The 54604-nt window shown below is 71.9% G+C and carries 61 protein-coding genes, 2 tRNA genes and 1 pseudogene; 35 read left to right on the top strand and 29 right to left on the bottom strand.

The window, feature by feature from the left end:
- The first annotated feature begins 112 nt into the window (after positions 1–112).
- A complete protein-coding gene (locus ABGA99_RS31170) occupies positions 113–1759 on the top strand; it encodes a DNA repair helicase XPB (RefSeq protein ID WP_347575147.1) in 1647 nt (548 codons plus the stop codon).
- Positions 1760–1815: 56 nt separating this feature from the next.
- Here ABGA99_RS31170 and ABGA99_RS31165 read toward each other — a convergent pair whose 3' ends face one another.
- From ABGA99_RS31165 to ABGA99_RS31110, 12 genes are all read right to left on the bottom strand, one after another.
- Entirely contained in the window at positions 1816–2202 is a 387-nt protein-coding gene (locus ABGA99_RS31165; protein ID WP_347575148.1) for a hypothetical protein, read from the bottom strand.
- Between the two features lie 253 nt (positions 2203–2455).
- Complete coding sequence (locus ABGA99_RS31160; RefSeq protein WP_347583938.1) at positions 2456–3472, bottom strand: Gfo/Idh/MocA family oxidoreductase; 1017 nt, start codon at positions 3470–3472, stop codon at positions 2456–2458.
- A 39-nt stretch (positions 3473–3511) separates the two neighbouring features.
- Positions 3512–4465, bottom strand: a complete 954-nt coding sequence (locus ABGA99_RS31155) for a TIM barrel protein (RefSeq protein WP_347583937.1) — start codon at positions 4463–4465, stop codon at positions 3512–3514.
- 67 nt (positions 4466–4532) lie between these two features.
- Positions 4533–6035, bottom strand: a complete 1503-nt coding sequence (locus ABGA99_RS31150; RefSeq protein WP_347583936.1) for a CoA-acylating methylmalonate-semialdehyde dehydrogenase — start codon at positions 6033–6035, stop codon at positions 4533–4535.
- Positions 6036–6082: 47 nt separating this feature from the next.
- Positions 6083–8005: a 3D-(3,5/4)-trihydroxycyclohexane-1,2-dione acylhydrolase (decyclizing) gene (gene iolD / locus ABGA99_RS31145; RefSeq protein ID WP_347575152.1), complete on the bottom strand. Its 1923-nt coding sequence runs from the start codon at positions 8003–8005 to the stop codon at positions 6083–6085.
- Positions 8002–8880 carry a 5-deoxy-glucuronate isomerase gene (gene iolB / locus ABGA99_RS31140; protein ID WP_347575323.1) on the bottom strand — a complete coding sequence of 293 codons (879 nt, stop codon included), beginning with the start codon at positions 8878–8880 and terminating at the stop codon, positions 8002–8004. The genes iolD and iolB overlap by 4 nt, the downstream gene beginning before the upstream one ends.
- A gap of 14 nt (positions 8881–8894) precedes the next feature.
- Entirely contained in the window at positions 8895–9782 is an 888-nt protein-coding gene (locus ABGA99_RS31135; protein WP_347575153.1) for an aldolase, read from the bottom strand.
- A gap of 169 nt (positions 9783–9951) precedes the next feature.
- The gene (gene iolC / locus ABGA99_RS31130) at positions 9952–10929 is read right to left on the bottom strand and encodes a 5-dehydro-2-deoxygluconokinase (protein WP_347583961.1); all 978 of its coding nucleotides are present in this window, start codon (positions 10927–10929) and stop codon (positions 9952–9954) included.
- Positions 10930–10946: 17 nt separating this feature from the next.
- Positions 10947–11771, bottom strand: coding sequence for a carbohydrate ABC transporter permease (locus ABGA99_RS31125; RefSeq protein ID WP_347575154.1), 825 nt, complete (start codon positions 11769–11771; stop codon positions 10947–10949).
- Positions 11768–12670, bottom strand: a complete 903-nt coding sequence (locus ABGA99_RS31120; protein WP_347583935.1) for a sugar ABC transporter permease — start codon at positions 12668–12670, stop codon at positions 11768–11770. The genes ABGA99_RS31125 and ABGA99_RS31120 overlap by 4 nt, the downstream gene beginning before the upstream one ends.
- Positions 12670–14052 (bottom strand): extracellular solute-binding protein, encoded by a 1383-nt coding sequence (locus ABGA99_RS31115; RefSeq protein ID WP_347575325.1) that lies wholly within the window; start codon positions 14050–14052, stop codon positions 12670–12672. The genes ABGA99_RS31120 and ABGA99_RS31115 overlap by 1 nt, the downstream gene beginning before the upstream one ends.
- A gap of 63 nt (positions 14053–14115) precedes the next feature.
- On the bottom strand, positions 14116–15216 hold the full coding sequence (locus ABGA99_RS31110; protein ID WP_347583934.1) for a PfkB family carbohydrate kinase: 1101 nt from the start codon (positions 15214–15216) through the stop codon (positions 14116–14118).
- Positions 15217–15334: 118 nt separating this feature from the next.
- Between ABGA99_RS31110 and ABGA99_RS31105 the strand changes: the two genes are divergently transcribed.
- The 3 genes from ABGA99_RS31105 (at position 15335) to ABGA99_RS31095 (ending at position 18246) form a co-directional block, all read left to right on the top strand.
- On the top strand, positions 15335–16093 hold the full coding sequence (locus tag ABGA99_RS31105) for a DeoR/GlpR family DNA-binding transcription regulator (RefSeq protein WP_347583933.1): 759 nt from the start codon (positions 15335–15337) through the stop codon (positions 16091–16093).
- On the top strand, positions 16090–17421 hold the full coding sequence (locus ABGA99_RS31100) for a 6-phospho-beta-glucosidase (protein WP_347575158.1): 1332 nt from the start codon (positions 16090–16092) through the stop codon (positions 17419–17421). Before ABGA99_RS31105 ends, ABGA99_RS31100 begins: the two co-directional genes overlap by 4 nt.
- Before the next feature lie 234 nt (positions 17422–17655).
- Positions 17656–18246 carry a Uma2 family endonuclease gene (locus ABGA99_RS31095; protein ID WP_347583932.1) on the top strand — a complete coding sequence of 197 codons (591 nt, stop codon included), beginning with the start codon at positions 17656–17658 and terminating at the stop codon, positions 18244–18246.
- A gap of 136 nt (positions 18247–18382) precedes the next feature.
- Here ABGA99_RS31095 and ABGA99_RS31090 read toward each other — a convergent pair whose 3' ends face one another.
- Together ABGA99_RS31090 and ppk2 are read right to left on the bottom strand one after the other, a co-directional pair.
- Entirely contained in the window at positions 18383–18511 is a 129-nt protein-coding gene (locus ABGA99_RS31090; RefSeq protein ID WP_347583931.1) for a hypothetical protein, read from the bottom strand.
- A gap of 77 nt (positions 18512–18588) precedes the next feature.
- Entirely contained in the window at positions 18589–19422 is an 834-nt protein-coding gene (gene ppk2 / locus ABGA99_RS31085; RefSeq protein ID WP_347583960.1) for a polyphosphate kinase 2, read from the bottom strand.
- 832 nt (positions 19423–20254) lie between these two features.
- On the opposite strand from ppk2, the gene ABGA99_RS31080 reads away from it, so the two are divergent.
- Positions 20255–20698, top strand: coding sequence for a CBS domain-containing protein (locus ABGA99_RS31080; protein ID WP_347583930.1), 444 nt, complete (start codon positions 20255–20257; stop codon positions 20696–20698).
- A 161-nt stretch (positions 20699–20859) separates the two neighbouring features.
- Here the strand turns inward: ABGA99_RS31080 and ABGA99_RS31075 are convergent, their stop codons facing one another.
- Entirely contained in the window at positions 20860–20988 is a 129-nt protein-coding gene (locus ABGA99_RS31075) for a hypothetical protein (RefSeq protein ID WP_347575161.1), read from the bottom strand.
- 116 nt (positions 20989–21104) lie between these two features.
- Here ABGA99_RS31075 and ABGA99_RS31070 point away from each other — a divergent pair, with 116 nt between their 5' ends.
- The 3 genes from ABGA99_RS31070 to ABGA99_RS31060 all read left to right on the top strand — a co-directional run bounded on the left by ABGA99_RS31070 (position 21105) and on the right by ABGA99_RS31060 (position 23207).
- Complete coding sequence (locus tag ABGA99_RS31070; protein WP_347583929.1) at positions 21105–21269, top strand: hypothetical protein; 165 nt, start codon at positions 21105–21107, stop codon at positions 21267–21269.
- A gap of 206 nt (positions 21270–21475) precedes the next feature.
- Entirely contained in the window at positions 21476–22564 is a 1089-nt protein-coding gene (locus tag ABGA99_RS31065) for an amidohydrolase family protein (RefSeq protein ID WP_347583928.1), read from the top strand.
- Positions 22565–22691: 127 nt separating this feature from the next.
- Complete coding sequence (locus ABGA99_RS31060; RefSeq protein ID WP_347583959.1) at positions 22692–23207, top strand: selenium-binding protein SBP56-related protein; 516 nt, start codon at positions 22692–22694, stop codon at positions 23205–23207.
- Here ABGA99_RS31060 and ABGA99_RS31055 read toward each other — a convergent pair.
- From ABGA99_RS31055 to ABGA99_RS31045, 3 genes are all read right to left on the bottom strand, one after another.
- Positions 23101–23520, bottom strand: a complete 420-nt coding sequence (locus ABGA99_RS31055) for a hypothetical protein (RefSeq protein WP_347575165.1) — start codon at positions 23518–23520, stop codon at positions 23101–23103. The genes ABGA99_RS31060 and ABGA99_RS31055 overlap by 107 nt on opposite strands.
- A gap of 122 nt (positions 23521–23642) precedes the next feature.
- Positions 23643–25145 carry an MDR family MFS transporter gene (locus ABGA99_RS31050; protein ID WP_347575166.1) on the bottom strand — a complete coding sequence of 501 codons (1503 nt, stop codon included), beginning with the start codon at positions 25143–25145 and terminating at the stop codon, positions 23643–23645.
- Between the two features lie 341 nt (positions 25146–25486).
- A tRNA-Tyr gene (locus ABGA99_RS31045) sits at positions 25487–25554 on the bottom strand.
- A 208-nt stretch (positions 25555–25762) separates the two neighbouring features.
- Between ABGA99_RS31045 and ABGA99_RS31040 the strand changes: the two genes are divergently transcribed.
- Both ABGA99_RS31040 and ABGA99_RS31035 read left to right on the top strand, forming a co-directional pair.
- Complete coding sequence (locus tag ABGA99_RS31040) at positions 25763–26221, top strand: GntR family transcriptional regulator (RefSeq protein WP_347583927.1); 459 nt, start codon at positions 25763–25765, stop codon at positions 26219–26221.
- A gap of 1 nt (position 26222) precedes the next feature.
- Positions 26223–26786, top strand: a complete 564-nt coding sequence (locus ABGA99_RS31035; protein ID WP_347583926.1) for an HD domain-containing protein — start codon at positions 26223–26225, stop codon at positions 26784–26786.
- On the opposite strand, the gene ABGA99_RS31030 is transcribed toward ABGA99_RS31035, so the two are convergent.
- Positions 26774–27247 (bottom strand): NUDIX domain-containing protein, encoded by a 474-nt coding sequence (locus ABGA99_RS31030; protein WP_347583925.1) that lies wholly within the window; start codon positions 27245–27247, stop codon positions 26774–26776. The two genes, ABGA99_RS31035 and ABGA99_RS31030, sit on opposite strands and share 13 nt — an antisense overlap.
- 3 nt (positions 27248–27250) lie before the next feature.
- On the bottom strand, positions 27251–27964 hold the full coding sequence (locus ABGA99_RS31025) for an XRE family transcriptional regulator (protein WP_347583958.1): 714 nt from the start codon (positions 27962–27964) through the stop codon (positions 27251–27253).
- Between the two features lie 873 nt (positions 27965–28837).
- Between ABGA99_RS31025 and ABGA99_RS31020 the strand changes: the two genes are divergently transcribed.
- The 21 genes and pseudogenes from ABGA99_RS31020 to ABGA99_RS30920 all read left to right on the top strand — a co-directional run bounded on the left by ABGA99_RS31020 (position 28838) and on the right by ABGA99_RS30920 (position 41797).
- Positions 28838–29017, top strand: a complete 180-nt coding sequence (locus ABGA99_RS31020; protein ID WP_347583924.1) for a hypothetical protein — start codon at positions 28838–28840, stop codon at positions 29015–29017.
- Between the two features lie 200 nt (positions 29018–29217).
- Positions 29218–29484 (top strand): DUF6284 family protein, encoded by a 267-nt coding sequence (locus ABGA99_RS31015; RefSeq protein ID WP_347583923.1) that lies wholly within the window; start codon positions 29218–29220, stop codon positions 29482–29484.
- Positions 29481–29792 carry a hypothetical protein gene (locus tag ABGA99_RS31010; RefSeq protein WP_347583922.1) on the top strand — a complete coding sequence of 104 codons (312 nt, stop codon included), beginning with the start codon at positions 29481–29483 and terminating at the stop codon, positions 29790–29792. Before ABGA99_RS31015 ends, ABGA99_RS31010 begins: the two co-directional genes overlap by 4 nt.
- Positions 29789–30235, top strand: a complete 447-nt coding sequence (locus ABGA99_RS31005; RefSeq protein ID WP_347583921.1) for a Pycsar system effector family protein — start codon at positions 29789–29791, stop codon at positions 30233–30235. The genes ABGA99_RS31010 and ABGA99_RS31005 overlap by 4 nt, the downstream gene beginning before the upstream one ends.
- Positions 30232–31209, top strand: coding sequence for a DUF2637 domain-containing protein (locus ABGA99_RS31000; RefSeq protein ID WP_347583920.1), 978 nt, complete (start codon positions 30232–30234; stop codon positions 31207–31209). The genes ABGA99_RS31005 and ABGA99_RS31000 overlap by 4 nt, the downstream gene beginning before the upstream one ends.
- Positions 31206–31661 (top strand): annotated as a pseudogene (locus ABGA99_RS30995) (DNA cytosine methyltransferase); the annotation flags it as partial. The gene ABGA99_RS31000 and the pseudogene ABGA99_RS30995, both read left to right, overlap by 4 nt.
- Positions 31662–31704: 43 nt before the next feature.
- The gene (locus ABGA99_RS30990; RefSeq protein ID WP_347583957.1) at positions 31705–32106 is read left to right on the top strand and encodes a hypothetical protein; all 402 of its coding nucleotides are present in this window, start codon (positions 31705–31707) and stop codon (positions 32104–32106) included.
- A 23-nt stretch (positions 32107–32129) separates the two neighbouring features.
- Positions 32130–32297, top strand: coding sequence for a hypothetical protein (locus ABGA99_RS30985; RefSeq protein WP_347583963.1), 168 nt, complete (start codon positions 32130–32132; stop codon positions 32295–32297).
- Positions 32294–32629 carry a hypothetical protein gene (locus ABGA99_RS30980; protein WP_347583919.1) on the top strand — a complete coding sequence of 112 codons (336 nt, stop codon included), beginning with the start codon at positions 32294–32296 and terminating at the stop codon, positions 32627–32629. Before ABGA99_RS30985 ends, ABGA99_RS30980 begins: the two co-directional genes overlap by 4 nt.
- 79 nt (positions 32630–32708) lie before the next feature.
- Positions 32709–34934 (top strand): cell division protein FtsK, encoded by a 2226-nt coding sequence (locus ABGA99_RS30975; protein WP_347583918.1) that lies wholly within the window; start codon positions 32709–32711, stop codon positions 34932–34934.
- Between the two features lie 141 nt (positions 34935–35075).
- Positions 35076–35345, top strand: coding sequence for a hypothetical protein (locus ABGA99_RS30970; RefSeq protein ID WP_347583917.1), 270 nt, complete (start codon positions 35076–35078; stop codon positions 35343–35345).
- Entirely contained in the window at positions 35342–35536 is a 195-nt protein-coding gene (locus ABGA99_RS30965) for a hypothetical protein (protein ID WP_347583916.1), read from the top strand. Before ABGA99_RS30970 ends, ABGA99_RS30965 begins: the two co-directional genes overlap by 4 nt.
- A 14-nt stretch (positions 35537–35550) precedes the next feature.
- Positions 35551–36039, top strand: a complete 489-nt coding sequence (locus ABGA99_RS30960) for a hypothetical protein (RefSeq protein WP_347583915.1) — start codon at positions 35551–35553, stop codon at positions 36037–36039.
- Between the two features lie 17 nt (positions 36040–36056).
- Entirely contained in the window at positions 36057–36194 is a 138-nt protein-coding gene (locus ABGA99_RS30955; RefSeq protein ID WP_347583914.1) for a hypothetical protein, read from the top strand.
- Between the two features lie 12 nt (positions 36195–36206).
- Entirely contained in the window at positions 36207–36542 is a 336-nt protein-coding gene (locus tag ABGA99_RS30950; protein ID WP_347583913.1) for a DUF4326 domain-containing protein, read from the top strand.
- Positions 36526–36846 (top strand): hypothetical protein, encoded by a 321-nt coding sequence (locus ABGA99_RS30945; RefSeq protein ID WP_347583912.1) that lies wholly within the window; start codon positions 36526–36528, stop codon positions 36844–36846. The genes ABGA99_RS30950 and ABGA99_RS30945 overlap by 17 nt, the downstream gene beginning before the upstream one ends.
- 19 nt (positions 36847–36865) lie before the next feature.
- Positions 36866–37291, top strand: a complete 426-nt coding sequence (locus ABGA99_RS30940; RefSeq protein ID WP_347583911.1) for an NUDIX hydrolase — start codon at positions 36866–36868, stop codon at positions 37289–37291.
- 88 nt (positions 37292–37379) lie between these two features.
- Positions 37380–38237 carry a bifunctional DNA primase/polymerase gene (locus ABGA99_RS30935; protein ID WP_347583910.1) on the top strand — a complete coding sequence of 286 codons (858 nt, stop codon included), beginning with the start codon at positions 37380–37382 and terminating at the stop codon, positions 38235–38237.
- Between the two features lie 2 nt (positions 38238–38239).
- Positions 38240–39715 (top strand): ATP-binding protein, encoded by a 1476-nt coding sequence (locus ABGA99_RS30930; protein WP_347583956.1) that lies wholly within the window; start codon positions 38240–38242, stop codon positions 39713–39715.
- Between the two features lie 435 nt (positions 39716–40150).
- Positions 40151–40345 carry a helix-turn-helix domain-containing protein gene (locus tag ABGA99_RS30925; protein ID WP_347583909.1) on the top strand — a complete coding sequence of 65 codons (195 nt, stop codon included), beginning with the start codon at positions 40151–40153 and terminating at the stop codon, positions 40343–40345.
- A 66-nt stretch (positions 40346–40411) separates the two neighbouring features.
- Positions 40412–41797 carry a tyrosine-type recombinase/integrase gene (locus ABGA99_RS30920; protein ID WP_347583908.1) on the top strand — a complete coding sequence of 462 codons (1386 nt, stop codon included), beginning with the start codon at positions 40412–40414 and terminating at the stop codon, positions 41795–41797.
- A 42-nt stretch (positions 41798–41839) separates the two neighbouring features.
- On the opposite strand, the gene ABGA99_RS30915 is transcribed toward ABGA99_RS30920, so the two are convergent.
- Positions 41840–41913 (bottom strand) — tRNA-Thr (locus ABGA99_RS30915).
- 177 nt (positions 41914–42090) lie between these two features.
- Between ABGA99_RS30915 and ugpC the strand changes: the two genes are divergently transcribed.
- The 3 genes from ugpC to ABGA99_RS30900 all read left to right on the top strand — a co-directional run bounded on the left by ugpC (position 42091) and on the right by ABGA99_RS30900 (position 44730).
- Positions 42091–43227, top strand: coding sequence for a sn-glycerol-3-phosphate ABC transporter ATP-binding protein UgpC (gene ugpC / locus ABGA99_RS30910; RefSeq protein WP_347575190.1), 1137 nt, complete (start codon positions 42091–42093; stop codon positions 43225–43227).
- Positions 43228–43520: 293 nt separating this feature from the next.
- Positions 43521–43934, top strand: coding sequence for a hypothetical protein (locus ABGA99_RS30905; RefSeq protein ID WP_347575191.1), 414 nt, complete (start codon positions 43521–43523; stop codon positions 43932–43934).
- A 76-nt stretch (positions 43935–44010) separates the two neighbouring features.
- Positions 44011–44730, top strand: a complete 720-nt coding sequence (locus ABGA99_RS30900; protein WP_347575192.1) for a nucleotidyltransferase family protein — start codon at positions 44011–44013, stop codon at positions 44728–44730.
- A 150-nt stretch (positions 44731–44880) separates the two neighbouring features.
- Here ABGA99_RS30900 and ABGA99_RS30895 read toward each other — a convergent pair whose 3' ends face one another.
- The 7 genes from ABGA99_RS30895 to ABGA99_RS30865 form a co-directional block, all read right to left on the bottom strand.
- Complete coding sequence (locus tag ABGA99_RS30895; RefSeq protein WP_347583955.1) at positions 44881–46578, bottom strand: DoxX family membrane protein; 1698 nt, start codon at positions 46576–46578, stop codon at positions 44881–44883.
- Positions 46579–46776: 198 nt separating this feature from the next.
- A complete protein-coding gene (gene rlmB, locus ABGA99_RS30890; protein WP_347575193.1) occupies positions 46777–47733 on the bottom strand; it encodes a 23S rRNA (guanosine(2251)-2'-O)-methyltransferase RlmB in 957 nt (318 codons plus the stop codon).
- A gap of 104 nt (positions 47734–47837) precedes the next feature.
- The gene (gene cysS, locus ABGA99_RS30885; protein WP_347575194.1) at positions 47838–49238 is read right to left on the bottom strand and encodes a cysteine--tRNA ligase; all 1401 of its coding nucleotides are present in this window, start codon (positions 49236–49238) and stop codon (positions 47838–47840) included.
- 225 nt (positions 49239–49463) lie between these two features.
- The gene (locus tag ABGA99_RS30880; protein WP_347575195.1) at positions 49464–49877 is read right to left on the bottom strand and encodes a PPOX class F420-dependent oxidoreductase; all 414 of its coding nucleotides are present in this window, start codon (positions 49875–49877) and stop codon (positions 49464–49466) included.
- Between the two features lie 97 nt (positions 49878–49974).
- Complete coding sequence (gene ispF, locus ABGA99_RS30875; protein WP_347583907.1) at positions 49975–50529, bottom strand: 2-C-methyl-D-erythritol 2,4-cyclodiphosphate synthase; 555 nt, start codon at positions 50527–50529, stop codon at positions 49975–49977.
- Positions 50519–51328 carry a 2-C-methyl-D-erythritol 4-phosphate cytidylyltransferase gene (gene ispD, locus ABGA99_RS30870; RefSeq protein WP_347583906.1) on the bottom strand — a complete coding sequence of 270 codons (810 nt, stop codon included), beginning with the start codon at positions 51326–51328 and terminating at the stop codon, positions 50519–50521. The genes ispF and ispD overlap by 11 nt, the downstream gene beginning before the upstream one ends.
- A gap of 589 nt (positions 51329–51917) precedes the next feature.
- Positions 51918–52400, bottom strand: coding sequence for a CarD family transcriptional regulator (locus ABGA99_RS30865; protein ID WP_018836077.1), 483 nt, complete (start codon positions 52398–52400; stop codon positions 51918–51920).
- A 558-nt stretch (positions 52401–52958) separates the two neighbouring features.
- On the opposite strand from ABGA99_RS30865, the gene ABGA99_RS30860 reads away from it, so the two are divergent.
- Positions 52959–53708 carry a hypothetical protein gene (locus ABGA99_RS30860; protein ID WP_347575197.1) on the top strand — a complete coding sequence of 250 codons (750 nt, stop codon included), beginning with the start codon at positions 52959–52961 and terminating at the stop codon, positions 53706–53708.
- 127 nt (positions 53709–53835) lie between these two features.
- Here the strand turns inward: ABGA99_RS30860 and ABGA99_RS30855 are convergent, their stop codons facing one another.
- Positions 53836–54516 (bottom strand): response regulator transcription factor, encoded by a 681-nt coding sequence (locus tag ABGA99_RS30855; RefSeq protein ID WP_047016404.1) that lies wholly within the window; start codon positions 54514–54516, stop codon positions 53836–53838.
- Between the last annotated feature and the right edge of the window lie 88 nt (positions 54517–54604).

Here is a 54604-nt window from a genome sequence, read left to right as displayed (position 1 = left end):
CCGCGAGGTAGACTTCCCTGTTTCCCGCGTTTCCCCGGGACCTCCGGGACCCCGGATCCCCGGGACCGGGCGCGGCAGCATGGCAGCATCGGCAGCAGAGGAGGAGGCCCGCATGTCCTGCCTGATCGTGCAGTCGGACAAGACGCTCCTGCTCGAAGTGGACCACGAGCTGGCGGAGGAATGCCGGCGCGCCATCGCGCCCTTCGCCGAGCTGGAGCGCGCCCCCGAGCACATCCACACCTACCGCGTCACGCCCCTCGGCCTGTGGAACGCACGCGCCGCCGGGCACGACGCCGAGCAGGTCGTCGACGCCCTCGTCACGTACTCCCGCTACCCCGTGCCGCACGCGCTGCTCGTGGACGTCGCCGAGACCATGGCGCGCTACGGGCGGCTGACCCTCACCAAGGACCCCGCGCACGGCCTCGTGCTGTCCACCACCGACCGGCCCGTGCTGGAGGAGATCCTGCGGTCCAGGCGGATCCAGCCCCTGGTCGGCGCCCGGCTCGACGACGACACCGTCGCCGTCCACCCCTCCGAGCGCGGGCAGATCAAGCAGGCACTGCTGAAGCTCGGCTGGCCCGCCGAGGACCTCGCCGGATACGTGGACGGGGAAGCCCACCCGATCGCCCTGGTCGAGGACGGCTGGGGGCTGCGCCCCTACCAGAAGCAGGCCGTCGAAGGCTTCTGGCACGGCGGCTCCGGCGTCGTCGTGCTGCCGTGCGGGGCGGGCAAGACGCTCGTCGGCGCCGGGGCGATGGCCGAGGCGAAGGCGACGACGCTGATCCTCGTGACGAACACCGTCGCCGCCCGGCAGTGGAAGAGCGAGCTGTTGCGCCGCACGTCGCTGACCGAGCAGGAGATCGGCGAGTACAGCGGCGCCCGCAAGGAGATCCGGCCCGTCACCATCGCCACGTACCAGGTGCTGACGACGCGCCGCAAAGGCGTCTACCCGCACCTGGAGCTGTTCGACTCCCGCGACTGGGGACTCATCGTCTACGACGAGGTGCACCTGCTGCCCGCGCCCGTCTTCAAGTTCACCGCCGACCTCCAGGCACGCCGCCGGCTCGGGCTGACCGCCACGCTCGTACGGGAGGACGGCCGTGAATCCGACGTCTTCTCGCTCATCGGGCCCAAGCGCTTCGACGCCCCGTGGAAGGAGATCGAGGCCCAGGGCTACATCGCGCCCGCGGACTGCGTCGAGGTGCGGGTGAACCTCACGGACGCCGAGCGGCTCGCGTACGCCACCGCGGAGACCGAGGAGAAGTACCGCTTCTGCGCCACGACCGACACCAAACGCAGGATCGCCGAGGCGCTGGTCGCCCGGCACACCGGTGAACAGACCCTCGTCATCGGGCAGTACATCGACCAGCTCGACGAGCTGGGCGAGCACCTGGACGCACCCGTCATCAAGGGCGAGACCACCAACGCCCGCCGGGAGAAGCTCTTCGACGCCTTCCGCAACGGCGAGATAAGCGTCCTGGTGGTGTCGAAGGTCGCGAACTTCTCGGTCGACCTGCCGGAGGCCACGGTCGCCATCCAGGTCTCGGGCACGTTCGGCTCGCGGCAGGAGGAGGCACAGCGGCTCGGCCGGGTGCTGCGGCCGAAGGAGGACGGGCACGAGGCGCGGTTCTACTCGCTCGTCGCCCGCGACACCGTCGACCAGGACTTCGCCGCGCACCGGCAGCGGTTCCTCGCCGAGCAGGGGTACGCGTACCGGATCGTGGACGCCGACGACGTCCTGGCGGGCGACGACACCTGACGGCGGGCTTCACACCGTCGCCCACGGGCCTCACGCCCTCGCGTACGCAGCGGACCTCACGCCGTCGTGTACGCGTACGCCAGCATCGCGTACGTCACCGCAGGCACCGCCAGCGCACCCAGCACCAGCGCCACCCCCCGCCGCTCCCGCCCCGTCTCCGCCATCCGCCGCCCCACCGACTGCGCCACCGCACCGGCCACCAGCAGCGTGAGGACCCCCAGACCCAGCCCCGCGGCCGAGGCGGCGCCCATCTCCTGGATGCGGTCGCACGGGCCCGTGTGGTCCGGCGGCCCGCAGTACTCCCGCTCGCCGCGGAACAGCGGGATCATCAGCGCCATCAACGCCGCCGGTAACGCCCCCAGCGCGTACGCCATCCGCCCCAGCGTCGTCGCCACGCCCACCCACGGCGGGCGGCTCAGCAGCGGCGGCTCCCCCAGTGACATCCGTACCCCCCTTTGGACACACCTGCTGACCCAAGGAGACGTGCCGAAGGGAGGCGGGGTTCCCGCGGCCCGGCCCCTCCCCCCGCGGTGGGGGCCGGGCCGCGGGAAGCACGGCGGGCCGGGGGCGGTGCCCCGGCCCGGAAAACCGGGCGGCCGGCGAGCGCAGGGCCGGCGATCGGACCGGCGGATCAAGCGGCACACGGGCCGGTCACGGACCGGCCGGCGCCTCGGCCCGCCGGCCGGTACGCACCCGTCAGGCGTAGAACGCCGGACGCTCCACGAGGTTCACGTCCACCACCGCGCCCGTCCGCTGCGCCTCGACCGTCGCCGCCGCGACCGCCGTGGCGGCGTAGCCGTCCCAGGCGCTCGGGCCCGTGGCCGCACCCGCGGCCACCGAATCCACCCACGCCTGCACCTCCACGTCGAACGCCTCGGCGAAGCGGCCGCCCCACTCCTGGTCGATCTCCGTGCCCACCCGCGCCGCCGCCCGCACCTCGGCGCGCGCCGGATCGGGCAGCCGGACGAGACCCGTCTCGCCGACCGTCTCGCACTGGATGTCGTACCCGTACTGGCAGTTGACGAAGACCTCCAGGTCGATCCGGACCCCGCCGGCCGTCTCGAAGAGCATGAACTGCGGATCCTGCAAGTGCGGGAAGCGGCGCTCCGTGGCACGCGGCATGATGACCTGCGCGGAGACGATCTCGTCGTCGAGCAGCCAGCGGGCGGCGTCGATCTCGTGCACGCCGGTGTCCTGCGCGGCCATCTCGGTCGTGTACCGCTCGGGCGCGGACCGGTTGCGGTGGGCGCAGTGCATCATCAGCGGCCGGCCGATGCCGCCGTCGGCGATGACGCGCTTCAGCTCCCGGTAGCCCGGGTCGTAGCGGCGCATGAACCCCACCTGCACCAGCCGCCGCCCGTACGCCTCCTCCGCGGCCAGCACCCGCAGCGCGTCCTCCGCCGTGGTGGCCAGCGGCTTCTCGCAGAGCACCGGCTTGCCCGCGGCGATCGCGGCGAGCACGTGCTCGGCGTGGGCGGCGTGCCAGGACGAGACCAGCACCGCGTCCACATCGGCGGCGGCGATCAGCGACCCCGGGATATCGGCGGCCTCGGCGACCCGGGCACCGCCCGCCTCCGCCGCGGCCTTCTCGGCCAGCGTCGCGTCGATGTCGGCGACGGCGCTGACCCGGGCGCCGCTGATGACGCGGCTGATGCGCTCGATGTGCTCGCGGCCGATGGCGCCGGTGCCGACGACTCCGATGCGTACGGTCATGACTTCTTGCTCCTCAACGCTCGTTCTCAGCGGGCCGGCTCAGCGCGGGCGGCGCGTGCCGCTCAGGCCGACGCCCGCCAGGTAGTCGCGGGTACGGACCGCGATCGGCAGCGGCACCTCCGGCTCGCACGGCCACAGGTCCTGCTCCACGACCACGAACAGCTCCGCGTCCAGGCCGGACAGCGCCTCGACGATGTCCCCCGGGTTCGGCACACCGGCCGGCGGCTCGACGGCCACGCCGCGGCTGACCGCCTCGCTGAACGACAGGTTCTCGGCCCGGACCTGCTCGATGATCACCGGGTCCATCTGCTTGATGTGGACGTAGCCGATGCGCTCGGCGTAGCGGCGGATGAGGTCGAGGTTGTCGCCGCCGCCGTACGCGACGTGGCCGGTGTCCAGGCAGAGGTTGGCGTACCGGGAGTCGGTGGCGTTCAGGAATCGCTCGATCTCCGGCTGCGTCTGGATGTGGCTGTCGGCGTGCGGGTGGACGACGAGACGGACGTCGTAGTCGTCCAGGAGGATCTTGCCCAGGACGTCGGCGGCCTTGCCCAGCGCCGTCCACTGCGCGGCCGTCAGCTCCGGCGGCTCGGTGAAGTCGCCGGTCTTCTCGTCGCGGAACAGCGGCGGGATGAGCACCAGGTGGTGCGCGCCCGCGGCGGCGGTCAGCTCGGCGACGCGGCGGACCGCGGCCAGCGTCTCGTCCCACTCGGCGGGGCGGTGCAGGGCGCCGAAGATCGTGCCGCCGGAGACCTGGAGGCCGCGCTCGGCGAGTTCGCCGGCGAGGCGCTGCGGGTCGGTGGGCAGATAGCCGTACGGGCCCAGCTCCAGCCACTTGTAGCCGGTCTCGGCCAGCTCGTCGAGGAAGCGGGTGTACGGGACCTGGTGCTCCTCCTCGGGGAACCACACCCCCCAGGAACAGGGGGCGGAGCCCAAGCACAGATTGCCGGCGGCGGGTCCCGCGGCGGGGCGCGGGGCGCCGGGTGCGTCGGTCATGAGGGTGCGGCCTCTCGGTGGGTGGGGCTCGTACGTCTCGGGAGCTCGTGACGGGTTGCGGGGCGGCTCAGTTGGCGGTCGGGAACGCGAACGCCGCGCCGCGGGCCGCCGGGTTGCCGCCGGCCGGCCAGCGGGTCGTGACGACCTTCGGGCGGGTGTAGAAGCGCACGCCCTCCGGGCCGTGCACGGGGCTGTCGCCGATGAGCGAGTCCTTCCAGCCGCCGAAGGAGTACGCGGCCATCGGCACCGGCACCGGCACGTTGATGCCGACCATCCCGACGTGCACCCCGCGCTGGAAGCGCCGGGCCGCGCCGCCGTCGCCGGTGAAGAGCGCGGTGCCGTTGCCGTACGGGTTGGCGTTGATGAGCGCGATCGCCTCGTCCAGGGTGGCGACGCGGATCACCGCGAGCACCGGGCCGAAGATCTCCGTACGGTAGGCGTCCATCGTCGCGGTGACGTGGTCCAGCAGCGTCGGCCCGGTGAAGAAGCCCTCCTCGTACCCGGCGACCTTCAGGTCCCGGCCGTCGACCACGACCGTGGCGCCCTGCGCCGCCGCCGAGGCGACGGCGCCGCCGACGCGCTCCTGCGCGGCGCGGGTGACGAGCGGGCCCATCTCGCTGGCCGGGTCGTCGCCGGGACCGACGCGCACCGCGCGCGCCTTCCGCTCCAGCACCTCGACCAGCGGCTCCGCCGCGTCCCCGACCGCGACGGCGACGGAGATCGCCATGCAGCGCTCGCCCGCGGAGCCGTAGGCGGCGGCGACGAGCTGGTCGGAGGCGTACTCCAGGTCCGCGTCCGGCAGGACGACGGCGTGGTTCTTCGCGCCGCCCAGCGCCTGGACGCGCTTGCCCGCAGCGGTGCCGCGCTCGTGCACGTACGTGGCGACGGGCGTGGAGCCGACGAAGGAGACGGCCGAGATGCCGGGGTGGTCGAGGATCGCGTCGACGGCGGTCTTGTCGCCGTGGACGACGTTGAACACGCCGTCGGGCAGCCCGGCCTCCGCGTAGAGCCGGGCGATCAGGTGGGAGGCGGACGGGTCGCGCTCGCTGGGCTTGAGCACGAAGGTGTTGCCGGTGGCGATGGCGATGGGGTGCATCCACAGCGGCACCATCGCGGGGAAGTTGAACGGGGTGATGCCCGCGCAGACCCCCAGCGGCTCGCGGAAGGAGAGGACGTCGACGCCGCGCGAGTACTGGTCGGAGTAGCCGCCCTTGAGGGCGTCGGCTATCCCGCAGGCGTACTCGACGACCTCCCGGCCGCGGACGATCTCGCCGCGGGCGTCGGAGATGATCTTGCCGTGCTCGGCGGAGATGATGCGGGCCAGCTCGTCCTCGTGCCGGACCAGCAGCTCGCGGAAGGCGAACATGACGCGCATCCGCTGGGAGAGCGAGCTGTCGCGCCAGGTGTCGTACGCCTTGGCGGCGGCGCTCACGGCGGCGTCGACGTCGGCGGTCTCGGCGAGCAGGACGCGGGCCTGCTCGCGGCCGGTGGCCGGGTCGTAGACGGGGGCGGTGCGGGTGGAGGTGGCGGCGGTGGCGCCGCCGGCGATCCAGTGCTCGATCGTGTGCATGAGGGTCTCGCTTAACTTGCCGGGGACGTACGGGGGTTGCTGAGCTGTCAGAGGTACGGGCGCTGCGCGCGCTTGCCGTCGCGGTACTCCTCGTACGCCTTGCGCGTGGATTCCAGCTCCGAGACCTCGCTGACCGGCACGTCCCACCACGCCGAACCCGGCGGGTTGGGCCCGGTCAGATCGGTGACGACGTGCACCACCGTGGTGCGTTCCGCCGCCTTGGCCCGGACGAAGGCGTCCCGGAACTCCGCGACCGTCGTCGCCCGCAGCACGTCCGCGCCGAGGCTCGCGGCGTTCGCCGCCAGGTCCACCGGCAGCGGCCCGCCGTCCAGTTCGCCGGTGTCGGGGTTGCGCCCCGCGTAGCGCGTGCCGAAGCGCTGCGAGCCCAGCGACTCCGACAGCGCGCCGATGGAGGCGAAGCCGCCGTTGTCGACGAGGACGACGATCAGCTTCAGGCCCTCGGCGACGGCGGTGACGATCTCCTGGGAGAGCATCAGGTACGAGCCGTCGCCGACGAGGACGACGACCTCGCGGTCCGGGGCGGCGAGCTTCACGCCGAGGCCGGCGGCGATCTCGTAGCCCATCGTGGAGTAGGCGTACTCGACGTGGTACGCCTTCGGGTCCCGGGCCCGCCAGAGGGCCTGGAGGTCGCCGGGCATGGAGCCGGCGGCGTTGATGACGACGTCGCGGTCGCCGGCCAGGTCGTTGACGGCGCCGAGGATCTCCGTCTGCGCGGGCGGCGGGCCGTGGCCGCGCTCGGGGTGGTAGACGGCGTCGGTGGTGCGGCGCCAGGCGTCGGCGAGTTCGCGTACGCGCGCCCGGTGGGCGTCGTCGGCCTGCCAGTCGGCCAGTTCGGCGTCGAGCGCTTCGAGGCCCGCGCGGGCGTCGGCGACCAGCGGCTCCGCGGCGTGCTTGACGGCGTCGAGGCGGGCGACGTTGAGGTTGACGAACGCCACGTCGGGGCGGGCGAAGACGGTGCGGCTGGCGGTGGTGAAGTCGCTGTAGCGGGTGCCGACGCCGAGGACCACGTCGGCCTCGGCGGCCAGCGCGTTGGCGGCGGCGGTGCCGGTGGAGCCGAGCGCGCCGACGGCGCAGGGGTGGTCCCAGGGCACGGCGCCCTTGCCGGCGTGGGTGTCGGCGACGGGGATGCCGGTGCGCAGCGCGAAGGCCCGCAGTTCCTCCCACGCCTCGGAGTACACCGCGCCGCCGCCGGCGACGAGCAGCGGCCGGCGGGCGCCGCGCAGCAGCGCGACGGCGCGGGCCAGCGCCGCGGGCTCGGGTGCCGGGCGGGGCACGTGCCAGACGCGGCGGCGCAGGAACGCCACGGGCCAGTCGTACGCCTCGGCCTGCACGTCCTGCGGCAGCGCGAGGGTGACGGCACCGGTCTCGGCGGGGTCGGTGAGCACCCGCATCGCGGCGAGGGCGGCGGGGATGAGCTGCTCGGGGCGTTCGACGCGGTCGAAGTAGGCGGAGACGGGGCGGAGCGCGTCGTTGACGGACACGTCGCCGTTGCGGGGGTCTTCGAGCTGCTGGAGCACCGGGTCGGCGGCGCGGGTGGCGAAGACGTCGCCGGGCAGGAGGAGGACCGGCAGGCGGTTGGTGGTGGCCAGCGCGGCGCCGGTGACCATGTTGGTGGCGCCGGGGCCGATGGAAGAGGTGCAGGCGTAGGTCTGGAGCCGATGGGCCATCTTGGCGTAGGCGGTGGCGGAGTGGACCATGGCCTGCTCGTTGCGGGCGAGGTGGTAGGGGAGGTCGGCCTCGCCGGTACGGGTCGCCTGGAGCAGCGCCTGGCCGACGCCGGCGACGTTGCCGTGGCCGAAGATGCCCCACATGCCGGGGATGAGCCGCTGTTCGGCGCCGTCGCGTTCGCTGTACTGGTTGGCCAGGAAGCGCACCAGCGCCTGGGCGGTGGTGAGCCTGACGGTCTCCGTGTGCTCCGTGTGCGTAACGTCGCTCGTCGTGTCGCTCATCGCGTCCCTCCTCCGAACGGCAGCCTCGGGTCGGTGTCCTGGTCGTCCCAGGTGCTGCGGATCCAGCCGTGGGCCGGGTCGTCGCAGATCAGCCAGGCCCGCTCGGCACCGGGTCCGGCCATGACGTTCAGGTAGTACAGGTCGTAGCCGGGCACGGCCATGGAGGGACCGTGCCAGCCGTGCGGGATGAGCACGGTGTCGCCGGTGCGGACTTCGGCGAGCACGTCCAACGGCCGTTCCGCGGTGCCGTAGACGCGCTGGTACGCCATGCCGGGGCCGCCGTCGGGGCCCTCTGCGACCTCGAAGTAGTAGATCTCCTCCAGCTCGCTTTCCTCGCCGGGGCGTGCCTCGTCGTGCTTGTGCGGCGGGTAGGAGGACCAGTTGCCGCCGGGGGTGAGGACCTCGCAGACCAGGAGCCGGTCGGCTTCGAAGGTCTGGGGCAGGCAGTAGTTGTGCACTTCGCGGCTGCAGGTGCCGGCGCCGCGCAGTTCGACGGGGACGTCGGCGGCGGGCCCGTAGCGTACGGGCAGGCGGCGCTCGCAGCGCGCGGAGGGCAGCGCGAAGCGGCCGCCGCCGGGGCTGGTGATGCGGACGTCGGTGTCGCGGGGGACGTAGGCGAAGTCGGTGGGCTCGCCGAAGACGCCGGGGCGGCCGGTGAGGTCGAGGCGGTGGCCGTCGGCTTCGACGGTGCAGCCGCCGGCGAGGGGGAGCACGAGGTGTTCGGCGTCGCCGGTGGCCAGGGTGTGGCTCTGGCCGGGGGCGAGTTCGAGGACGCGCAGGCCGGAGTAGCCCCAGCCGGCGCTCCGGGGGCTGATGTCCGTGCGGTACGGGCCGGAGGCGGCGTCTTCGCCGCGTACGTACAGCTTGTCGTTCATGCCGTCGGCGCCGTTCACAGCAGGCTCACCGCCCGGTCGACCGCGCCGCCGACGTCGCCGTCCGCGGGGTAGAGCAGCGAGCGGCCCACGACCAGTCCCTGCACGCCGGGCAGCCGCAGGGCGCCGCGCCAGGCGTCGAAGACCGCGCGCTGGCCGTCGGCGCCGCCGGCGTCGCCGCCGAGGAGGAGGACGGGCAGGGTGGTGGCGGCGACGACGCGTTCCATGTCGGGGACGACGGGCAGCTTCAGCCAGGTGTACGCGCTGCGCCGGCCGAGCCCGGAGGCGATGGAGACGGAGGTGACGACGGCGTCGGGGGTGAGGTCGTTGCGTACGCGGCCGTCCTGCCAGCGGGAGAGGAAGGGTTCGACCATGGCGATCAGCCGGCGGTCGGCGAGCGCGTCGACGGCGCGTGCGCTGGATTCCAGGGTGGCGGCGGTGGCGGGGTCGTCCAGGGCGATGCGGGTGAGCATCTTGCCGCCGTCGAAGCCCATGGCGGCGATGGCCTCGGCGTCGTAGCCGGTGAAGCGGTCGTCTATTTCGAAGGCGGAGCCGGCGAGGCCGCCGCGGTTCATGGAGCCGAAGACGGATTTCCCGTCGAGGACGCCGAGGAGGAGGAGGTCTTCGAGGATGTCGGCGGTGGCGAGGACGCCGGTGACGCCGGGGCGTTCCAGGGCGAGGCAGAGCCGTTCCAGGAGGAGGCCGCGGTCGGCCATGGCGTGGGCGTCGCCGCCGACGGCGTTGGCGCCGCGGGCCGGGTGGTCGGCGGCGATGATCATGGCCCGGCCCGGGTCGCCGTCGCCGAGGGGCGAGGCCGCGGGGCGGCGGGCGGCTGCCGCGGCGGCGATGGCCTCGGGGTGGTGGACGCGGGTGGCGGTGAGGTCGCCGGTCTTGTCAACGGTCATGCCTGGGTCTCCGGGGAGTGGGCGCGTACGCGGGCGGGTGCGGTCGTGGCTGCGGTGCGGACTTCGATCGTCGCACTGGTCGACCGCGTACGGCGCGTACGCTTCGTGCGCGTGCTGTCACTGGGGCGATCTACCCTGGGGCGGGTGCGTGGGGGAGGTGGGGGTGGGGTCACGCCTGGCTCTCCGCCGCGCGCAGCCGGGCCTCCACCTGTGCCGCCGTGGGCATGGCGTCGGAGCACGCGAGTTCGCCCGCCACGTGGGCTCCGGCCGCGTTGGCGAAGGCGATGGTGCGGTCCAGTTCCCAGCCTTCGAGCATGCCGTGGATGAGTGCCCCGCCGAAGGCGTCGCCGGCGCCCAGGCCGTTGACGACGTCCACGGGCACCGGTGGCACTTCCGCTTCGGCGCCGTCGCGGTGGACGGCGAGTACGCCGCGGGGGCCCTGCTTGACGACGGCCAGTTCCACCCCCGTCGCCAGCAGGGCCCGCGCGGCGGCGCGCGGTTCCCGCTCCCCCGTCGCGACCGCGCACTCCTCCAGGTTGCCGACGGCGACGGTCGCGTGGGCCAGCGCCTGCCGGTAGAACCCGCGCGCCGGGCCGTCGGCGGACGCCCCCGCGCCCTCGGGCCAGAACATGGGCCGCCAGTCGAGGTCGAAGACGGTGTGGGCGGCCCGGCCCCGTGCTTCGAGCGCCGCGAGGGTCGCGGTGCGGGAGGGTTCTTCGCTGAGCCCGGTGCCGGTCATCCAGAACACGCGGGCGGCGCGTACGGCGTCCATGTCCAGCTCGTCGACCGCCAGGTCCAGGTCGGGTGCCTTGGGGTAGCGGTAGAAGTAGAGCGGGAAGTCGTCCGGCGGGAAGATCTCGCAGAACGTGACGGGTGTGGGCAGTCCCGGTGAGGTGCCGACGAAGTCGGTGCCGACCCCGTATCCGCGCAGTGCGTCGCGGATGAAGGTGCCGAAGGGGTCGGCGCCCGTCTTCGTGATCACCGCCGCGCCGTGCCCGTAGCGGGCGGCGGCGACGGCGACGTTGGTGGCGCTTCCGCCGAGGTATTTGCCGAACGTGCTGACCTCGGCCAGGCCGACGCCGGTCTGGAGTGGATAGATGTCCACTCCGACCCGCCCCATGGTCACCACGTCGTACGGCTTCGGCACTGCCACTCCCAACTCCCTTATTCCTTCACTGCTCCGGTGAGCATTCCCTCGATGAACCGCCGCTGCAGCGCTATGTAGACGATCACCACGGGCAGTGCGATCAGCACGGCCGCCGCGGCGAGCAGCGAGGTGTCGGAGGTCTGCTGTCCCTGGAAGAACGCCAGCCCCAGCGGTACGGTGCGCAGTCCTTCTTCGCTGATCATGACCAGCGCCATCAGGAACTCGTTCCACGTCCACATGAAGGTGATGACGATCATGGTGGTGATCGCCGGCCGCCCCATGGGGACGAGGACCCGCCACAGCGTCGTGAAGCTGTTCGCGCCGTCGACGCGCGCGGCTTCCACGACGGATTGTGCGCTGTTGCGGAAGTAGGTCCGCATCCAGAACACGCCGAACGCGAGGGACTGCGCGGTCTGCGGCAGGATGAGCGCCCAGTACGTGTCGGTGATCTCGTAGTGCCGCAGGTCGAAGTAGAGCGGTACGACCAGCGCTTCCTGCGGCAGCGTGAGGCCGATGACGAAGACGTAGAACAGCACGTTGGAGCCCGGGAAGCGCATCACGCCGAAGGCGTACGCGGCCAGGATCGACAGCACGGTGGCGACGGTGACCACCGCCACGGCGACGAGGACGGAGTTCCCGAGGTAGGTGCCGAAGTTGCCCTGGCTCCAGGCGTCGGAGAAGTTGCTCCAGTTCAGGCCGCCTTCGGGCAGCGAGAATCCGGTGTTGAGCGAGCCCTTCTCGCCGAACGCGGTCGACAGGATGCCGATGACGGGCGTCAGGGAGATGACGGCGAAGATCGACAGGATCCCGTACGTGAAGGTGCGTTCGATCCTGGTGCTCATGAGCGCCGCCCTTCGACGAGCCGGGAGACCGTGACGGTCAGGGTGAAGATCAGCACGGTGAGCGCGACGCCCACGGCGGCGGCGGAACCGACCTGGTTCAGCTCGAAGGCGCGGTGGTAGACCTCGTACGCCGGTACGGAGGTGGCCTCTCCGGGGCCGCCGCTCGTCATGACGTAGATGAGGTCGAAGTTGCGCAGTCCGGCGACGATCGTCAGGGTCAGCGCGACGGCTATCTCGGCGCGCAGCGCCGGCAGCGTGACGGCGAAGAACTCGCGGAACGCGCCCGCGCCGTCCAGCCGCGCGGCCTCGTACAGCTCCCTGGGGATGCGCTGGGCACCGGCGAGGAAGAGCACGAGACACAGACCGGTCATGACCCAGGTGCCGACGATGCCGACGGCGGGCAGTGCCCAGTCGTAGTCGCCGAGCCAGGGCCGGGCCAGGGAGTCCAGGCCCACGGCGCGCAGGACGTCGTTGAGGAGCCCGTCGGGCGCGAGGATGGACTGCCACGCGACGCCGACGACGACCATCGCCAGCACCTGCGGCAGGAACAGCACGGTGCGGAAGAACGTCATGCCCCGTATGCGTATCCGCGACATGGCCGCCGCGAGCAGCAGGCCGATACAGACCGGGAGCGCCGAGTAGAAGATCAGCAGCACGAGCGCGTGCCCGAAGGGGGCGCGCAGGGACGGGTCGGTGAATATGTCGGAGTAATTGGAGAACCCGGCGGAGGTGGCCCCGGTGAGGCCGTCCCAGTGCAGGAACGACAGCCAGACGGACTGCCCGAAGGGGACGAGCAGGAACAGCGCGTAGATGACGAGCGCGGGCAGGACGTACAGGTATCCGACCGCGCGTGGTTCGCCCGGCGCGCGGCGGCCGTAGCCGGCGGTGAGGGACTTCATCACGACCCCGCAGGCTCGGAGCCGGCGCCGTCGCCGCGCTGCTTCTCCATGAACGGCCCGTAGTCGTCCTGCAGCGTCTTCGCGAAGCCGTCGGGCGACGTCTTGCCGGCGATGAGGTCCTGGAGTCCGGCGGAGACGGTGTCGTAGAACGTGGGCGTCGAGTAGTCCAGGTACGGGACGAGGCCGTCGTCGGCGTTGAGCCGCTTCCAGGCGGCGATCATCTGGCCGTCGGGGCTCTCGGGGTCGACTTCGTCGGCCGCCTTGCCGGGTACGGCCGGCAGCACGCCGTTCTCGGTCATCACGTCGGCGGCGTGCTCGTTGGTGATGAAGTCGAGGTAGGCGGCGGCGACGTCGGGGTGCGCGGACTTGGACGTGACGGACCACGAGAGGCCCTGGCCGCCGGTGGTGGTCGGGTTGCCGCCCTCGCCGGCGGGCGGCGGCGCCATGACGCCGAGGTTGTCGCCCATGGGCTTCTTGAGGTCGGCCTGCAACCAGGTGCCGGCGATCAGGTACCCGCCGTCGCCGTCGGCGAACTGCTTGTAGGAGTCGTCGTAGCCGCGGCCGTTGGCGTCCTTGGGCAGGTAGCCCTTGTCGATCCAGTCGGCGAGTTCGGCGGCGGCGTCCTTCGTGTACGCGTTGTCGAAGCCGTCGCCGCGGCCGAGGACGGTGTCGCGCGCCTCGGCGGCGCCGTGCTGGTCCTGGAGCACGCCGAAGTTGTGGATGGCGGGCCACTGGTCGAGGTTGCCGAACTGGATGGGCAGTTCGCCCTCCTCCTTGAGGGTGGCGAGGCTGTCCGTGAACTCCTTCCAGGTCTTCGGCGGCTCGATGCCCGCGTCGGCCAGCTTCTCCTTGTTGTAGTAGACGCCGATGAACTCGCCGGTCTGGGAGACGCCGTAGAGCCTGCCGGTGCCGAACTGCTTGCCGTCGGCGGAGACCCGGTTGAGGTTCAGCAGGGTGTTGGGATAGCGCGTGTTCCAGTCGTACAGACCCGCGTAGTTGTCGAGCGGCATGAGCAGCCCGGCCTGCACGAAGGCGACCATGTCGGGGTAGCCCTGGTTGGCCTGGACGATGTCGGGCGGCTTGTTGCCGGACAGCGCGAGCTTCAGCGTCGTCTTGAGGTCATCGAAGCTCCGGGAGACCCGCTTGATCTTGACGTTCGGGTACTTCTCCTGGAACTCCTTGTTGAGCTGCTCGATCTCGGCGTTGGTGCCGCCGCGGACCTCCTGGTCCCATACGGTCAGCGTCACGTTCCCCGCCTTGGCCGGGTCCGGTAGGCCGCCCGCGCCGCCGGCGCCTCCGCCATCGACGGCACCGGAGCCGTCGGTGCCGGGCACGCAGCCGGCGGCTATCACGGCAAGTCCCGCGGCGAGCGCGGCGGGCACGAGTGCCTTGGTCCGCTTTCTACCGCCGCCCTTGTTGCGCAATCCCATCAGAACTCCTTCGTTCTACTCGTCCCGGAAGCCGATGGTCGGAATCGCCCGCCGGCGCGGCCGCTGCCGCACCAGGGCCGGGACCAGGCCGTCCAGGAAGTCGTAACGCCGGGCCACCTCGGCGGCGTCCGCGTCGCCTGCCTTGGCACGGGCGGCGGCCTCGATCCACCACGCGGCCACCTCCGTCCAGTCGGGCGCGGACAGCGAGCCGCCGAAGTGCTGCACGGACAGCGCGGCGGTGAGGTTGGCGAAGGCGAGCCGGTCGGCGAGCGGCCAGCCCGCCAGTGTTCCGGTCATGAAGCCGGCGACGAACACGTCGCCGGCGCCGGTCGGGTCGAGGGCGTCCACGAGCAGCCCGGGGACGTCGGCGGTCTCACCGGTGACCCCGTCGACGGCGACGGCGCCGTCGGGGCCCTTGGTCACCACGGCGATCGGCACCAGCTCGGCGAGGGCGCGTACCGCCTGCTCCGGGGAGTCGGTGCGGGTGTACTGCATCGCCTCGGCGGCGTTGGGCAGGAAGGCGTGGCTGTAGCGCAGCCCGGTCAGCGCGCCCAGGTCCCAGCGGCCGGTCTCGTCCCAGCCGACGTCGGAGAAGACCTGCGAGCCCTGCTCGTGCGCGTGCCGTACCCACTCCTCGTCCCGGCCCGGCTCCAGTGACGCCACGACGGAGCGGGCGCGCGGGAGCGTGGCGCAGACGGGGGGCGGCGCGGGGTGCTCGTGCGTCACCATGGTGCGCTCGCCCTCGTACGCCATGGAGACCGTGACCGGCGAGTGCCAGCCGGCCACCCGCCGCGACGGGCCGAGGTCGACGCCCTCGCTCTCCGACAGGCTCTCCCAGCAGTAGTCGCCGTAGAGGTCGGTGCCGAAGCTCGCGCAGAGCGTGGTGCGCAGCCCGAGGCGGGCGAGCGCGGTGGCCATGTTCGCGATGCCGCCCGGGCTGGAGCCCATGCCGCGGGCCCAGTTCTCGCTGCCGCGCACGGGCGCGCCTTCGAGTCCGGTGAAGACGATGTCCATGAACACGGTGCCGGTGAGGAGAACGTCGTGCTCAGGATCGCCGGGAGCGCGTGTGCCCGCCAGCGGGTCGATCGCTGTGCGGACCGCCGAGGGTGTGCTCAACGGCGTGCCCTTCCTGCTCGTGGTTCACATTGAGCGACACCTTGCACCGCCGCGACGGATTTTGCAAGAGGTCACTCACACTCGCGCAAACTCGCTCACGTGGAGTACATTGCGGTCCATGCTGCGAGAGACGCGCCACGAGAAGCTGCTCAGCATCCTCGGCGACGAGGGCGTGCTGCCCGTCCGGGAGATCGCCAAGCGACTCGGCGTCAGCGAGGCCACGGCCCGCCGCGACCTCACCGAACTGGGCCGCGCCGGCCGCCTCACCCGGGTCTACGGCGGCGCCGTTGCGGCCCGCGCGGACGACGAGAGACCCTTCGCCGAGGTCGCGGACGACGACCCCGGCGGCCGGGAGGCGGTCGCGACCCGCGCCGCGGAACTGATCGAGGACGGCGACGTGGTGCTCCTCGACATCGGCACCACGACGCTGGCCCTGGCCCAGCGGCTGCGGGGCCGCCCTGTGACGATCGTCACCAGCAATCTCGCGGTCTACGAGGAACTGCGCGACGACCACGCGGTCACGTTGATACTGCTCGGCGGCGAGGTCCGGCGGAACTACCGCTCGGTCGTCGGCGTACTCACCGAGTCCAACCTCCGTGAGCTCTACGTCGGCCGCCTCTTCCTGGGCGCCAGCGGGATCCTCCCCGACGGCAGCGTGCTGGACAGCACCCACGTCGAGGTCCCCGTCAAGCGCGCCATGATCAAGGCGTCCCGGCAGGTGGTGCTGCTCGCCAGCGCCGGCAAGTTCCCCGGCGACTCGGGGCTCGTCCGCATCTGCGGCCCCGAGGACGTGCACATGCTCATCACGAACACGTCATCGGACCCGGTGACCCTCGCCGCCTTCGGCGAGGCCGGTGTGGAGGTAATCACGGTATGAGGCTGACAGTGCTGGGCGGCGGCGGGTTCCGCGTGCCGCTGGTGTTCCGGGCCCTGCTCGAAGACAGCGGCGACGAGTCCGGTCGGTGCACCGAGCTCGTCCTGTACGACACGGAGCCACGGCGCCTGGAAGCCATCGGCGCCGTCCTCGCGCAGCACGCGGCGGACGGGGCGGCCAGAGGCGCCCGGCCGCCGGCGGTCCGTACCACCACCGACCTCGACGACGCCCTGCGCGACACGGACTTCGTCTTCTCCGCCATCCGCGCCGGCGGCCTCGAAGGCCGCAGCCGCGACGAACGCGCGGCGCTGACCGAGGGGTTGCTCGGCCAGGAGACCGTCGGCGCCGGCGGCGTCCTGTACGGGCTGCGCTCCGTACCCGCCGCCATGCACATCGCCGAGCGGGTCGCGGCCGTCGCCCCGAACGCCTGGGTCATCAACTTCACCAACCCCGCCGGCATGGTCACCGAGGCCATGCAGCGCCTCCTCGGCGACCGCGTCATCGGCATCTGCGACTCCCCCGTCGGCATGGCCCGCCGCGCCGCCCGCGCGCTGGGCGTCGACCCGGAGCGCACCGAGCTGGACTACGTGGGCCTCAACCACCTCGGCTGGCTGCGGCGCATCCTCGTCGACGGCGAGGACCGCCTCCCGTCGCTGCTCGCCGACCCGGCGACGCTGGAGTCCTTCGAGGAGGGCAAGCTCTTCGGCGCCGAGTGGCTGCAGTCGCTGGGCTCGCTGCCCAACGAGTACCTGCACTACTACTACTTCAACCGCGAGGCCATCGCCGCCCTGCGCGACGCCCCCGCGACCCGCGGCGAGTTCCTGCGCGAGCAGCAGGCGGCGTTCTACGCCGCGGCGGCCGCCGACCCGGCCGACGCGGCGGCGGTGTGGGAGCGCACGCGCAAGGAGCGCGAGGCGACGTACATGGCGGAGAGCCGGGAGAGCACCGGCGGCTGGCAGCGCGACACGTGCGACCTGGACGGCGGCGGCTACGACCGGGTCGCGCTGGCCCTGATGCGCGCCATCTCCCGCGACGAGCACGCCACCCTGATCCTCAACGTCCCCAACCGCACCACGATCCCGGGCCTGGACGCGGACGCGGTCATCGAGGTGCCCTGCCGCGTGGACGCCCGGGGCGCCCACCCGATCCCGACGCGCCCCGCCGCGGCGGACCAGCTGGGCCTGATGCTGACGCTGAAGGACGTGGAGCGCGCCACGATCGCGGCGGCCGACACGGGCAGCCGCGCGAAGGCCCTCCGGGCGGTGGCCCTGCACCCGCTGGTCGACTCCGTGAACGCGGCCGACCGCATCCTGACGGCCCGCGGCATCTGACACCCGGGCCCGGGCCCGGCAGGGGCCAGGCCCGGCACGGGGGCGCCGGTCGGCGGGACCGGCGCCCCCGGCGGGCAGGTCCCTGCCGGGCCTCCGCGGGATCCTCTCTCCGTCCACGCCGTGGCCGCACGTCAAGCCCGCGGTTGTAGGTCACTCGTTCGAGGGGCAAGATCGGCGTTCCCGGTGGGTACGCTGGTCGTACGGGCGAGGATCCGTCGTATGGGAGCACCTGCTATGAGCGTGGCACCGAAGAAGCCGGAGCACACGACCCCGGCATGGCCGATGCCGCCTTCCGGCGGCTATACGGCCGACGACCTGGACACGCTCCCCGACCTGCCTCCGCACACGGAGCTGATCGACGGGAGCCTCGTTTTCATGACGCCGCAGAGTATTTTCCATTCGGAGATCATCCTGATCTTGCAGAACGGCCTACGGCGTACGGTCCCGGACGACCTGAAGATTCTGCGTGAGGTGACGGTCGTGCTCGGGGAGCAGCAGCGGCCCGAACCCGACCTCATCGCGGTCCGGAGCGAGGCGGTGACCAAGCTGGAGCAGACCAGTTGCCGCGCCGAGGACGTTCTCCTCGCCGTCGAGGTCGTCTCGCCCGAATCCGTGGACCGTGACAGGGAGACCAAGCCGCTGAAGTACGCGAAGGCGGGTATCCAGCACTTCTGGCGGATCGAGAACAAGCGCAACCATGCGGTCGTGCACGTCTACCAGTTGGACGACGCCACCCGGAATTACATGCTCACGGGGATTCACACGGACCGGCTGAAGCTCACGCTCCCGTACGAGATCGACATCGACCTCACCCTCGCGTACTGAACGCACACCCAGGTCGCCCGGCCACCGCCCCGACCGCCCCGGCGGTAGCCGCGTACCGCCGAGGGTGCGCGTACGCCGCCGGCTGAGAGCCGGCATCGCGCGATAGCCGCCGTACCGGCACCGGCCCGCCCTCCGATCAGGGCCGGCAGACCCGCGTGACCAGAATCTTCCAGCCCTCCGCCAACGCCTTCAGATAGCCGTCGTCGGTGACGCCCGCCCCGCCGACGGTCTTGCCGCGTTTGCGCGTCGCCTGGGCCGCGATCACGCGGACCGCGCAGGGCCGGGCACCGGCAGCAGCGCCGTACGGGGGTGGCCTTCGACGGTCTCGCGGCGCACCGCACCCTAGCGAGGGGGCAGGAGCGTGGCCGCGTGATCGGGCACATACGTCTGGAGATCTCTTGGGGGCCGCCGGTACCCGGTGGACGCGGGCCGTGGCGGCAGCCGCAGCCGCGGCGGTTCGACCTCGCCGTACGGCACGGTCGACAGCAGATGGGCGATCATGTTGATGCGCGCCGAGCGCTTGTCGTCGCTGTCCACCACGTACCAGGGCGCCTCCCGGATGTCGGTGCGCGTGAACATCTCGTCCTTCGCCCGGGAGTACGCCTCCCAACGGGTGAAGGACTCCAGATCCATCGCGGAGAGCTTCCAGCGTCGCGTCGGATCGTCCAGCCGCCTGCGCAACCGCGCCTCCTGCTCCGCGTCACTCACCGAGAACCAGTACTTGCGCAGCAGAATCCCGTCCTCCACCAGCATCCGCTCCACGACGGGACACTGATGCAGAAAGCGCTGGTACTCCTCCGACGTGCAGAAGCCCATGACGCGCTCGACGCCTGCCCGGTTGTACCAACTGCGGTCGAACAGCACGATCTCTCCCGCAGCCGGAAGCTGCTCCACGTACCGCTGGAAATACCACTGGGTGCGCTCACGCTCCGTGGGCACCGGCAGGGCGACGATACGGGCGACGCGCGGGTTGAGGTGCTCGGTGACCCGCTTGATCGTGCCGCCCTTCCCGGCCGCGTCACGCCCCTCGAAGACCACCACAAGCCGCTCGCCCTCGGCCCGCACCCACTCCTGGAGCTTGACCAGCTCAGTCTGGAGGCGGAAAAGCTCATCGCCGTACACAGCCCTCGGCAGGCGGCCAGGCACCCCACCGTCTGACCGCGCACCCCCTTCCATCCCCTTCTTCCCGCGCATCCCGCTCGCCTCCCGCTGCTTTCTCCGGACGAACCGGCGGACGGATTCAGCATGACCGGTCCACCGACGGCACGCCCACCGAGCCTCGCGCGGTGTGCGTTTGTCATGCGTGCCGTGATGGTGAGGATGACCTTTGTGAAGGGGCGGTGTCGGGGCCAGGGTCGCAGGCGTCGGCGATGTGTCCGGTGGAAGTGGGCCCGGAGAGAACGGGGCCTGCCACTCCGGCGCCGCGAGGGCAAGCTCCGGGTCGGGTGCGAAATCCGCGCCGATGGCCTGGGTGCCGCTGGTCTTGTGCGTCCCCACCCCGGAGGGGTCCGGCCTCGTCGTCCTGGCCGTCGCGGTGGACACCGGAGGGTCCACGACCCGGCTCGCCGGGCCGGGTGCCGAGCTGGGCGACGCCGCCCTTGCTGCGATGCGGTCCGGGGATCACGCATGTGCCCTGGCGTCGACCGCGCGGCGGGCGTAGTCCAGCACGGCCGCCCGCAGCGCACCGACGAGTTCGTACTGCCGGCCGGCCGCCCCGGCGGGAGCCACGCGGCGACGGCGTCGCGCAGGGCAGCGAACGTGTCCGGGATGAAGGTTTCAACCGCAGTGGCCATGGTTGCCAGCGTGCCCAGCAGGGCCACCAGACCCGGATGTCCGTCCAGCACGGGCGGAGGCAGTTCCCCTTCCGAGCGGCGATACGGCCTCGTTTCCGTACCGGTCACCAGTTTGGCGGCGCGTGTGTCGCCCGGCGGGCCGCGGGCCCGGACCATGGCGGTGCGGGAACCTCACCCGTACACCCCCCTGCGTACCTCTCGACAGGAGACCCACGATGGCCGCTCCCACCACCGCGCGTACCGCCCGCGACCTCATGCACGAAGGCTGCGAGTGCATCGACTCGACCGAGTCGGTCGCCATCGCCGCCGCGAAGATGCGTTCCATGGACGTCGGCTGCCTGCCGGTGTGCGGCCAGGACGGCAAGCTCGCCGGAATGATCACCGACCGCGACATCGTGGTGAAGTGCGTCGCCCAGGGCCGGGACATGACGACCTGCATGACCGGCGAGCTGGCCGAGGGTCGCCCGGTGTACGTGGACGCCGGCACCCCGGTCGAGGAGGTGCTGCGCACGATGGAGCAGCACCAGGTGCGCCGCGTCCCGGTCATCGAGGACCACCGGCTCGTCGGCATGATCAGCGAGGCCGACCTGACCAGGGGCCTGACGGACGAGCAGATGGCGGCCTTCTGCCGCGGCGTGTACGCGGGCGGCCACCACTGACCTCCGTACCGCAGTCCACGTAGCCGCCGCTCACCCACGTCCTGCCCGACCGCACCGTCAACCGGAGCCGGGCGAAGTCCCGCCGGCCCGGCTCCACGCCTGAACGCCCCCCGCCGGCGCCGCAGCCAGGCGCCGCGCCGTCGGCGTTCTCTTGCGAAGGCTCAGGCCGCGAGCGGAGTGTCGCCGACGTCGACGACCCGGAAGGGCAGGTGATCGGAGACGCCGACCACGCCGTCCACCGAGTTGCAGAGCCGCACGATGACGGGGATCAGGCTCCAGGTCTCGATCACCCCCGCAACTCCACCTGGGCGTCCCGTACGGCGACGGACACGCCCGTGTTCTCGTATGGCTGCACGGGGCGGGCCGGGACCACTCCACCCCCTACCTGCGCCGGGTCCTGGCCGACATGTGGCAGGCGGATCTCACCGTGATCGAGCGCGAGTTGACGCCGGCGGCCGGCCCGCCCGGCACGGAGGCGCTGCGCGAGGAGGCGACGCGGGAGCACGGGGAGGCGCTCCGGGCCGCGCGGGGCGCGGGGCGGGTCCCGGCGGACGCGGTGGCCCGGGTGTGAGCCCCGCGGCCGGCCCGCCCGCGCCCCCGCGCGTACGTACGGCACGGCGCCGTACGTACGCCCCTCCCGCATCGCGGGCACCGTGCCCGTAACCCGTTCCGGTTGTCTGTCCCGTCACGCGGCGGGGCGCCCTCCCGCTCACCTCCCGGTGATCACACAATCCCTTCGTCTTCACTCCACCCGCTCCACCGCCGAAGGGGATCCGTGTGCCGTACGTGAGTCGCAGGACCGCCGTCACCGCCACCACCTGGCTCGCCGCCGTCGTCGTCCTCGGGCCCACCGCCGGGTCCGCCGCGTCCGCGGCCGAGGAGGACTGCTTCGACCGCCGCACCGGGCCGTACACCTCGGTCGTCGACGGGCACCTGCACTTCCGGCCCTTCGGGGGCGAGGCCGTTCCGTTCCGCGAAGTGGTCGGCTACCTCAAGCGCACCGGCGTACGGCACGCCGGGGTCTTCGGCATCGGGCAGAAGCTCCCCGCGGACTCCCCCTGCACGTACTACCTGAACTGCCCCGGCACCCCCGTGCTCCCCAGCATGAAGAACGACTTCGTCAACGCCGAGAACGTCGTGGAGCACAAGCAGGAGGACGTCGACCTGGCCCTGTCCATGACGTACCCGGACCTCGCCCACCCCGGGACCGTCATGGACGGGATGCGGCAGCTCGACAAGGAGTTCCCCGGGATGTTCCAGTGGATGGGCGAGGTCAACCTCATCAAACAGGCCCTCCTGCCCAACAGGCACGAACCCGCGGACGCGGCGGACATCGTCGCCTGGGCGCCGTTCATGGACGAGCTGCGCCGGCGCGGCATGCCCATCACCATCCACTCCGACCTCGGCAACGACCGGGATCCGACGCAGTTCCTGCACCTGATGGAGCGCGTGCTGAGGCTCTATCCGCAGAACAAGGTCGTCTGGGCGCACATGGGGCTCTCCAAGGAGCTGTCGGCCATGGACCCCGACGAGCACATCGGCATCATGGAGCGGCTCCTGGAGCGCCACCCGAACCTCACGCTCGACCTGAGCTGGCGGGTGCTGGAGGACATGTACTTCGGCAGGCCGGGGGTGCGGGAGAAGTACGCGGCGCTGTTCGACGCGTATCCGGAGCAGGCGATCCCGGGGACGGACTTCGTCGCGTCGCGGGACAAGAACTTCGGGATCTACAAGGAGGAGCTGGAGGTGACCAGCCGGATCAACAAGGCGATGGGCGACGAGGCGTTCCGGCGGATCGCGCTCGGGCAGAACTACTTCGACCTGCTGGGGATCAAGGAGCGCGCGCCGGAGATCTGCGAGGCGTAGGCGTACGGGAACGGCGGACGCGGGCGGGCGGCAGTCGGGCCGGCGGTGGGACGGGACCTGCTGGTCGCCGTCGTCCGCCCGGCCCTGCCGCCCGCCCCGTTCCCCGCGGGGGTCCGGGTCCCGGCGCCTGTTCACCCTCGGCACCGATCCGGCCTCCGCGGCACCGCGATCCGGCCGGCGGGGACTTCACCGTTCGCGAGGTCATCGCCATCCCCGCCGAGCCCGCCGGCCCGGGGGGACTGCCGCCCGCGCGCCGCACCCTTCGGCGCCGCAGACGCCGCTGTCGGGCGGGCCGCAGATGGTCGAACTGAGCCGCGACGGACGGCGGGTGTACCTGACGAACTCCCTCTACGGCTCCGGGGACGACCAGTTCTACCCGGACGGCGTGGAGCCGTGGCCGATCGGACTGGACGCCGGCCCGGCGGCGGGCGGCCTGACGGTGGACCGCCGGTTCTTCCCGCACGGAGCGCACTTCCGGGGCCGCCGCGTCCACCAGACGCATCTGCGGGGAGGGACGCGTCGTCGGACTCGTACTGCTACCGCTGAGGGGCGTCCGGCGGCGGGGTGCCCGACCGGATGTGAATGCCCTCGGCGGCGTGGAAGTCACGCCCCTGGACGACGGGGCCGTGGACCCGGCCGCTGACGCTGTTGCTCACCGAGCCGGCGCCGTCGCCCGGCAGCGGCGGCAGCTCCTCGTGCCAGGTCCGCAGCGCGGCCCGGAACTCCGCGTCCAGCGCGGCCCGTACGGCCAGCGCCGTACTCAGCGCCTGCGCCCGCGCCTCGTCCTCCGGCTCCTCGGCGAGCCGCGTCAGCTCCACCTCCGCGGAGCTGCCCCCGGCGGCGGCGTCCCCGCCGTCGCGCCGGAACGGCATCCGCACCAGCCGCACGAGACCCGCCCAGGCACCCCGCCCGATCTCGCCGCCGGCCCCACCGGCGAGCGCCACCAGTAACCCCACAGAAACCGGATCCACCCGAACCACCCCATCCCCGGGTACGCCACGTCCCTCAAGAAGAGCGACGCACCGGCGCCCCCGCCGGGTTCCCGCCCCTCCCCGGGACGGAGATTCCCGACCGCCCGTCAGGCGGGGACCCGGTCGTCGGGGGCGGGGGCCTTGTCCGGCTCGGTGCCGGCAGCGGAGTCGTCCTCAGGCGGGGTCTCGACCCGGCGGGGGAGCGTGGCGGCCAGGGCGATCATGACCACGGCCAGGGCCCCCGCCACACCGAAGGCCAGCTTCATGCCGCTGACCTGGGCGGGGATCGGGGCCATGCCGTCGTCCACCAGGCTCGTGGCGCGCGACGACATCACCGTCACCACCAGCGCCGTCCCGAAGGCCGCCGCGACCTGCTGCAGGGTGCCGAGGACGGAACTGCCGTAGGAGTACAGGTGCGAGGGCAGCGCGCCCATGCCGAGGGTGAAGACCGGGGTGAAGGTCGCCGCCAGGCTGACCATCAGCACGACGTGCAGAAACAGGATGAGCGCGTACGGCGTCGTCGTCGAGATCTGGGTGTAGCCGAGGAGGGCCGCCGCGATGCCGGCCGAGCCGGGCACCACCAGCCCGCGGCTGCCGAAGCGGTCGAACGCCTTGCCGACCGTGGGGCCCAGCAGGCCCATCGCCAGGCCGCCCGGCATGACCAGCAGGCCGGTCTCCAGCGGGCTGAGGCCGCGGGCGTTCTGCAGGTACAGCGGCAGCAGGATCATCGAGCCCATCATCGCCAGGAAGCCGACGGACATCACGGCCAGCGACCGGGTGAACGCCCCGTACCGCAGGGTCCGCAGGTCCATCAGCGGGGTGCCCGTCCGCTGCAGCCGGAGCTGGCGGACGGCGAAGAGGCCGATGGCCACGAGGCCGGCGGCGGCGATACCGATGCCGAGGCTCCTGCGGTCGTGCTCGCCGATCAGGCTCAGCCCGTACACCAGGCCGCCGAAGCCGAGCGTCGCCACGGCGACGCTGACCCAGTCGATGGAGCTGACCTGCGGCTCGCCGACGTTCTCCAGCCTGCGCAGCCCGAACACCGTCACCAGCGCCGCGATCGGCAGCACCACGACGAACAGCAGCCGCCACGAGCCGGCCTGGAGGATCACCCCGGACACGGTCGGCCCCAGCGCGGGCGCGGTCGACATCGCCAGGGTGACGTGACCCATCACCTTGCCGAGGTGGTCCGAGGGCACCACGGCCATCAGCGTGGTCATCAGCAGCGGCATCATCACCGCCGTCCCCGCGGCCTGCACGATCCGGCCGGCGAGCAGCACGGCGAACGTCGGCGCCACGGCACACACGACGGTGCCGACGAGGAAGGTGCTCATCGCGACGGCGTACGCGCGGCGGGTCGTGACCCGCTGGAGGAACCAGCCCGTGACGGGGATCACCGTGGCCATGGTGAGCATGAACGCGGTGGACACCCACTGGGCGGCCTGCTCGGTGACGTCCATCGACTCCATCAGCCGCGGGATCGCGTTGATCATGATGGTCTCGTTGAGGATCACCACGAACGTCGCCAGCACCAGCAGCCGCACCACGGTCGGCGTCCGGCCTTCCGCGGCCTCGTCTGCGGAGAACCGTTTGGTCATCGCAACTCGCACGTCAGCTCCTCGCTGGGGTTCCTGATCACAGTCACCTCGCAGCCGGGGGCCGCGGACTGGATGGCTCGGTGGTTCCACCAGGACAGACCGGCGGACACGCCGGAACTCATCGGCCTGTCGAGAGTCGCACGTCCCAGGGCGCCCCGCCGCTGTATTTCGCCCCGGTGACAGCGGTGCCCGCACACGCCGACAAGCGCAGATCAGGGACGGGCGGGGGCCGGGAGGCGGCAGCGGAGGAGCCCGCGCATGCGGGGAGCACCCTTGCGGGCGACGCCTTCCTGACCCGCCGCGGACCGCGGCCGCCCCTCCATTTGGCCGAAAATGCCAGCTCAGATCGCTTCTGGAGCCCCCTGTCGGATTCGAACCGACGACCTACGCTTTACAAGTTGTCCGATCGTGATCCGGGGGCGTCCGTGGGCGTCCGCGCCATAGGCCCTGCCCCTGCTCAGAGCTGACGCCGGACGCAGGTGGACGACGGCGGACAGCCGCGGAACCAACGGCAATCGAGACCGCGATTGAGACCCTGCTGACCTCGTCCCTCGCCGCCCCACATTGACACTGGGACGTGCGACTCTTGACCCGTAGAGCGTGGCCTAGGCCAGTAGAAGGGGAGACGAGTGGCGGACCAAGCGAGCGCTCGGGGGACTTTCCTGGAGATCGCGGCAGAGGTGAAGGGCGAGATTGCGGACGATCCGGAGATGACAAGGCTGCCGACGGTCGCAGACCTCATGCAGCGTCGCAGGGTCTCGCGTGGAGTCGTGCTCCGGGCCTTCGACGTGCTCCGAGAGGAAGGCATCGCGGAACCTGTGCCGGGTGGACGCTGGCGTGTCATCCGGGCCGGCGAGCAGATCGACCGCCGCCCGCTCGACGAGCGCATCGCAGATGTCATCAGGGCTGATGGGCTCGCAGCGGGGGAAGCATTTCCTAGCGCCTCTGCTCTGGCCGGGCGGTTCGGAGTCTCACGCCCCACCGTGACCAAGGCGCTCGACAAGCTGGAAGCCGCCGGCGTGCTAGCGAGTGAAGGTCAGGGCAAGGCGCGGACCGTCCGCGCCGTACCTGCCCAGGAGGAGGGTTAGATTGTCGGACCTGGTGGAGTGGGCCTATCCGCTCGCCGAGTCGCTGCTTGCCGACCCGCTGCCGCGCCGGTGGGCGCACTCTCAGGGGGTGGCACAACGGGCGCGCATCATCGCGCCCGTACTCGGGGAGGACGCCGCGCTGCTGGAAGCGGCGGCGGTACTGCACGACATCGGGTACTCGCCAGACCTGGCCAAGACGGGCTTCCATCCGCTTGACGGAGCCCGCTATCTCCGGGACGTGGCCAACGCCGACGAGCGGGTTGTGAACCTGGTCGCGCACCACTCCTGTGCGTGGATGGAAGGGGATGCGCGCGGTCTGCGCGACGAGTTGGAAGAGTTCCCTCGCGAGCGTGCGCACCTGAACGACGCCCTGTGCTTCTGCGACATGAACACAACGCCGGACGGCACGCCGACGAACCCCATCGACCGAGTGAACGAGATCGCCGGACGGTACGGACCAGAGAGCCTGATCGGAAAGTTCATCCGGCGAGCGGAGCCCGAGATCCTCGCGAGCACGTCGCGGGTGCTCGAACGGGTCGCTGCTGTGAAGCGTCAGCCGATGTAGGGAGCCGCCCGGGTCCGGTCCGTAGCGTGCTCGATTCGGAGCCGCATCGTGGGGTGGATGTCGAGCTGCGACAGGTCCGCTGGGTCGACCCAGCGGACCTGTGTCGTCTCGTTGCTGGTACGCACCTCGCCGCCGACCGGCCGGGCTCGAAAGCAGATGCTGAACTGCTGACGAACCTCGCCGTCGTCGTACTGCATCAGGTGCCCAGGATCCGTGTAGATCCCGGACATGTCGACCACCTCGGCCTTGATGCCTGTCTCTTCCCAGACTTCGCGAACCACGGTGTCAGAGATCGACTCGCCTACGTCGTGTCCACCACCGGGGAGAGCCCACCGGCCGTTGTCGGACCGCTGGATCATCAGCACCTGTCCCGCGTCGTTCTGGACGAACGCCACGACCGATGGCACCACGGAGTTTGCCGGCGGGGCGTCGGGGTCGTGAAGGTAGTCGATGCGTCCCATGCCTCAAGCTCCTGTGATGTCGTGCTCGGTCACTGGCCTTGCGCCTTCCCAGGTCTGCTGAACGCTGTTGGCGAACGTGTCGAAGAGCCCCCCGCCGGGGAGTCGCCGCAGGTGGAGCACCGGGGCCAAGTAGGCACCGATACCGTACACGTGCGTGTTCACGAGCATCTCGTCATCCGCACGGTAGACCGAGTTGTAGAGCACGGTGTCGTGCAGCCGGAAGGCGATTTCGGGGTGGCTGGTGAACAACGGGCGGTAGTTGAACAGTGCGTTGCGGATCTTGCCGTCCATGATGCGGTGTCCTTCGTCGACCCCGCGGCGGATGACGGCTTCGCACTCGGGATCGCCCATGAGAACGCGAATGTCGACCTTCCGCGCCTGCGCCTTGAGGGCCGACAAGAAACGCGGATCTTCCGCTAGGCCGATGCCTGCGTAGACGAGGATGTCGATCTGCCGCGTTGCGCGTTCGCACATCTGCCGCCACAGGTCCGTCGGGACGACATGGCGGTGGGGATACGCCGTAAGGATCTCCGCTTTGCACAGGTCGGTGGCGCTGTCGACCGCGCGCGCATCGTCCCACAGCGTCGTTACGTCGACCTTGAGCAGAGACGCGGTGGCGTACTGATGGCGCCGGTACGGCACCTTGCCCTTCGTGATCCATCGCTCGACGGTCTTGGGGTTCACTTCGATCGCTTCTGCGAGCTGCTGCACAGTCATGTTCTGCGCTAAGAGAGCCGACCGAAGGCGCTCGTTGGACATCTGCACCCCCGAGGGGACTTCTAGGGACCTCTTGACGGTAGCGAGATCCACCCGAGGTGTCCACGTATGGGGTGACCAACTCCCCTGACCTGCACCGATTCTGATGGTGCACCAAGAAGTCCCGGCACAAGACCAGGAAGTTCGGTCGGTGCGCTTGACCCTCCAATGCAAGACCTGTAAAACAGGTACTACAACGCCTTGAAGGTGCCCCGCCCCGGGGCCCCTGAGAGAAGCGCAGGTTCCTTCTCAACTGAACAGATGCACCCGGAGCCATGACGCGCTGGCGCCTCCGAGCAAGAGATCTGCGGAGGGGCGTCGTACAGGTGGCGTCCTCTGGTCACCCGGGATCAGGCAACAGCGACAAGCCGTAGGCCCTGCCTGTGCGACTCGTACGCGCCTCTTCCGCGGAGACGAGACATGCCGCCCCTCACGGGGCGAACACGTGATCCACGCGCACAGGTGAGACAAGGGCAAAGATCGCGGGCCCCGTCAGCCCCTCTCGAAAAGACGGACCGCGTGACCGATGGTCACGCCCACTGCGACCTCGCCGCGACGGACCGGGCTCCGGTCCGTCGCGGCCGGCTGCCTCTCCCGCCCGTACCCCGGCCCGCAGATGCGGCGGGGGGACGGTCGGGGGCGCGGGGAGTCGGAAGGTCCGGCACCAACGTGCACGGCCCCGGGTGGCACCCCGAGGCCGTGCGGCAGGCACCTTGCCTAGGAGGCACCTGTGGTCACGAGTCTGACAGAAGCGGAGCGCGAAGAGCTTTCGCGGCAGGTCAAGGACGCGAACAAGCGGTCCGAGGATGACGTACGTGCGCGGGGTCGCGGCTGATGGCGGGCTCCGGATACACCCCTGACCCGGCGGCAGAGCACTCGCAGCAGTACGGCGAGTCCGTAAGCGCGTGGATCGCCAGCGCGGACCCGCCCATGGCGGGCAGCGAACTCGCCTGGGCGCAGGAGCAGGCGCGCACCGCCCAGACGGACGCTGCACACCTGACCGACCAGTCCTAACTCCGGGCCCGGCACCCGCCGGCCCGGTTGCTCGACAGCCCCGGCATCCACGCCGTGAGGGTGCGGGATCGAATCCCGCTCGGGGCGCTTCACCCGCACGGCGTTGCCGCGCGGGTTCACCCACAACGGCGCGCACCCCCGGAGGGGCTACTCCGGGGGTGCTGTTCGGGCCGTTCCTACTGCTAGGGAGAACACGACCCATGAACAGTATTGCCGCACCTGAAGTCGCCGACTCCGACGACACGTCCGGCCGTGAGCCGACCGCGGCGGAGCTGGCCGCGATCGAAGCCGAGATGCCCGTCATCCACGCCGAAGTCGCGTTCCTGGACGCGCTGATCACCACCTTGGACCGGGTGCCGGGCGAGCTGGACACCCGGCGTCTGCGCCGGGCCCGCCGCCGGGTCCTGGCCGCTCGCCGCAAGCTGGCCAACGGCTGCACCACCGGCATGACGGGAGGTGCGGCATGAGCGACGTTTCCCGTTGTCCGGCCGCTCACCCCGACGACCCCACCCCGTGCGAGGGGCCGGCCGTCGCGACCGTCCTCGACGTGCACAACACGGGCGCGGACGGCTGCGAGCACCACGCCGCCCGGCTGCTGGCCTCCCTTCAGGACGGCAGGGTCTACACCCTGCCCGACGCCCCGGCCGGTGCCGCCCTGCGGGTGTCCACGGCCGCGGACGCCATCCCCCCGTTCGTCTGGAACGAGGGCGCCCCGCGGACGCAGCCGAACCAGCGCAGCCACGCCGAGAACCGCCGCAGGGAGTGGACGGCATGAGTACCCGCGAGTCGAGCCTTGCCGCCGCTCATGCGGAGGTGAAGGCGGAGATTGCCCGTATCGACACCAAGGCCAGCCTGTTACTGGCGCTCATCGCCGCCGTCTTCGCGGGGGCCTGGACGGTCGGCAGCAGCGCGCCGCTGACCGTACCGGCCGGCGTGCTGGGCGGTACGGGTGTCGGGCTGCTGGTGGTCGCTGTCGCGCTGCTGCTGCGGGCGGTACGGCCGAACACGCGCGGCGGGCACGGCTTCCCGCTGTGGGCGACCCTCACCCCCGACGAGATCCGCACCCTGCTGCCCGACGACCAGGCCGCGGACATCGCGAACCTGTCCCGCATCGCGCTGGTCAAGTTCAAAGCGGTCGGCCGCGCCGTCGACCTCATCCGCACCGCCGGGGCGTTCTTCTTCGCCGCTGCGCTGCTCACGCTGGGAGGTGCCGCATGAGCATCACCATGACCCCCGAGGAACGGCGTGTGCCGCCGCTCACGCGCCCGGAGACGGGTCTTGCCGGTGTCGCCGCGTTGGCAGCGGCCGGTGTCGGCGTGCTGGGTCTGGCGTCCTCGTTCGAGGCGGTGTCGGCCGCCGCTGAGCGGTGGGGCTTCGGCACGCCGTGGATGCTGCCGGTCGGTATCGACATCGCGATCCCGGTGTTCACCGTCGCCAACCTGCTGCTGATCCGGATGGATATGGCGTTGGCGTGGGTGCGGTTCGTGCCCTGGATCCTCACCCTGATCACCTGTTGGCTCAACGTCGCCGCCGGACACACCCTGTCCGCCCGGCTGGCGCACGGCACGATGCCGCTGCTGTGGGTGGTCTTCTCCGAGATCGGCGCCCACATCTACGCCGTACGCATCGGCGCGGTCACCGGCCGGCGCATGGAGAAGGTGCGGTTCTCGCGGTGGCTGCTGGCGCCGCGCTCCACGTTCGGGCTGTGGCGCCGGATGACGCTGTGGGAGATCACCTCTTACAGCGAGGCCCTGGCACGGGAGAAGAAGCGCCAGCTTGCCCGTGCCGCGCTGCGCGAGCAGCACGGCCGCTGCTGGCGGTTCAAGGCCCCGCGGCGTGAGCGGGTCCTGCTGCGCATGGGCGACCTCGCCCCCGCCGCCGACCCGGCCCCGCCCGCGCCGCCGCTCGCCGAGGACACCAAGCCGCCCGCGGGGGACGGTCGGTCGAAGCCGCGCCCGGCGCGCCGCAAGGGGGCCGCAGGCAAGGCTGCGAGCAAGCCGCCGCGCAGCTTCGAGGAGCTGCTGACCGCTGCCCGTGAGGCGACCGCGGGGTGGGCGGTGGCGGAGCTGACGGCCGACCGTATCCGCACGGCGGTGGGCTGCTCGCAGGCCAACGCCCGCAAGCTGCGCGACACCCTCAAGGGCGAACGCGGCGGGGAGCCGCCGCTGCACGCCCTCGGTGATGCGGCATGAGTGCCGTCCGGGGTGCGTTACAAGCGCCGCGGATCGGGTCGCTGTGCTCCGGTTACCGGGGCCTGGACATGGCCGTTGAGGCGGTGTTCGGCGGGAGTACGGCGTGGGTGTCGGACATCGATCCGGGCGCCTGCCGGCTCCTGGCCCACCGCTGGCCGCAGGTGCCCAACCTCGGCGACCTGACCGGCGTCGACTGGACCGCGGTGGAGCCGGTGGACATCGTCTGCGGCGGTTACCCCTGCCAGCCTTTCAGCACCGCCGGACGGCGGCTTGGAGTTGCCGATGAGCGCCACATCTGGCCCGACATTGCCCGTGCCCTTGGGGTTCTACGACCCCGCATCGCGGTCTTTGAGAACGTCGCGAACCACCTTCGACTCGGGTTCGACACCGTCCTGTCCGACCTTGCCGCGCTCGGGTTCGATGCGGAGTGGTGCACTGTACGCGCGGACCAGGTGGGCGCTGCTCACCGCCGTGAGCGGCTGTTCATCCTCGCCGTTGCTCAAGACCCCGACCGCGCAACTGGCCATCAACGGGGGCAGCCAGCACCCGGACAAGCGCAAGGCGGGCGGGCACGGCCCGACCCTGGCCGACGAGGTCGAGCACCTGCTCCCGACGCCGCTGGCGAACATGAACGGCCCGTCCCGCCGGGAGATCGAAGCGGGCAACCCACACAACCGGCTGGAAACAGCGGTCCAACTGCTGCCGACACCGAAGGCGACGGACGCCAAAGCCGCCCGGACCTCGGCCCGGTCGAAGGAGACCTACGGGGCGGGACCGACGCTGACGGACGCGGTGGCCCCGCGCCCGGGTGGGGAGTCTTCGCGCCGGCGGTCCGCCGGTGGGAGACGGTCCTCGGCCGGTCCGCCCCCTGGGCAGTTGACGATCTGGGACGGCTGAACCCGGTCTTCGTGGAGTGGCTGATGGGCCTGCCCGCCGGGCACGTCACCGACATTCCCGGCCTGTCCCGCACCGCACAGCTCAAGATCCTGGGCAACGGCGTCATCACCCAGCAAGCGACCCCCGCCCTGCGCGCCCTGGCCGCATCCGCCGGGCTCGTCGAGGCGGCCGGCGGGGAGGCGGCGGCATGAGTGCTCCGATCGTCGCCGCCGAGCTGTTCCGTGCCGTCATCGGCGCGGTCGGCGGGCGATGTGAGTGCGAGGGGGAGTGCGGTCAGCCGCACACCAAGGGCGACGGCCGCTGTGTGCGTGAGCACGACCGGCACGCCAGCAAGCACACGGGTCCGGTGCGGCTGATGGCCGCGCCCGCCGACCCGCTCACCCCGCCGCACCTCGCCGCCGGCCTGCCGACGGGCGAGCTGCGGGCGTGGTGCCCGCTGTGCTTCGACGGCGCCCGCCGGGCGGCCGACCGGGCGCGGAAGTCGGCACCCGACCCGGACCAGAACTGCCTGTTCGAAATCTAGCCGCGGGACCCGGCCGACTCCCCGACCAAAGCGAGCGGCCGGGACCCGCCTTCCCTCCTGATCCGGAAGGACACTGCCAGTGAAGCACCCCGACGACGACCACGAACTCTTCAACCGACTCGAAGCAGAGATGGCGGCCGACTCCGGGGGCGAGGTAGTCGACCTCGACAAGGCCCGTTCCGCCCGCGACCGGTCGGCCGACTCGCCTACCCGACTCGCCCCGGCCGGGTCGGCCGACTCCGACCCGACCCGGTCGGGTGACGAGTCGGCCGACCCGACCGCCCGCCCGTACGTGGATATGCCGACCCCGAAGTCGGCCGGGCCCGGCTACCTCGGTCGTCTCCTGGGCGCCAAGCGGCGGGCGGTCGTTCCGCCGTGGCTGAAGTCCAAGGAGGAGCTGAAGACCGCCGCGTCCTGGGTGGCCCGGCACTACGCGCACGCCGCCGGCTACCACGCGCTGCGCTCCCCGGTCTACGCCGCCCGACTCGCGTTGCAGGCGCCGACCGGCACCGCCCGGTTCGTCGGCGGCACGCTGCGGTGGATGGCCGACCGTGAAGGGGAGCCGGTCCGACTCGCCGCCGTGCACGCCGAGGACGCCGACCGCTATCTCAAGCTGTCCCGGCAGCGCGACGGGCGCGTGCGACTGCGCACCCTCGTCGCGGTGCTGGCCGCGTTCGTCGGGTTGGGGTCCGCGCTGGCCATCTACGTGCTCGCCCCCGGCTGGTTGCAGGCCGTGTCGGTGGGCGCGGTGACACTGGCCCTCGGCACGGCCGGCCGCAAGGCCGACGACCCCGTCATCCACCGCGCCGTCGAACTGCCCAAGGCGACCAAGCTCACCTCGGACATCGTGCTGCGCGCGCTGGGATCGCTCGGGATCTCCCCGATCAACCAGGCGCAGGCCAAGGGCCGGGACGGATTCGAGTTCAGCGCCCCGATCACCCGCGACGGTCCCGGCTGGCGCGCTGAGGGGGACCTGCCGCACGGCGTGACGGTCACCGACATCATCGAACGTCGCGAGCGCCTGGCGTCCGGGCTGCGCCGCCCGCTGGGCTGCGTCTGGCCCGAAGCTGTGCCGGATGAGCACACGGGGCGCCTGGTGCTGTGGGTCGGGGATCAGGACATGTCCCGCGCCAAGCAGCCCAAGTGGCCGCTGCGCAAGTCGGGTTCGGTGGACCTGTTCAAGCCGGTCGCCTACGGCACTGACCAGCGCGGACGCTGGGTCGAAGCGACGCTGATGTACATCGCGGGCGTCATCGGCGCCATCCCCCGGATGGGCAAGACGTTCCTGCTCCGCCTCCTGCTACTCATCGCGGCACTGGACCCGCGAGCTGAGCTGCACACCTACGACATGAAGGGCACCGGCGACCTTGACCCGGTCGGCGACGCCGTCAGCCACCGCCACGCCGCGGGCGATGACGACCAGTCCATCGCGTACTGCCTGAACGACTTCCGGGCGCTGCGCGAGGAACTGCGGCGCCGTACCAAGGTGATCCGCTCTCTGCCGCGGGACATCTGCCCGGAGTCGAAGGTGACCAGCGAACTCGCCTCGAAGCGCTCCCTGGGCCTGCACCCCATCGTGATCGGGGTGGATGAGTGTCAAGTCCTCTTCGAGCACCCCGAGCACGCCAAGGAGTTCGAGGAGATCGCAACCGACCTGGTCAAGCGCGGTCCGGCCACCGGCATCGTGCTGCTGCTCGCCACGCAGCGACCGGACGCCAAGGCACTGCCCACCGGCATCTCGGCCAACGCGAGCGCACGGTGGTGCCTGAAGGTCATGGGTCAGTTGGAGAACGACATGGTCCTGGGCACGTCCGCGTACAAGCGCGGCGTGCGGGCGACCATGTTCAACTGGAAAGACAAGGGCATCCACTACTTCGTGGGCGAAGGCTCTGACGCCCGCATCGTGCGCTGCATCTACGTCGACGGCCGCGACGCCGATGACATCGCCAGTCGGGCCCGCGCCGCCCGCGAGCGGGCCGGCACCCTGTCCGGGCATGCGCTCGGGGAGGCCCCGGAGCCTGCCGCGCCCGCGTACGACCTGCTCGCCGACATCCTCGCCGTTGTTCCCGCCGGTGAGGCCAAGGTGTGGTCCGAGACCGTCGTGACCCGGCTGGCAGAGCTGCGGCCGGACGTGTACGACGGTTGGGAGCCTGACGCACTCGCCGCCGCGCTCAAGCCGCACGGGATCACCACGGTTCAGGTGGGCCGGCGCCAGGGCGGCAAGGTCGTCAACCGGCGCGGTATCGACCGCTCCCACATCACCACCGCGATTGCGGAGCGTGACGGAAACCGGGACGCGAGCTGATCCCGCGGAGCCGCTAACGCTAGCAGCACATCCCGCTAACGTTAGCGGCTCCGCTAGCACCCCAAACCGCACCTGATCAGGCCGCTAGCGGATAGCGGCCCACCTGCGACAACCCCACGAAACCGCCTGGGAGGGCCCTTCATGACGCCTGCCCTGCTCGCTATCACCTGCCTACTCGCCGTCACTCTCGGTTACAGCGGCTTGTGTGCCGTCTCGCCGTTCGGAGCCTGCCGCAAGTGCCGCGGATTCGGCTACGCGACGCGCACCAACCGCCGCGGACAGCTCAAGCGCGGCCGAAGCTGCGGCCGCTGCCGCGCCACCGGCCGCCGCATACGCGCCGGCCGCTGGCTCTACAACCGCTGGGCCCGCATCCACCGCGCCGGCACCACCCGCACGGAGGTCACGCGATGAGCTTCACCGTCTCCGCCGTACTGCTCTTCGGCGTCGCGTCGTTCTTCGCCGTCCGCACCAAGGCCGCCGGCGCCGGTGCCGCGCTGCTGGTGTTCCTCTTCGGGTTCTTCACCGCCGGCACCGGCGCGTACGAGCCCATCCGCGACCTAGTCCAGGCCACCGCCGAAGCGGCCAGCGCCCTGGGCAACTGACAGGAGGCCGCGCCATGTCCGCTCCGCCGTTCGAGCCGCGTCCCAAACAGGGGCAGCGGCGGCCCGACGCCGATGAGCTGGTCGCCGCCGTCGAGGAGGCGATGGCCACCCGGCCGACTGCCTACCGCGACGACAGCCCCCTGCCCGCTGTCGGCTCGACGCCGCCGGTCGCGCAGCCCGGCCGGCCGCCGATGTCCCAGGCCGCCACCGACGCGAGCGGGCTCATGCTCGCCGCCGGTGTCGGCTCCCTCGGAGTCGGCGGCGCCGTGTCCCTCGTGCTGGTCGCGTCCGGATACGCCGACCCGCTGGTCGTCGGCCTCCTCTGCGCCACCCCGCCCGTCGCGCTGCTGTCCCTGAAAGGGCTGGTGAAGGCGCTCGGGAAGGCCGCGCAGGACACGGCCCCGCAGGAGCACCACCACCACTACGCGGGGCCCGTCGTGCAACACCACCGCGAAGTCACCAACCACAACCGGTGGTGGGGACGCTCCACCACCGGCAACTGACACCAGGAAGGCACCCCATGTACGACATGTACGCCGACGAGTTCCCCGACTGCCCCACCTGCGAGTTCGAGTACGACAGCGGCGAGGCGTACCCGCACTGCTGCGGGTGCGGCGCAGACGGCAGCAGCGAACTCCCCGACTGCACCTGTGACTAGGAAGACACCCCCGTGACTCGACTGCGCATCCAGTCCACCACCGGCCCGCGCCGCATCCAGCGCCGCCGGACGGCCGGTTGGAAGGCACCGCACGGCGCCGTCTACGTCGGCCGCCCCTCCCGCTGGGGAAACCCCTACTCCGTGGCCGACTACGGCCGGCAGGAGGCCGTGCGCCTCTTCCGCGCCCACACCGAAGCGTCCCCGGCGCTGCGCGCAGCCATCCGCGCCCACCTGGCCGGACGCGACCTCATGTGCTGGTGTGCGCCCGCCTCCCCGTGCCACGCCGATGTGCTGCTGGCCATCGCCAACGACCGAGAGGAGAACAACACCCATGCGACTGCGTATTGAGCGGACCGGTTGCCCGCACCACGCGCTCGTGCTCACCGACACGCCACGGCCCGACTGCACCACCTGCGACGGCTACGGCGAGATCGAGCACCCCTACGGCGACGAGACCGGCGAGTACGCCGGAAGCGACTTCGAGTTCTGCGGCTGCTGGAACGCCGGGCGCCGCTTCACGCTGCTGCCCCTGCCGCGCTGGACCGCGCTGCCGCCGCGCCTGTGGCCCGTGATCCGCCACTTCCGGCGTCACCGTGACCGTCACCGCGACCCGTGGGCCACCAACGGCTCAGGCGACGCAGCCCCGTTCTAGACACCCGGAGGACTCAACCATGAGCGAAACCCACGAAACGATCCGCTACACCGCCGACGTGGTGTGCATCCGAAGCGGCTCCGTCCTGCTGATCGAACGGGGCGGACCGCCCCACAAGGGACAGCTCGCCCTGCCGGGCGGGCACGTCGACCCCGGCGAGACCTCCCGCGCCGCCGCCGCGCGCGAGCTGGGGGAAGAGACCGGCGTCCACGTCGACGCGGACGACCTCGACCTGATCGGCATCTACGACGCCCCCGACCGCGACCCGCGCGGCCGATACGTCACGGCCGCCTACCTGGTGGTGGTCCCCGACGACACCACCGCGCACGCCGCCGACGACGCCGCCGCCGTCCGCTGGACGCCGCTCGACAACACCGGCTCGCTCGCGTTCGACCACGGCAAGATCGTGGCCGCCGCACGCTGCCGGTACAACGCCCCCTTCTAGGCACGCCCGGGGCGACCGCCTCTCTCGCCAAAGACACGCGGTCGCCCCGGCCAACCAGCCCCTATCGGACCTGTTGGAGGACTCCAGCATGACCCAACCCGACGCCAACCCGCGAGTGCATCTGGAAACCGCCGTCCGGCTCGCCGCCGGCGGCCTGCCCGTGCTCCCGCTGCGGGCCGGGAAGGTCCCGTTCGGGAACTGCCGCGCCTGCGCCGGCAACGCCTGCGGCGGCCGGCCGAACATGAAGACGCCCGGCGCGTGCGCGTGCCCGGCGGTGTGCCACGGCTGGGCCGCCGCCACCACCGACCCGCACGTCATCACCTCACCCGCGTGGGCGCGGACCTGGCGCGCCGCGGCGGCGGTGGCCTACCACCCCGGCGGCGCCGGCCTGACCGTCGTGGACCTCGACACCCCCACCGCCGTCACGTGGGCGACCCGGACCCTGCCGGGCACCCGGACCGTGGCCAGCACCCGCGGGGAGCACTGGATCTACCAGGGCACCATGCGATCGGTAAACGCCGTCCGCGAGGGTATCGACATCAAGTCCGCGATGTCGTACGCGCGGTGGCTCGGCACCGGCACCGGCACCATGGCGGCGCTGCCGGATGCCGTGCGTGAGCTGGCCGCCAAGGAGCGGCCCCCGGCCCGCCCGGCGGCGGTCGCCACCGCGGCGGCGCCGGGCGGGCAGGGTCCGTGTCGGCACCGCACGCCCGCGTTCCTTGAGCGCGGTATCGCGATGGCCGTGCAGCGCATCGCCGACGCATCCAACGGCATCCACGCGACCGTGTACAGCACGTTCCTGGCTGTGCTGTCCGTGCACGGCCGGTGCGGCTGCCTCACCGACGCGCACGTCGCGCGGCTGTTCACCGCCGCGCAGGCCAAGGGCGAGTCACCCCGGCACTGCACCGACGCATGGACCAACGCCCGCACCAAGTTGGGACTGTGACCATGTCCGACGACGACAAGACACCGGCACGCGAGATCATCGCCGAGTACGCGAAAGAGCATTTCCGGTACTTCCGCACCGCGGACGGCACCGTGTTCGCGCAGCGCAACGGCCACCCCGTGGCCCGTCCGATCCGCTCTCAGGGCACGTCGGGCAGCCACCGGCAGGAACTCATGGTCGGCCTGTTCCACGACGGATACGGCGTGTTCAACGGGACCGCGCTCAAAGAGGCGTTGGACCTGATCGAAGCACTCGCGATGAGCCAGGAAGTCCAGCAAGTCCACATCCGCGTCGCCCCGGGATTCGACGGCGCGACGTGGCTGGACCTGGGCCGCAACGACGGCATGTCAGTACGCATCCACCCCACAGGGTGGGACATCGTCACCCCCGACCCGGCAGAGGTGTGCTGGCGCCGAACGCAGCTCACCGGGGAGCTGCCGCTGCCGGCGAAGGACACCGACGGCAAGGGCATCGACCTCTTGCTGAGGTTGTGCAACTTCGCCACCGCCGAGACCGAGTGCCTGGCCGTGGCCTGGCTCATCGGCTGTCTCGGGCCGTCCGTGCCCGTGCCTGCGCCGTTCCTGACGGGCCCGCAGGGTGCGGGGAAGTCGACCGGCGGGCGGATGCTCGTGCGGATCATCGAGGGCATGAGCGCTGATCTCCGGCGCGCCCCGAAGGATGAAGAGAACCTGATCGCGGCCGTGGCCGCCGGATGGGTCACCGCGCTGGACAACCTCTCCCATGTGGCTCCGGACTTGTCCGACCTGATGTGCTGCATCGTCACCGGAGCCGAGACCATCAAGCGGGCCCTGTACACCGATGGCGATGTCGTACGCGCCCGCTACCGCCGGCCGCTGCTGCTGACGGGCATCGACGTGGGCGTCATCCGACCCGACCTCGCCGAACGGCTGCTCCCGCTGCGCCTCGAACGACCTCGCACCCGGCGGACGGAAGCGGAGCTGTGGGCCGAGTTCGGCGAAGTTCTGCCGGTCGTCCTCGGCTCGCTCCTGGATCTCACCGTTCAGGTCCGCGCCGCCGAAGCCGAGATCCCGACGGACCTGCGGATGGCCGATTTCGCACACCTGTGCGCGCAACTCGACGCCGCGACCGGCCTGGGAGCCCTCAGCGCCTACCGGGCCAGCCTGGACGACCTCAACGACGACGTCATCGAGGGCGACCTCCTGGCGCAGACCGTGTTGCAGCACGCCGCCAGCCTCGCCCTGGGAGCTGAGGAGCGGATGACCTCTGCCGAGTGGCTGCACTGCCTCACGCGCCTGTACACGGGCGAGGAGCTGCGTCCCCTGCCCAAGGGGTGGCCGACCACAGGCAAGGTCCTCTCAGACCGCCTCAAGCGCCTTCAGCCCACCCTCGCCGCCCGCGGCGTACTCATCGACTGGGGACGCATCAACAAGGCCCGCTACATCGAGATGACCAGCCGCGGCGCGCCGCCGCCCCACCAGCAGGAGCAGATGCACTGACCTGCCGCGCGGCGCGGCGCACAAGCAAGAAGAGCACCACGTGGCGGGTGCTCTTCTTGTTGTTCGGCGGCTTGCCGCCGCCCGATGGTCGCGCCGCGAAGCGGCTCCTTCTTCACGCTCTGACGCGAGCGCACCCCGTACAGAGATCTCCCTCTCTTGTCCGAAGAGAAGAACGCTGCGTCACCTGCGTCACACGCGGCCCGGAAACGGCCGGTGACCTGCCGCAACGGCGGTGACGCAGGACGGCGAATCCTGCGTCACCCCGCGTCACCTGCGTCACCGATGACGCGGCGCCTGCGTCACCGGTGACGCAGACACCCACCCCCTGCGTCACGCAAAACCGCAGACCAGGGGGCATGAGTGACGCGGATGACGCAGTGACGCAGAAATCCGCACCTCGGACAGGAGCGAGCCACGCCAAGGAGGCTGCACCGCATGAGCATGACTGCCCCTGCTGACCGGCTCCTCTACACCCCGAAGGAAGCCGCCGGCGTGCTCGCCATTGGCCGCTCCACCCTCTACGAGCTGATGGCGGCAGGCGCCGTGAAGTACATCAAGCTGGGCCGCTGCCGCCGCATCCGCCGCAGCGACCTGGAGAGCTACGTGGCGGGACTCTCCCCCGCCGCCTGAACCGCACCGAACACGAGGCGGCCCCCGGCTTCGGTCCGGGGCCGCCTCTCTGCATGGAGGAAGTGCATGAGCCCACGCAAGCCCAACATGGAGTCATCCGTCTATCTCGGCAGCGACGGATGGTGGCACGGTCGCGTCACCATGGGCGTCAAGGCTGACGGCAGCACCGACCGGCGGCATCGCCGCGCCCGCACCGAGACGGAGGTGCGCCGCAAGGTCCGGGCCCTGGAGAAGCTCCGGGACGACGGCCGGGCGCCCAAGGCGGGCCGGGTGCCCACCGTGGAGCAGTGGATGACGACCTACCTCACCACCATCGCGAGCCTGAAGCTCCGGCCCCGCTCCCTGGATGACTACTGGTCCAAGACCCGCAACGACATCGTTCCCGGCGTCGGCAAGCACCGGCTCGACAAGCTGGCACCGGAACACCTGGAGACCATGTACGCCGCGATGCTCGCCGACGGGCACGCCCCGTCCCACGTGCTCAAGGTGCACCGCATCCTGTCCCGAGCGCTGAAGATCGCCCACCGCCGCCGCATCATCGCCGAGAACGTCGCCACGCTCGTTGATCCGCCCACCCAGGAGGAAACCGAGGCGAACCCATTCACCCAGGAAGAGGCCAAGGCGTTCCTCGAAGCTGCGGCGAAGCGGCCCACGTTCATGCGGTGGGTCGTCGGGGTCGGGATGGGCTTCCGGCAGGGCGAGACGCTTGGGCTCCGCTGGCCGTACGTCGACCTCGATAACGAGCTGATCCACCCGCAGTGGCAGCTACAGCGGCTGAACTGGCGACACGGCTGCAAGGACCCGCACGCCTGCGGCGCCCGGCTCCACCGCTTCGAGCCGTGCGCAGAGGACTGCACCCGGCATAAGTCGTACACGCGTGGCTGTCCTAAGCCGTGCCCGAAGCTCTGCACCCGGCACGCCAGCACGTGCCCCGAGCGCAAGGGCGGCGGACTCGCCTTCACCCGGCCCAAGACGAAGAAGAGCACGAACCCCGTGCCCATCCCGCCGCCGTTCATCCCGCACCTGCACGAGCACAAGGCGCAGCAGGAGGCGGCGCGGGCCGCCGCGGGCGAGCTGTGGCAGGAGCACAGGGCGGTGTTTACACGGCCGGACGGGCGCCCGCTGGACCCGCGGGCCGACTGGGAAGAGTTCAAGGAGCTGCTCGCCGAAGCGGGCATCGATGACCGGCGCCTATACGACGGCAGCCGCCACACCGCCGGCACGATCCTGAACGAGCTGGGGGTGGACATGCCCACCATCATGGAGATCCTTCGACACACCCAGATCAGCCAGACGCGGCGGTACGTCAAGGGCCGATCCCACCTCTCGAAGGACGCCATGCGCCGCATGGGCAACACCTTCATGCCCCGCCCCGGAGTCACGTCTGAGACCAGGACTGAGACCAAGGACACCCGGGCCGCCCGCGCACGGCGCCGACGACGCATCCGATAGCGGAAAACCCCAGCTCAGAGCGCTTCTGAGCTGGGGTGTCTGAGCCCCCTGTCGGATTCGAACCGACGACCTACGCTTTACAAGAGCGTTGCTCTGACCAGCTGAGCTAAGGAGGCGCGCCCGTCAGTGTAACCGGGGCGCCGGGCGGGGCGGTGATGCGTTTTCGGGACCTTCGAGGTGGTGACAAGGGGCCTGACCGGCAGGTACGGTCGGCGCCAGGGTTCACTCAGTGGACTACACCACATCCTTTACTCGGATCGTCCGGCACGTTCCTGCCGGTGAAGGGAAACACCATGGCAACGGTTTCGTTCGACAAGGCCACCCGGATCTACCCGGGCTCCGAGAAGCCCGCGGTCAGCGAGCTGGAGATCTCCATCGAGGACGGCGAGTTCCTCGTCCTCGTCGGCCCGTCCGGCTGCGGCAAGTCCACCTCCCTGCGCATGCTCGCGGGTCTGGAGGACGTGAACGCCGGCACCATCCACATCGGGGACCGCGACGTCACGCACCTGCCGCCGAAGGACCGGGACATCGCCATGGTGTTCCAGAACTACGCGCTGTACCCGCACATGACCGTCGCCGACAACATGGGCTTCGCGCTCAAGATCGCCGGCGTGCCGAAGACCGAGATCCGGCAGAAGGTCGAGGACGCGGCGAAGATCCTCGACCTCACCGAGTACCTCGGCCGCAAGCCGAAGGCCCTCTCCGGCGGTCAGCGGCAGCGTGTCGCGATGGGCCGCGCGATCGTCCGGGAGCCGCAGGTGTTCCTCATGGACGAGCCGCTGTCGAACCTCGACGCCAAGCTCCGCGTCCAGACCCGTACGCAGATCGCCGGCCTGCAGCGCCGCCTCGGCGTCACCACCGTGTACGTCACCCACGACCAGGTCGAGGCCATGACCATGGGCGACCGGGTCGCGGTGCTCAAGGACGGCCTGCTCCAGCAGGTCGCCACGCCGCGCGAGATGTACGACAAGCCGGAGAACCTGTTCGTCGCGGGCTTCATCGGCTCCCCGGCGATGAACCTCGTCGAGGTCCCGATCACCGACGGCGGCGTCAAGTTCGGCAACAGCGTCGTGCCCGTCAGCCGCGAGGCCCTGGCCGCCGCCGCCGACAAGGGCGACCGCACCGTCACCGTCGGCGTCCGCCCCGAGCACTTCGACCTGGCCAACGGCGACACGCCCGCGGACAAGACCCTGTCCAAGGAGAAGGACGGCGCCCCGGCCGGTCTGCCGGTCACCGTCAACGTCGTCGAGGAGCTGGGCGCCGACGCCTACGTCTACGGCTCCGCGAACGTCGGCGGCGAGGACAAGGACCTGGTCGTCCGCGTCTCCGGCCGCGCCGTGCCGGACAAGGGCGCCACGCTGCACATCATCCCGCGCTCCGGCGAGACGCACGTGTTCTCCACCTCCACCGGCGCGCGGCTGAGCGACTGAGCGACTGAGCGACCGAGCCGGGCAGTTCCTGCGGAACGGCGCCGCAGCCCCGACGGGGCTGCGGCGCCGTTCCCGCGTTTCCGGCCCGTACGGAATCCGCGGGGAATCCGTGCGCGCATGCGCGGCATAACGGCAAGTACGCCGCGCATGCGCGGCATAACGGCAAGTACGTCGGAAAGTCCGCCACTTCGTTCGACGTCCACGTCAACACGGAATTCGAATGTCCCGCCCAACCGCGCTCATTGGAGTGACCCGCTGCCACCGCATCACTACCGATCGCTACGATCGCCCTCGTGAAACAGGCAGCCCGCCGTATCGGCAGAACCATCGCATTCGTCCTCCCCGTCGTACTCGTTCTGTCGGGTACGCTCGCGGTCGCCACCGTCCCCTGGGCGTCACCCTCGACCGACGCCCGGATGCTCAGCGCCTCCGCGGAGAGCGCCGCGGCCAAGTCCGGCGCCCGCGCCCCGCAGGAGGTGCTACGGGACCGGCTGATCGCCGAGTTGCAGGAGAAGGACCCGGGCGCCGTGCTCACGCAGTTGCAGCGCGAGGTGCACGCCCGGCCGTCGCTCGCGCGGCACTGCGCCGGCATCGCCCGCGCACTGGGCGAGGCGGCGGTCGCCAAGTACGGCGTCGCCCGCGCGCAGTCGTTCTCGCGCCCGGTGTGCGACACCGCGTTCGCGTCCGGGGTCGTCGCGGCCCAGTAAGGACGTTCCGCACCGGCCGGGAGCAGAGGACCCCGCACCTGCGGCCTTTTGCTACCGGCCGGTTAGGGTGCGGGGTATGACCGCAGCCGCAGCACTACCCACTCAAGCCGTGGTCCTTGCCGGGGGGCAGGGGTCACGGCTTCGTCCGTACACCGACGACCGCCCCAAGCCGATGGTCGAGATCCCCGGCACCGGCGTGCCCATCATCGGGCACCAACTGGCGTGGCTGGCGGCCGAGGGCGTCACCGACGCGGTGGTGTCCTGCGGGCATCTCGCCGAGGTGCTGATGGACTGGCTGGACGCCACGGAGCTGCCGCTGAAGGTGAGTTGCGTGGTCGAGAAGGAGCCGCTGGGGCGCGGCGGCGGGCTGAAGTTCGCGGCGGCGTCGCTGCCGCGGCCCGACGAGCCGTGGTACGCGACGAACGGCGACATCTGGACCCGGTTCTCGCTGCCCGCGATGGCCGCGTTCCACCAGGAGCGGGGCGCGGACGCCACGCTGGCGCTGGCCCGGCCGCACATGCCGTGGGGCGCGGTGGAGACGGACCAGTTCGGGCACGTCATCGACTTCATCGAGGCGCCGCCGTCGCCGTATCTCATCAACGCGGGTGTCTACGTCTTCTCCGCCGCCTTCCGCGACCTGCTGCCGGAGCGCGGCGACCACGAGCGCGCGACGTTCCCGCGGCTGGCGCGGCAGCGCCGCCTGGCGGGCTTCCCGCTGCCGCAGGGGGCCTACTGGCGGGCCATCGACACGGCGAAGGACCTGACGGAGGCGGCGAAGGAACTGCGCCGGGGATAGGGCCCGGCAACGGTACGGGCCAGGGCTCCGGCGCCCCGTACGGCACGGCCCTGCCGCCCCGTACGGCACCACCCCGCCGTGCCCCCGCGCACCCGGGCCGGGGCCCCTCCCCGCAGCCACGGAGTAGGGCCCCGGCCCGCAGCCCTGCGGCTAACCCAGCAACCCGCCGACCAGACCCCGCGGCTTCTCCTCCCCGCCGCCGCCCGTCGACCCGCCGTCCGGCGAGCCGCCGCCCCCCGTGCTCCCCGCACCGTCTCCACCCGACTCCGGCGCACCCCCGCCCGGCGCCGGGTCCGCGCCCGGCCCCGCGTCGGAGGGCGGCGGCGCCGGATTCTCGGCGGACGGGGGCGGCGCCTGCTGCGACGCCGGGGGCGCCGCCGGCTGCCGCTCCGGGGGGACGCTGCCCGGCTCCGTCGCCGGACCGGCCTCCTCCGTACCCCGTTCGCCCTCCGCGCCGGGGGTGGACGCCTCGCCGCCCGGCTCCGCGGAGCCGTCCCGCGACGGGGTCGCCGAGCCCGCGTCACCGCCCCGGCCCTTGCCGCCGGGCGTCTCGGGCAGCGGGGTGCCCGGCAGGTGGTTGACGGGCGGCTCGTCGGGGCCCGGTACCCGTACCGTGCTCGACGACCGCACCGCCGCCCCCAGCATCGACCCGACCAGCAGCGCGAGCCCCACGATCACCGTGGCCAGCACCGTCCCGCGGCGCAGCACCCGGCGGCGCAGCTCCCACAGTTCCGAACGCGGCCCCAGCGTCCGCCACGCCTCGCCGGCGAGCCGGGCGTCGAGGGAGTAGACGGGGGCGCCGGCGATCACGAGCGGGGACCAGGCGGCGAGGAACAGGGCGTCCGCCGCGTCGTACGCGGAGGAAGTCTGCCACGCCACCGTCACCAGCAGCCCGAGCGCGAGCAGCCCGCCGATGGCCGCCGCGAGCCGCTGCCACAGCCCGCAGATCGTCAGCACGCCCACGATGATCTGCAGGAAGGCCACCGTCAGCCCGGTGCCGACGGGGTGGGCGAGCCCGAAGTCGTACAGCGGCCGGGCGACGAACCACGGGTCCATCCGCTCCAGCCAGCTCCGCATCGAGCCGCGCTCGCCGCCGTCGAAGAACAGCGGGTCGCTGAGCTTGCCCATGCCGGCGTAGAGGGAGACGAGGCCGAGGACGATGCGCAGGGGCAGCAGGACGACGCCGAGGTTCATCCGGCGCCCGGGGTAGTAGGCGTGCCGTACGGGGTCGGCGCCGTGGCGCTGGGTGCGGCGGCCGTCGTCGGGGGCGGCTTCGCCCGGCTCGGCGTACGGGTCGTACGGCGCGTCGTAACCGCCCTGCCCGCCGTCGTACGGACCCTCCCCCGGTCCGTACGTCCGGGGTCCGCCCGGCTCGTACGGACCGGCGGGCCCCGGGATGCGCGGGATCACCTGCGTCGCGTCGGCGGTGGCCCCCGGCGGCGGGCCGGAGCCGTCGATGCGGGGCAGCCGGTGGGTGGCGTCGTCGAGGGTGGGGAGCACCTGCGTGGCGCCGTCGTAGCGGGGCAGGAGCTGCGTCGCCGTCGCGTCGGCGCCGCCCGCGGGGTGCCGTCCCGCGGCGCCCCGGGGGATGGCCTGCAACAGCCGTCCCGCGGCGGTGTCGTCGACGCGCCCGGTCCACACCACGGGCGCCCGCCGCCGCCCCGCCCCGGCGGCGCCAACGGCCCCGGCGCCCACTCCCGCGCCGACGAGGGCGGGTGCGAACCCGCCGCCCCCGTACAGCGGCGCGCCCGCCGCGGCGAGCGTGCGGTGGGACGAGGGCCCGAGCTGCACCCGGAAACTGGGGTTGTCGACGTTGATCCGGGTGGGCTCGCTCGGCACCCGCACCATCGTCAGCCGGCCGGTGTCCTCGGGTTCCTGCGCGCTACCACCCGTGGGGGTGGGCGGAGTTCTGGTGTCCACGCTCCACTAACCGAGTGACACGCCGCGAAGACACTGCCTGACACCACCCTTTTGTGTCGGAGGCCGGTCAAACACACCCTTCGCCGGGGCTCGTTCCGATGCGCAGCACGCCGTCCCGTACGGCCGTCACGCCCTCCGGCGCGCCGCCTCGTACAGCACCACACCGGCCGCGACGCCCGCGTTCAGCGACTCCGCACCGCCGGGCATCGGGATCCGTACCCGCACGTCGCACGTCTCCCCCACCAGCCGCGACAGGCCCTTGCCCTCGCTGCCGACCACGACGCAGACCGGGCCGTCCAGCAGGTCGAGGTCCGGCAGCTCGACGTCGCCGTCGGCCGCGAGCCCGACGACCATCACGCCGGCCTTCTGGTACGCCTCCAGCGCGCGCGTCAGGTTCGTCGCCCGCGCCACCGGGGTGCGCGCCGCGGTGCCCGCGGAGGACTTCCACGCCCCCGCCGTCATGCCCGCCGCCCGGCGCTCCGGGATGACGACGCCGTGGCCGCCGAAGGCGGAGACGGAGCGGACCACGGCGCCGAGGTTGCGCGGGTCGGTGACCCCGTCGAGGGCGACGGCCAGCAGGTCCTCGGCGTCCTCGGCGGCGGCGTCGAGCAGGTCCTCGGGGTGGGCGTACTCGTAGGGCGGGACCTGGAGCACCAGGCCCTGGTGGTTCAGGCCGTCCGTCATCCGGTCCAGCTCGGGGCGCGGCGCCTCCATCAGGTGGACGTCGCCGCGGTCGCCGGCGAGCTGGAGGGCGGCGCGCACGCGGTCGTCGCTGTCGACGTACTGCTGGACGTAGAGCGTCGTGGCGGGCACGCCGTCGCGCAGCGCCTCGTACACCGAGTTGCGCCCGACGACCAGCTCGCTGCTGCCCTTCCCGCCCCGGCGCCCGGCGGCCGGGCGGGCGGTGGCGGCCTTCCTCGACCGCGCCTTGGCGGCACGCTGCTTGGCGTGCCCGGGGCGCTGGTCGGCGGGCGGCGTGGGGCCCTTGCCCTGGAGGGAGCGGCGGCCCTTGCCGCCGCTGCCCTTGGTCGCGCCCTTCTTGCTCGCCGTTCTCCGGCCTCGGCGCTGACTGTTCCCGGCCATGGGGCTTCCACCTGCTTCTGCGATCGTCGTTCTCTACGTCATGAGTGTGCCGCCCGGTCCGCCGGGCGGCACAACGGGGGCCCGGCGGGCCCGGTCGGGGGCGGTCAGCAGAGCGTCCAGCGCGGCCCGTCCGGGGTGTCCTCGATGGTGAGGCCCGACTGCTGGAGCTGGTCGCGGATGGCGTCCGCCGCCGCGTAGTCCTTGCGCGCCCGCGCCGCCTCGCGCTGTTCCAGCACCAGCCGGACGAGCGTGTCGACGGCCCCGTGCAGATCCGCGCCGCGGTCGGCGCCGTCCGCGCCCGTCCAGTGCGGGTCGAGCGGGTCGAGGCCGAGCACGCCCAGCATGGCGCGTACCTCGGCGAGGCGGGCGACGGCGGCTTCCTTGTCGTCGGCGGACAGGGCGGCGTTGCCCTGCCGGACGGTGGTGTGCACGACCGCGAGCGCCTGCGGCACCCCGAGATCGTCGTCCATCGCCTCGGCGAACGCGGGCGGCACGTCCGCGGCCGGGGCGACGGGCCCGCCGGCCTTCTCGGCCACACGCTGGACGAAGCCCTCGATGCGCGAGAACGCGGACTCGGCCTCGCGCAGGGCCTCCTTGCTGAACTCGATGGTGGAGCGGTAGTGCGGGGTGCCCAGGTAGTAGCGCAGGACGATGGGGCGCCAGCGCTTGACCATCTCGGAGATGAGCACCGAGTTGCCGAGCGACTTGCTCATCTTCTCGCCGCTCATGGTCACCCAGGCGTTGTGCATCCAGTAGTCCGCGAAGTCGTCGCCGAACGTCTTGGACTGCGCGATCTCGTTCTCGTGGTGCGGGAAGACGAGGTCGATGCCGCCGCCGTGGATGTCGAAGCGGGAGCCCAGGTACTTGTGGGCCATCGCGGAGCACTCCAGGTGCCAGCCGGGTCGGCCGCGGCCCCATGGCGTCTCCCAGGACGGCTCGCCGGGCTTGGCGGCCTTCCACATGGCGAAGTCCCGCGGGTCGCGCTTGCCGGTCTCGCCCTCGCCCTCGGGCTGGCGGAGGTTGTCCAGCTCCTGGTTGGACAGGGCCAGGTAGCCGGGGTACGAGCGCACGTCGAAGTAGACGTTGCCGTCGGCGGCGTAGGCGTGCCCGGACTCGATGAGCGCGCGCATCATCTCGATCATCTCGGGGACGTGCCCGGTGGCGCGCGGCTCGTACGTGGGCGGGAGGCAGCCGAGCGCCGCGTAGCCGTCGTTGAAGGCCCGCTCGTTCTCGTACCCGATGGCCCACCAGGGGCGGCCCTGGTCCGCGGACTTGGAGATGATCTTGTCGTCGATGTCGGTGACGTTGCGGATGAACGTCACGTCGTAGCCGCGGTGGAGCAGCCAGCGGCGCAGGATGTCGAAGTTGAGCCCCGACCGGATGTGCCCGATGTGGGGGGCTGCCTGCACGGTGGCGCCGCACAGGTAGATCGAGACGCAACCCGGGACGATCGGGGTGAAGTCACGGATCTGCCGGGTGCTGGTGTCGTACAGGCGAATGGTCACCCCTCAAGGGTAGTAGGACCCGGACCCCCCGAGGGCCGCAGCCCGCGTAGAGGCGCCCGGCAGCCCCGCCCGGGGAGCCTTCCCCGCGCAGCTCGCCCCGGACGTCCCCCGCCGGCCTCGCCCTCAGGGCTCCCGCAGACCTCCCCCGCGCACCCGCCCCAGGGTAGGCCGCCGCACTGACGACCGGGCGTGGGACGGCTGCCGTCCCACGCCCGGTTTCGTCGTTCAGTGCAGGTTGCCCTGGCCCGAGATCTTCTCCGGGGTGACGCGGACGACCACCCGCGTACCGTCCTCGGCGTGGCCGCCGCTGAAGGTGTCGTAGTCCTTGCCCGTGTACTTCACCGACAGCTCGTCGATCAGCTCCCGGCCGCCCTCGGTGGTGACGCTGGCGGTGCCGCGCACCTGGGCGTAGTTGTACGGGGCCGCCGGGTCGATCACGACGACGCTGATCCGCGGATCGTGGTTCAGGTTACGGGCCTTGACGCGCTCGGCGGTGGTGCAGAAGAGCAGGTCGTCGCCGTCTCGCTTCACCCAGACGGGCGACGCCTGCGGGGCGCCGTCGGGCTGCACGGTGGCGACGGTGACGAAGACCTGGCCGTCGAGTACCTGCTTGAGGTTGGCGGAGAGGGCGACAGACACGGTGAGTACTCCTCTGGGGTTCACGCTCGTGGGCACTACCTGCGTACCCAACAACCGGCCCGCCGCGGGCCTTCCGCGCGGCGGCGCGAAGTCCGCGTCACCCGGGCGGCGGCAGGAGGAGCGCGGTGGCGATCGCCGCCAGGCCCTCGCCGCGGCCGGTGAGCCCGAGACCGTCGGTCGTCGTGCCGGAGACCGACACCGGCGCACCGGCGGCGGCCGACAGCGCCTCCTGCGCCTCCGCCCGCCGCTTGCCGATCTTCGGCCGGACGCCGATCACCTGGATGGCGACGTTGCCGATGTGGAAGCCGGAGGCGCGCACGATACGGGCCGCCTCGCCCAGCAGCGCGACGCCCGCGGCGCCGGACCACTCGGGGCGGCCGGTGCCGAAGTGCGCGCCGAGGTCACCGAGGCCGGCGGCGGAGAAGAGCGCGTCGCACGCGGCGTGCGCGGCGACGTCGCCGTCGGAGTGGCCGTCGAGGCCGTGGCTCTCGCCCTCCCAGTGCAGGCCCGCGCACCACAGCTCGCGGCCCTCCGCGAAGGCGTGCACGTCGGTGCCGACGCCGACGCGCGGCAGCACGCCGTACGCACCGGGCGCACCGGCGGCCGGGGACTGCCCGGTGCCGCCGGACGGCGGGGTCGCGTCAGAAGGCATCCGTCGCCCTCCTGCGCGCCAGTACGGCCTCGGCCAGCACCATGTCCAGCGGCCGCGTCACCTTGAACGCCTCCTCGTGCCCGGGTACGAGCACGACCTCGACGCCCAGCCGCTCGACCATGCCGGCGTCGTCCGTGGCGCCCTCACCGGCGGCGGGCACCTTCTCGTGGGCCTCCGTGAGCACCCGGCGGTCGAAGCCCTGCGGCGTCTGCACGGCGCGCAGCGCGGCCCGCTCGGGGGTGGCGACGACCGGCTCGGGGCGGCCCGGCTCGCCGCCGGGCACGACCTGCTTGACGGTGTCGGTGACGGGCAGCGCCGGTACGACGGCGGGCGCCCCGGCCCGTACCGCGGCGGCGACGGCCTCCACGGTGTCCACCGGGACCAGCGGGCGGGCGGCGTCGTGCACGAGCACGACGTCGACGTCGTCGGGGAGCGCGGCCAGCCCGAGGCGTACGGAGTCCTGGCGGGTGTCACCGCCGGAGACGACGACGATCTCGGTCGAGTCGAGGTGCTCCAGGTGGTCGTCGAGCAGGGTGCGCACCTGCGCCGCCTCACCGGGCGGGCCGACGACGACCACGAGGGACACCGCGCGAGCGCGGGAGAGGGCGCGTACGGCGTGCACGAGCATCGGCGTGCCGCCGAGGGCGCGCAGGGCCTTGGGCGCGCCCGGGCCGAGCCGCACTCCGCGGCCGGCGGCGGGGATCACCGCGGCGCATCTGTACGGACCGGACGGGTCCGAGTGGCCGGGCCGGGTCCGTACGGACGCGGCGGGCGAGTCGGACGTGCCTGACGGAGACATTGCGGTGTTCAGGTTTGTGTCCTTGGACGACATGGGTATGGCCAAAAGCGTGCCGGGCACGTGCTTCGTGCCCCCACCGCGGAGCTCGCTGACGACCCCCTTCCGTGACGCACATGGTCGCAGTAGCTACCCGGGCCCGGCACGGTTGTCCACATGAAAGCGGGACAGCCGTCGGCCCGGCGCGCCGCACGCGAGCATACGCACGCGCGGCGCGGGAGCCTACGGCTGCCCCCGGAACCCGGCACGCTTTCAGGCCGTCGGACGGACGCGAAAGGACGAGCGGGGACAAACGGACGGACCACGAGGGACGTCACCGGGCAACGCCGCGACGCCGGCGTCGGGATGAGGACCGGGATCGACGGAGAGCGCGTGTCGTACGACACACGCGACCGTCGACGACCGGAGCCGGGCACCCGCCACCGAGCCGAGACGGCGACTCCGACGGTGCCGACGATGCCGGCGCCGAACAGAGCCGGAGCAACCTCACCGGGCAACCGCGACGGCACCCGGAAACCGGGCGTTGCCGCAGCCGTCACGGCACGGCGCCAAGGGCACCGCTGTCGTGACGTGAGGCGCGGTCAGGCACCGTTCAGGACGCCAGCACCTCGTCGAGCAGGGCTTCCGCCTTGTCCTCGTTCGTGCTCTCACACAGCGCCAGCTCGCTCACCAGGATCTGGCGGGCCTTGGCGAGCATCCGCTTCTCCCCGGCGGAGAGACCGCGCTCGCGCTCCCGGCGCCACAGATCCCGGACGACCTCCGCAACCTTGATCACGTCACCCGAAGCGAGCTTCTCCAGGTTCGCCTTGTATCGCCGGGACCAGTTGGTGGGCTCTTCCGCATACGGCGCGCGCAGCACCTCGAAGACCCGCTCCAACCCTTCCTGGCCAACCACATCGCGTACCCCGACGAACTCGGCATTGTCCGCCGGCACGCGCACCGTCAAGTCGCCCTGCGCGACTTTCAGCACCAAGTAGGTCTTGTCCACACCTTTGATCTGGCGAGTTTCGATGGCCTCGATCAGCGCGGCCCCGTGATGGGGATAGACCACGGTGTCGCCAACCTTGAACGTCATGTGACAGGTACCCCTTCCGTGGCTATCCAGGGTAACACGGCACAGGCCGCTTCTGAATGGCGTTTTCGCAGGTCAGGGCCCGTCTCGGGGCTTGACAATCGACCCTCGAACGTGCTTCGTCCGCCACCGGAATCATGGTTTCCGCAGGTGGGACGGCCCCTGCCGGAAACCCGAAACGCGAAGGTTACCCGCCGTCAGAAGGTTCGACAGGGCGGCGAACGTCCCGATTTGTCGGAGTCGGCCGGTGAAGTCGTGCTGCTCCGTTCGGCCGATCACGAACGAATCCGGCCGGATTCCCAGAATTGATCACGCGGGCTGTGATCGATATCCCCGTTCTCCCTCCGCCGGTGTTCCCTCGGTTCTTCCCACACCGCTTCCCGCGCGGATATTGCCGGGCATTAGCACGGCCGTACGCCGGACGTGAGCGAAGGCGCACGGGCAGGCGAGAGGGCGGGTCGGGTCCGTGCCCCCAGAAGGGGGTCGGTACTGTTCCCCCCAGCACCACCGTCACCGCACCCGAGCCGAACCGGCCCTCACGTCCAAGGAGATGCCGCCGCCGTGAGCAGCAGCAGCATTCGACGCGGCACGCTCGCCGCGACCGCCCTCGCTCTCTCGCTCGCCGCCCTCACCGCGTGCGGGGCGGGCAACAACGCCGAGACCCTGAAGATCAACCCCGACAACGCGCGGGTCACCGCAGGCCACATCAAGATCCAGAACGCGGTGGTCATCACGCCGGCGGACGAGGCCGGCGGTCCCGCCGCGGTCTCCGCGCGCATCTTCAACAACGGCGACCGGGACCAGACGCTGGAGCGGCTGACGCTCGCGGACGGCGGTCAGGAGCTGGAGCTGTCCGGCAAGAACGGCCGGGGCGGCGTGGTGGTGCCGGCGGGCGGCTCGGTGATGCTGGGCGGCGAGGGCCACGCCTCGGCGGTGCTGCCCGACGGGCACGACGCCGGGCACGGCGCGACGAAGAAGCTCGCCTTCGAGTTCAGCCAGGAGGGCGAGGTACGGCTCGCCGCGTTCATCGTCGCGGACGACGGCGAGTACGCGCCCTGGGCCGCGACGCAGTCGCCGACCCCGGTGGAGACCGGGACGTCCTCCCCGGACGCCGAGCCGGGCGAGGATGCGGGCACGGGCACGGACGCCACCGAAGGTACGGACGCCAACGAGGGCACGGACGGCACCGACGCCTCCACCTCGCCGGACGCCGACGCCGACGCCGACGCCGACGCCACGGAGAACGCCACCGAAGGCGCCGAAGGCACGGACGGCGCGACGTCCTCCGAGAGCCCGGTCACCGAGCAGTAGGCCGGACGTCCCGGGGGCGCGGCAGCGCTCGTACGCCCCGGGCGCCCCGGCGCTGCCGCGCGCCGGGGCCGGGTGCCCTCGCGTTCCGTACGGCGGACGCACACGCGCACCCGCCCCACCGGCCCGCCTACGGCTCGAACTTGTAGCCCAGGCCGCGGACCGTCACCAGATACCGCGGCGCGCCCGGGTCGGGTTCGATCTTCGCGCGCAGCCGCTTGACGTGGACGTCGAGGGTCTTGGTGTCGCCGACGTAGTCGGCGCCCCAGACCCGGTCGATGAGCTGCATCCGGGTCAGCACCCGGCCGGCGTTGCGCAGCAGCATCTCCAGCAGGTCGAACTCCTTCAGCGGCAGGTCGACCTTGTCGCCGGCGACCGTCACCACGTGCCGGTCGACGTCCATCCGGACCGGGCCGACCTCCAGGGCCGCCGGTTCCGCCTCCTCCGGTTCGCCGCGGCGGCGCAGGACCGCGCGGATCCGGGCGACCAGCTCCCGGGAGGAGAAGGGTTTCGTCACGTAGTCGTCGGCTCCTATTTCCAGCCCGACGACCTTGTCGATCTCGCTGTCCTTGGCGGTCACCATGATGACGGGGACGTTGGACCGGCCGCGCAACTGGCGGCACACCTCGGTGCCGGGCAGGCCCGGCAACATGAGGTCCAGCAGCACCAGGTCGGCGCCGTTGCGGTCGAAGTCGTCGAGCGCCTCGGGGCCCGTGGTGGCCACGGCCACCTCGAAGCCCTCCTTGCGGAGCATGTACGACAGTGCGTCGCTGAACGATTCTTCGTCCTCGACGACGAGAACCCGGGTCACGCTCTGACCTCCGAGGGGGACGGACAGCACGGGGTTGGGGGGACGGGGCGGCGGGGGGTGGGGCCGCGCCGGGGGGTGGGCCCGCGGG

This window comes from Streptomyces sp. B5E4 (genome assembly GCF_039871555.1).
Lineage (GTDB): Bacteria > Actinomycetota > Actinomycetes > Streptomycetales > Streptomycetaceae > Streptomyces.
The sequence above is the reverse complement of the archived record's forward strand: the minus strand, read 5'-3'. Positions and strand labels throughout refer to the sequence as shown.

Excerpts from the sequence above, each read along its gene's own strand:
- ABGA99_RS31170 (WP_347575147.1), top strand. The coding sequence starts at position 113 with ATGTCCTGCCTGATCGTGCAGTCGGACAAGACGCTCCTGCTCGAAGTG.
- ABGA99_RS31165 (WP_347575148.1), bottom strand. The coding sequence starts at position 2,202 with ATGTCACTGGGGGAGCCGCCGCTGCTGAGCCGCCCGCCGTGGGTGGGC.
- ABGA99_RS31160 (WP_347583938.1), bottom strand. The coding sequence starts at position 3,472 with ATGACCGTACGCATCGGAGTCGTCGGCACCGGCGCCATCGGCCGCGAG.
- ABGA99_RS31155 (WP_347583937.1), bottom strand. The coding sequence starts at position 4,465 with ATGACCGACGCACCCGGCGCCCCGCGCCCCGCCGCGGGACCCGCCGCC.
- ABGA99_RS31150 (WP_347583936.1), bottom strand. The coding sequence starts at position 6,035 with ATGCACACGATCGAGCACTGGATCGCCGGCGGCGCCACCGCCGCCACC.
- iolD (WP_347575152.1), bottom strand. The coding sequence starts at position 8,005 with ATGAGCGACACGACGAGCGACGTTACGCACACGGAGCACACGGAGACC.
- iolB (WP_347575323.1), bottom strand. The coding sequence starts at position 8,880 with ATGAACGACAAGCTGTACGTACGCGGCGAAGACGCCGCCTCCGGCCCG.
- ABGA99_RS31135 (WP_347575153.1), bottom strand. The coding sequence starts at position 9,782 with ATGACCGTTGACAAGACCGGCGACCTCACCGCCACCCGCGTCCACCAC.
- ABGA99_RS31125 (WP_347575154.1), bottom strand. The coding sequence starts at position 11,771 with ATGAGCACCAGGATCGAACGCACCTTCACGTACGGGATCCTGTCGATC.
- ABGA99_RS31120 (WP_347583935.1), bottom strand. The coding sequence starts at position 12,670 with ATGAAGTCCCTCACCGCCGGCTACGGCCGCCGCGCGCCGGGCGAACCA.
- ABGA99_RS31105 (WP_347583933.1), top strand. The coding sequence starts at position 15,335 with ATGCTGCGAGAGACGCGCCACGAGAAGCTGCTCAGCATCCTCGGCGAC.
- ABGA99_RS31100 (WP_347575158.1), top strand. The coding sequence starts at position 16,090 with ATGAGGCTGACAGTGCTGGGCGGCGGCGGGTTCCGCGTGCCGCTGGTG.
- ABGA99_RS31095 (WP_347583932.1), top strand. The coding sequence starts at position 17,656 with ATGAGCGTGGCACCGAAGAAGCCGGAGCACACGACCCCGGCATGGCCG.
- ppk2 (WP_347583960.1), bottom strand. The coding sequence starts at position 19,422 with ATGGAAGGGGGTGCGCGGTCAGACGGTGGGGTGCCTGGCCGCCTGCCG.
- ABGA99_RS31080 (WP_347583930.1), top strand. The coding sequence starts at position 20,255 with ATGGCCGCTCCCACCACCGCGCGTACCGCCCGCGACCTCATGCACGAA.
- ABGA99_RS31070 (WP_347583929.1), top strand. The coding sequence starts at position 21,105 with ATGTGGCAGGCGGATCTCACCGTGATCGAGCGCGAGTTGACGCCGGCG.
- ABGA99_RS31030 (WP_347583925.1), bottom strand. The coding sequence starts at position 27,247 with ATGGGACGCATCGACTACCTTCACGACCCCGACGCCCCGCCGGCAAAC.
- ABGA99_RS31025 (WP_347583958.1), bottom strand. The coding sequence starts at position 27,964 with ATGACTGTGCAGCAGCTCGCAGAAGCGATCGAAGTGAACCCCAAGACC.
- ABGA99_RS31020 (WP_347583924.1), top strand. The coding sequence starts at position 28,838 with ATGGCGGGCTCCGGATACACCCCTGACCCGGCGGCAGAGCACTCGCAG.
- ABGA99_RS31015 (WP_347583923.1), top strand. The coding sequence starts at position 29,218 with ATGAACAGTATTGCCGCACCTGAAGTCGCCGACTCCGACGACACGTCC.
- ABGA99_RS31010 (WP_347583922.1), top strand. The coding sequence starts at position 29,481 with ATGAGCGACGTTTCCCGTTGTCCGGCCGCTCACCCCGACGACCCCACC.
- ABGA99_RS31005 (WP_347583921.1), top strand. The coding sequence starts at position 29,789 with ATGAGTACCCGCGAGTCGAGCCTTGCCGCCGCTCATGCGGAGGTGAAG.
- ABGA99_RS31000 (WP_347583920.1), top strand. The coding sequence starts at position 30,232 with ATGAGCATCACCATGACCCCCGAGGAACGGCGTGTGCCGCCGCTCACG.
- ABGA99_RS30985 (WP_347583963.1), top strand. The coding sequence starts at position 32,130 with ATGGGCCTGCCCGCCGGGCACGTCACCGACATTCCCGGCCTGTCCCGC.
- ABGA99_RS30980 (WP_347583919.1), top strand. The coding sequence starts at position 32,294 with ATGAGTGCTCCGATCGTCGCCGCCGAGCTGTTCCGTGCCGTCATCGGC.
- ABGA99_RS30970 (WP_347583917.1), top strand. The coding sequence starts at position 35,076 with ATGACGCCTGCCCTGCTCGCTATCACCTGCCTACTCGCCGTCACTCTC.
- ABGA99_RS30965 (WP_347583916.1), top strand. The coding sequence starts at position 35,342 with ATGAGCTTCACCGTCTCCGCCGTACTGCTCTTCGGCGTCGCGTCGTTC.
- ABGA99_RS30960 (WP_347583915.1), top strand. The coding sequence starts at position 35,551 with ATGTCCGCTCCGCCGTTCGAGCCGCGTCCCAAACAGGGGCAGCGGCGG.
- ABGA99_RS30955 (WP_347583914.1), top strand. The coding sequence starts at position 36,057 with ATGTACGACATGTACGCCGACGAGTTCCCCGACTGCCCCACCTGCGAG.
- ABGA99_RS30945 (WP_347583912.1), top strand. The coding sequence starts at position 36,526 with ATGCGACTGCGTATTGAGCGGACCGGTTGCCCGCACCACGCGCTCGTG.
- ABGA99_RS30940 (WP_347583911.1), top strand. The coding sequence starts at position 36,866 with ATGAGCGAAACCCACGAAACGATCCGCTACACCGCCGACGTGGTGTGC.
- ABGA99_RS30935 (WP_347583910.1), top strand. The coding sequence starts at position 37,380 with ATGACCCAACCCGACGCCAACCCGCGAGTGCATCTGGAAACCGCCGTC.
- ABGA99_RS30930 (WP_347583956.1), top strand. The coding sequence starts at position 38,240 with ATGTCCGACGACGACAAGACACCGGCACGCGAGATCATCGCCGAGTAC.
- ABGA99_RS30925 (WP_347583909.1), top strand. The coding sequence starts at position 40,151 with ATGAGCATGACTGCCCCTGCTGACCGGCTCCTCTACACCCCGAAGGAA.
- ABGA99_RS30920 (WP_347583908.1), top strand. The coding sequence starts at position 40,412 with ATGAGCCCACGCAAGCCCAACATGGAGTCATCCGTCTATCTCGGCAGC.
- ugpC (WP_347575190.1), top strand. The coding sequence starts at position 42,091 with ATGGCAACGGTTTCGTTCGACAAGGCCACCCGGATCTACCCGGGCTCC.
- ABGA99_RS30900 (WP_347575192.1), top strand. The coding sequence starts at position 44,011 with ATGACCGCAGCCGCAGCACTACCCACTCAAGCCGTGGTCCTTGCCGGG.
- ABGA99_RS30895 (WP_347583955.1), bottom strand. The coding sequence starts at position 46,578 with ATGGTGCGGGTGCCGAGCGAGCCCACCCGGATCAACGTCGACAACCCC.
- rlmB (WP_347575193.1), bottom strand. The coding sequence starts at position 47,733 with ATGGCCGGGAACAGTCAGCGCCGAGGCCGGAGAACGGCGAGCAAGAAG.
- ispF (WP_347583907.1), bottom strand. The coding sequence starts at position 50,529 with ATGCCTTCTGACGCGACCCCGCCGTCCGGCGGCACCGGGCAGTCCCCG.
- ispD (WP_347583906.1), bottom strand. The coding sequence starts at position 51,328 with ATGTCTCCGTCAGGCACGTCCGACTCGCCCGCCGCGTCCGTACGGACC.
- ABGA99_RS30865 (WP_018836077.1), bottom strand. The coding sequence starts at position 52,400 with ATGACGTTCAAGGTTGGCGACACCGTGGTCTATCCCCATCACGGGGCC.